Raw genomic sequence first — 55,482 nt, forward strand, 5'->3', positions numbered from 1 at the left:
ATTATGTTCCGCCACGTGTTGCCCAACACCATGTCGCCGATCTTTGTTATCTCCACCGTGCAGATTGCCAACGCGATTATCTCTGAAGCGGCACTGTCGTTTTTGGGACTGGGTATGCCAGAGACGCACCCGTCGCTGGGCTCACTGATCAAGTCTGGCTTTGACTATATTCAGTCAGGCTCCTGGTGGATCACCTTGATCCCGGGTGCAGTTTTGGTGGTGTTGGTGCTGTCGATCAATCTACTTGGCGATTGGCTGCGTGATGTCATGAACCCACGACTCTATAAAGGCTGAGGACACCATGGCACTACTTGAAGTCAACAACCTCGATGTCCGCTTTGCGCTGCGCCAAGGTGACGTACACGCCCTGCGCGATATCAGTTTCAGCCTTGAGCGTGGTGAGCGCTTGGGCATTGTCGGTGAGTCCGGCGCAGGTAAGTCGGTCGCTGCGTTCTCGCTACTCAACCTGATTGCCAAACCGGGCTTTATCGCCGGTGGTACAGTGACCTTTGACGGTCAGGTGCTTAACCGTATGTCTGAGCGTGGCCTGCGTAAAGTACGCGGCAACCGCGTTTCGATGATTTTTCAAGACCCGATGATGACGCTAAACCCGGTGCTCTCTATTGGCGAACAGATGGTCGAGTGCTTAAAAGCGCACCGACGCATCTCCTCTAAGGAGGCCCGCGCGATCGCCCTGGACAAACTACAACAGGTGCAAATCCCTTCGCCGGAAACGCGTCTTGATCAGTATCCTCATGAGCTTTCGGGCGGTATGCGCCAGCGGATTATTATCGCCATCGCCCTACTGCTTGACCCGGACATTATCATTGCCGACGAGCCTACCACGGCACTCGACGTGACGATCCAGGCCGAAATCATGGCATTGCTGCTGGACCTTTGTGAGCAGCACAATGTGGGGCTTATCCTGATCACCCACGACCTGGGCGTGGTCAGCCAGGTCACCCAGCGCATGCTGGTCATGTACGCTGGTCGAGTCATTGAGCAAGGCCCAACCCGGGAGATTATCAACGATCCGCAGCACCCTTATACTCAGGGGTTAATCAACGCCCTGCCCCAGATGGCAACGCCCGGCGAAAAGCTCAATCAGATTCGTGGCAGCATGCCGTCGCTCTCCAACCTGCCCAGCGGCTGCGCGTTTCATCCTCGCTGCGATTTTATCAATCGTGCCGATGGTCAGCCCCGCCCCGCCTGCACCCAGCAAGTGCCTGAATTTGTCGAATCTGGCAACTGCCGTGTCGCGTGTCATATGGTAGCTGAATTGCTTGAAGATCGCCGTTTGAAGGAGGTAACCTCATGAGTGCGCACGCTGAGGCTATAACGGACAGCCATAATCCTACCCCCCGTCAGAACGAAGAGAGCGCTGATTCACTGCTGCAGATTCGCGATCTGAAAAAACGCTTCTCCCTCTCTGGAGATTTCCTTGATCAGTTGCGCTTTAAGGGCGGCAAGCTAGTTCGCCATCAAGAGCACGTCCATGCTATTAACGGCGTTAATCTGGATATCAAGCGCGGCGAAGCGCTGTGCGTAGTTGGCGAGTCGGGCTGCGGTAAATCCACCGTGGCGCGTACCGTTATGGGGCTGCTGACCCCAACAGAGGGCGAAATACGCTACGACGGCAGCCGCATCGACAACTTAAGCTCGCGCCAACTGCTGCCGTATCGCAAGCGGATGCAGATGATCTTCCAGAACCCGTATGCGTCGCTCAACCCGCGTATGACCATTCAGCAAACCCTGGAAGAGCCGCTGCGCCTGCACCACCCTGATTGGAAACGACCGCAGATTCTCGACAAAGTAGAAGAAGTGATGCGCTCGGTGGGCATCGACCCGGATTGGGGCAAACGCTTTGGCCACGAATTCTCTGGCGGCCAGCGTCAGCGTATTGCCATTGCCCGTGCCCTGGCCGTTGACCCTGAGTTTATCGTTGCCGATGAGCCTATTTCCGCGCTCGACGTCTCGATTCAAGCCCAGGTGCTCAACCTGCTGATGGAAGCCCAGCAAGAGCGCAACCTGACCTATTTGTTCATTACCCACGACCTAGCCGTCGTAGAGCACTTTGGCACCCGCGTAGCGGTGATGTACTTAGGCACGGTGTGTGAAATTGCCACCACGGCGACGCTGTTTGATAAGCCGCGCCACCCTTATACCCAGGCGCTGCTCTCGGCGATTCCACGCTTGAAGGATGACCGCCCGCAGCATATTCGTCTCACTGGCGAGGTGCCAACCCCAGTTAACCTGCCTAGCGGCTGCGTTTTCCATGGCCGCTGCCCGCATGCCAATGCACGCTGTAAGCAAGAGATCCCCGTGCTGCAAACACAGGATGACGGAACCCGCGTGGCGTGCCACGCTGTTGAGGAGGGGCGCCTGTGAATCGGGCGTCATATTCGATACAGCGAACCCAGGCGCTGAGAGGTAGAGCATGGAAATTCGCTGGCTAGAAGATTTTATCGCCCTGGCCAGAACGCGGCACTTCTCACGCGCAGCAGATGATCAAAACGTTACGCAACCCACCTTCTCCCGGCGGATTAAACTGCTTGAGGAGGAGATGGGCGTGACGCTGATTAATCGTCAAACGCTGCCACTCTCGCTCACTCCGGCCGGGGAGGAGTTTCTGACCCTGTGCGAACAGGTGACCGACCGGGTGCGGTTAACCCGTGACCGGGTGCGCGAAATTAACGCTGGTCAGCAGCGGCGCATCATGGTCGCAGCACCGCAGAGCCTGTTGCCGCACTTTTTACCGGAATGGTTGGCATCTACGGGGTGGCAAGATCGCGTACAGCCCTATTTGCGGGCGACCGGCTGGGTAGCCAATGACTATTTTCAAGCCTTAGCGCGTGCCGAGTGCGACTTGGCTATCTGTTACTGGCCGATTGGGCGCTGCGATCTGGACATCGACACCAGCGCCTGCAACTATCGTGTGATTGGTCATGAAAGACTGATTCCAGTGACCGGTTTAAGCCCAGAGGGAGAACCAAGGGCACTGCTGCCAGGGTCGCGCCACCAGCCATTGCCTTGGCTTGCCTATCCTAAACGCGGGTTGTTGGGGTCTGCGGTTAAAGCACACTTAGCCAGACTCTCCCAAACTACCTATTTAACCGCGCAAAGTGAAAATCTCTACGCGGCGGGTATTAAAGAACTCGTGCTACTGGGCTACGGCATGAGTTGGCTGCCAGAGCGCAACGTCGCTGCTGAACTTGCTCAAGGCACATTGGTACGAGCGGGCGATAGTCGCTGGGATGTGCCCATGGAGCTAAGGCTGTACCGCCATCAAAATCATCGCCACGTGGAACTGGATAGCCTGTGGAGCAAACTCGCGCCGCCACGTGTATGAAACCGCATTTGAGAAAGCTAACTTAAGAGAGGGCACAGCTTTGTATGTCAACCACCCTATTTAACCTGCAACGCGATCATATAGCGCATCTACAGCAAGCATATAGCGACATTTTGACCAACCACGGGTTTGATAGTCTGGCAATTTACAGTGGTCATGCCAGCGTATATTTTGCTGATGATCACGCGCCCCCTTTTCAAACTTACGGACATTTTATGCACTGGGTGGGGTTAGCCGATGTGCAGCATAGTTGGTTGATTATTCAGCCAGAAAAGCGCCCACAGCTGTACTTGTATGCGCCCGCCGATTTTTGGCACTTGCCCACTCACCTACCCGAAGAGCCCTGGGTCGAGGCGTTCGATGTCCACTTATGTAGCGATAAAATCTCCCCACCGCTTTCGGGAAATACCGCCATCATTGGTGATATCGAGCGTCTTGCCACCAGCGCACAGCTGGCATTAAAGGCTGACATTCATCCAGAGCCCGTTGTGAAGGCACTTGATGAGTTACGACTGTTTAAAACGCCCTATGAGATCACCTGTATCCGTGAAGCCAACCGCTTAGCTATAGCGGGCCATCAGGCAACGCAGGCCGCCTTTATTGGCGCCGCCGGTGAGTTGGATATTCAGTTGGCGTACTTAGCAGCGAGTCGTCAGCGCGAGTCAAACGTTCCTTACCAAAATATTATTGGCTTAAATGAGCATGCAGGCGTGCTGCATTATCAACATTACGACCTTCACGCACCTAAACAGCGCTATAGCCTGCTAGTCGATGCTGGCCGCCGCTTTCGCGGTTACTGCGCCGATATCACTCGTACTTACGCCGGCCCCGATGCACCCGCCGCGTTTGGCGAGCTAGTCACCGCCATGAAGGTTTTAAAAGATGAGTTGGTTAAAGGCGTTGCCCCGGGGGTTAGCTTTGTGGCACTGCACGAGCAGATGCATCACCACCTGGGTGAAATACTGGTGGCTAACGATGTGTTTAAAGGCACCGCCGAACAAGCGGTTGCCGAAGGTGTTACGCGGGCATTCTGCCCTCATGGGCTGGGTCACTCTCTAGGTCTTCAAGTCCATGATGTGGCAGGATTACGCCACCCAGATGGCACACCCGCCCCTGCGCCAGAGCAGCACCCAGCGCTGCGGCTTACACGCACGCTGCGCCCTGGCATGGTCGTTACCATTGAGCCTGGGCTCTATTTTATCGCTATGCTTCTCGCACCACTGCGCAACACCTCACTGCCAATTAACTGGAGTTTGGTCGACCAACTCTCATCCTGCGGTGGCATTCGTATCGAAGATAATGTGGCGGTGACGGAGAGTGGTTTTGATAACCTAACACCCTGAGCAATTTAGCGGTGCTTTCTATTACCCCAAACGAACAACGCCCAGCGCAAGGCCGGGCGTTGATTGATTACCAAATACTAAACGGTATTTAATCAAATGTTACTTAAGCAAATAGTGCTTAAGCAAATAAAGCTTAGAAACGGTAAGTAATACCACCGCCAACGGTAACGGGCTCGATGTCGACTTTACCACCAACATTGATATCCGCATTCACGTCAGCGTAGCTTGCGTAACCATTAAGCATGATGTTATTGGTCACGGCCAGGTCAATACCCACTTGACCGATAGCGCCGTAGCTTTCATCAATGTCTAAACCGCTCGGCTCACCGGAGAAACGTGTGTAGTTAAGGCCAGCACCGATATAAGGCTGTACACGTGAATCCAAACCACCCATCGGATAGTAGTTAATTAATAGGTTAATCGGAAGACGATCAACACTACCCGCATCGCCACCAGTAGCGGTGCTGATATCGTGCTCAAACTTCTCTGAGCTATTCAGTTCAACGCCGAGCTTGTCGGTAAACAGGTAGCCAGCACCGAAAGTGAAACCCCGTGCTTCGTCTACACTTAGTGGATCACCAGCCACGTTACCATTACCTGAACCCGTGTCCGTTTGGGCAACGCCGCCACGAACGAATACGTCACCAGCGTTATAAGCGAGTGCCGCTTGGCTGACCAGTGCAAAGCTAGCAGTGATAACAGCGGCAGAAATCAGTTTCATATTACTCATCAGGGTCATCCTCTGTATGCAGCGCATGTTCCTTGCGCTTGGGATTGCGGTAGTTGCCATCCAACTTTCCTGTACAGAGTATAGTATACGAACACTGTTTCCAAATTGCTTGTAAAATATTGTTATAAGTAATGCAACTTTGATAGTTTTTTCTATCTATAAAATTCAGGCATAAAAAAAGTCCCCCGAAGGGGACCCAGGTGGAGCACGCCAGCTCACTCGGTTTATCGCTACTAGGTGGTAGCGATGTAGGTGAAGAAGGGAGAGAAGCAAACTATCTAAGCCGTTGTTTCTCTATTCACTCACCCTTTGCCATATATATTGCGATCTGCGTGCCACTTTTTAAAAAACCAATATAAAACAATGCATTAATAAAATACAGCTTGATTTCTATTAACCTCTCTCGCACTGCAGCACATTAACTGCACCAGCATTGCGCAATTTGCAGCCTTTTTGCATCACAAAGCATCATTTGAGTTCGTTATCGCTTAGAAATCCTCAAAGTAGTGGCTAGGGCGTCACGATGATTTTCACCTGGGCTTTATCGCTGAGCAGCGCCTCAAAGCCTTCTTCCACGATATCCGCCAGTGGAATGCGCTGGGTGACCATATCTTCGGCGCGGAAGTAGCCCCGCTGCATTAGCGCCATTACCGCTGGATACACATGGCGATAGGCAATAATACCCTTCATGGTGCGCTCTTTAATGACCAGGTCGTTAGGCTGGAAGCTGGCCTCCCCTTCCCAGATACTCACCACCACCACTTCGCCGCCTTCGTGGGTGCTATGTAGCGCCTGATTGAGCACGGCGGGAATGCCTGTCACTTCAAACGCCACATCCACACCGCCACTGTTCAGCGAATGAATTTTTGCCACCGCATCCTCCTGCTGCGGGTCAACCACAATAGCGCCTAACGCTTCGGCTTTGGCTTTTCGTGACGGCGCCACCTCAACGGCATAAATTTGCGCCGCCCCGGCCGCTTTTAGCGCTTCAATGGTCATCAAGCCAATGGGCCCTGCGCCGAATACCGCCGCACTATCCCCGGCTTTCAGGCAGCTTTGGCGCACCGCATGCAGCGCCACCGCCGCGGGCTCTACCAGGGCGCCTTGCTCGTAGCTAAGCTCATCTGGCAGCTTATGCACCATGTGCTCACCCATCACAGTGAACTCAGAGAAGCCGCCACCACCGCCCGAGAGGCCGTGAAAGCCGAGCATGGGCGTCAGGTTATAGCGCTCCATTTGGTAGGCGCCGTCTTTATTGGGCGAAAGAATCGGCTCAATAGCGACACGGTCGCCCACTTTCACTCGCGTTACCTTATCACCCACCTCAACCACTTCTCCGGCGAATTCGTGGCCCATAATAATCGGCGCCTGTTCGCCACTAATCGGGTGCGGCTTACCAACCGGAATAAAAATGGGCCCGGCGGCGTACTCGTGCAAATCACTACCGCAGATACCACAGGCGGCGACTTTTACCTTCACCGCATGGGGATCGTTGATAGTGGGAACCGGTACTTGTTCGACGCGAAGGTCTTTTGCCGCGTACCACACCGCGGCCTGCATCGTTTGCTGACTGATGGACTGACTCATAGGTTACCCTTCCTGTTAAGACGTGTGGTGAACCGGCTGCAAACCATAGACAGGCGTTTCCAGCCCCTCCATGCGTGCCTTCAACTGCAGCGCCAAATAGTGTGAGTAGTGCCGCGACTGGTGCAGGTTACCGCCGTGGAACCACAGCGCCTCCTGCTGGGTGGGTTTCCACATATTGCGCAGCTCGCCCTCCCAAGGGCCGGGGTCTTTGGTGGTGTCAGAGCCTAAGCCCCAGCACTTGCCTACTTTATCCGCTACCTCTTGGGAGATAAGCCGCGCCGCCCAGCCGTTCATGGAACCGTAGCCGGTGGCGTAAACGATCAAATCTGCTTCTAGCTCGCTGCCATCGGTCAGCGTGATGGAGTGGGGATTGATGCGCTCAATGCCTACACCGCTGCGCAGCTTGATGTCGCCATTGGCGACCAGATCACAGGCGCCTACATCGATGTAGTAACCCGACCCCCGGCGCAGGTACTTCAAGAACAGACCGGAGTCATCGTCACCGAAGTCGAGCAGAAAGCCCGCGTCTTCGAGTTTTTGATAAAACTCGGCGTCGCGCTGCTTGATTGCCTCAAATGCCGGGCGTTGAAAGTCTGGCAACACCTTGTAAGGAATCGAAGCAAAAATCAGGTCAGCTTTTTCGGTGGTCACCCCACCGGCAACGGCTTCTTCCGAATAAAGCGGCCCTAATACCTCTTCCATCAACGAATCCGACTTAACGATATGGGTGGATGAGCGTTGCAGCATGGTCACATCGGCGTCGTGCTCCCATAGCGCGGCGGCAATATCGTGGGCGGAATTATTGGAGCCCACGATGACGCACTTTTTACCGTTATAGGCATCTGGCCCTGGGTGCTGGCTGGAGTGCTGCAGTTCGCCTGCAAAGCTTTCCGCGCCGGGGAATGTCGGCACATTAGCCATTCCCGACATCCCGGTGGCCATCACCAGTTGCTTGGGTCGCAACGTGATCGCTTCGCCGTTACGCTTGACGTTCACCACCCACTCGCCCGCGGCTTCATCGAAGTGTGCATTCTGACACTCGGTGGAACTCCAATAATTGAGCTCCATCACCTTTGTATACATTTCCAGCCAATCACCCACCTTGTCTTTGGGCGCAAACACCGGCCAGTTTTCAGGGAAAGGAATATACGGCAGGTGGTCGTACCACACCGGGTCGTGCAGACAGAGCGACTTATAGCGATTGCGCCAGGAATCCCCCGCACGCTCATTGCGCTCGATAATAATGGTCGGCACGCCCATCTGCTTTAACCGCGCGCCCAAACCAATACCGCCTTGACCGCCACCAATCACTACGCAGTAGGGTTGCTGCGTGTAACCAAGCTCCGCTTCTTCGCGCTCCCGTGACTCTAACCAGGTTTCACGCTGCTTATTGGCCCCGTGCTCGGCCCCTTTAGGACGGTGGTGATTGCGTGGTTCGGGGAAGTCGTGCAGTGACTGCATCGTGGTTAGCAGCGTCCAGCATTTACCCTCTTTCAGCCGTAGGTAGCCTTTGCCTTTGGCGACCGCGGTCTCAAAGGTGAACCACGCCTCAGCAACATCGCCATTTTGGGTCGCTTCGCCTTCTAGCTGCCAGTTCGAAGGGCGCGCGTTCTCCAAAGTGGCATTGAGCATGGCTTGAATAGCATCCTTGCCCTCGCAAGTTTTTAAATTCCAGGTGAAGGTAAGGAAATCTCGCCAATAGCACTCTTCATTAAACAGCGCGAGCACACCCTGAATGTCCTGGGCTTGCAGCGCCTGATCAAAATCACTCAACCAACCTTGAACAGTGGCCGTGGCGGTTTGCTGGGCTTGGGCTTGTGTATGTGTCTCTGACATAGCGGGTACTCCATGCAGGTTTGTTATTGTTGACTGTCTTGTGACACTCAACCCTAAGCACCCGCTATGCCAATCACTCAAAAAAAACTACAAGCTATTGAAAAATTGAAATAAAAACTAAAAAACCGTTACCAACTGGGCGTTATGCAGCGCGTACACCTGTCACATGGTTTACAGTCAGCCGTTACAGGTGTAACCCGCGACTAACGGCGTAATAGCGCTGCGTTGACAGCCACGCCAGAGCGCATAGGCTGGAAGGACAATAACAATCTCCAGAGTGAATCACGCCATGCCCTCTCAATTGCCCCTGCCTGCACGGCTGCAATCGGTGCAGCGCCAGCATATCGAGCATGTTTTCCAGCTCGGCGAAGGCTTGGACGTACCGCAGCTACCGGCTCAAGCGACCATCCGACGCTCCTGGCTGCGCTGTCTAAACGAGTACCAGCTCGACCCGACTCGACCCCGCCCTGCCCGCGTTGTACCCCAGCAGACCCTGATTGAGCATCGGGAATCTGTCGATGAACTTTTGCACGTGGCACGCGCTGGGGTTGACCAGCTCTATCAACAAATCGCCCAGCTAGGCTATGTGCTGCTACTCACCGACCACCGCGGCATTACGGTTGAGTTTCGCGGCGACCCTAACCAAGACCAGCAGCTGCGCAGAGCGGGCCTATACCTGGGTGCCGATTGGGACGAGCGTTTTGCGGGCACCTGTGCGGTGGGCACCTGCCTGCATGACCGCCAGGCGATTATCTGTCACCGCCAGGAGCACTTCGACGCCTCGCATATTTCGCTCACCTGCACCGCCGCGCCCATCGCCGACCCACAGGGCAATGTGATGGCCGTGCTGGATATCTCTGCGCTGCAATCGCCTACTCAGCATGAGAGCCAAAACTTCAGCCTCTCGCTGGTAACGCTCTACGCCCGCATGATTGAGGATGCCTACTTTCTGCAGCGCTACCGGGACTGCCTGATGGTGCGCCTGGACACTTCACGGGAGTTTGTCCATGTGAACGGTCGTGGCCTAATCGCCATTGAAGAGAACGGACAAGTGATTGCCGCCAACGCCGTGGGCCGTGAGCTGATCGCCAGCCATCAGCGTCGTTGGCCACCCTGGTCACCCCATCACACCCCTATGTTAGGGGAGCTATTCGAGTGCGAGATCGCCGATGTCCTTAGCATCAACAGCGCCACCGACGATCAACTGCGCGCTTTTCGTGCCAGAGTCGACAACACCATTTACTTTATAAGCCTGCTGGAACCGCGCCGCCCCCGGCCTGCTCAGCAAGCACAATCGCTGCCTTCCAGCCTGCCGGGGGCACTGGCACGATTGGGCGCTGACGACCCCGCTATGCGCAAAGTCCAGAAGCTGGCCGAACGGCTGCGCAACGAAGCCAGCGTTAATGTGCTGATAAGTGGTGAAACCGGTACGGGTAAAGAGGTCGTCGCCAGTGCCCTGCATGACAGCGGCAACCGCTCCAAGGGGCCCTTTATTGCGGTGAACTGTGCCGCCATCCCTGAAGCGCTGATTGAGAGCGAGCTATTCGGCTATGAACCCGGCGCCTTTACCGGCGGGCGCGCCAAAGGCATGCGAGGGCTAATTCCCCAGGCCCACGGCGGCACACTGTTTCTGGATGAAATCGGCGATATGCCGTTGGCACTGCAAACCCGCTTACTGCGCGTACTGGCAGAGCGGGAAGTCATGCCGCTGGGTGCCAACACGCCTGTGAAGGTCGATATTCGGGTAATCACAGCCACCCATCGTGATATCGATGTGATGATCAAGCAGGGCGAGTTCCGCGAAGACCTCTACTACCGTCTTAACGGGGCTCAACTGCGTCTGCCCGCGCTGCGCGAACGCGCCGATAAGCTCTACGTGATTCGTCAGGTGTTTAACGACGTGGTCAGCGAACGCGGCGGTCGTCATTCGCCCCGCCTGCGCGCCGATGCAATCAGCGCCCTGCTCGCCTACGCCTGGCCCGGCAATATCCGCCAGCTAAAAAATGCGCTGGCCTTTGCCCTTGCCACCACGGAAAGCGACGAAATCACCGTTCACGATCTGCCCGAGCAGTGCCTAAGCCAACGCATTACCCAGCAGACGCCCTGCTCACCCGCAGACGCGAGTAACCATACCGATCACACACTGCTGGAAATGCTTAAGGCGCAGCACTGGAACATAAGCGCCGTGGCTCGCGAGCTGGGGGTTTCGCGGCCCACGGTCTACCGGCAAATGCAGCGCCAAGGCATCGTGCCACCGAATTGGCTGGGGTAACAAAAGATACGATAGAGAAGGCTGTTGGCCTTGAAGGCGACCCTCACGTACACTTGTTTGAATCTTTTTATAACCCCGCTTTCGACAAGCCGAGGCTCTCCCATGGCGTTTGATTCCACTTCTTCCTATATCGCAACCGACGCGCTTAAGCAGGCGGTGAACGCCGCCGTGGTGCTTGAGCGTCCGCTGTTGATCAAAGGCGAGCCGGGCACCGGCAAAACCCTATTGGCCGAAGAGTTGGCTGAATCTCTTGATACCCAGTTAATTACCTGGCACATCAAATCCAGCACCAAAGCGGCCCAGGGTCTGTACGAGTACGATGCGGTCAGCCGCCTGCGCGACTCGCAGCTGGGCGTGGAAGGGGTCGAGAACGTCGCCAACTACATCAAGCCCGGCAAGCTATGGGAAGCCTTTACCGCCAATCAGCGCGTGGTGCTATTGATTGATGAGATCGACAAAGCCGATATCGAATTCCCCAACGACCTGCTCCAGGAGCTGGATCGGATGGAGTTCCACGTTTACGAGACCGGCGAAACCATCCGTGCCGAGCAGCGCCCGATTATCGTCATCACCTCAAACAACGAAAAAGAGCTGCCGGATGCATTCCTGCGCCGCTGCTTTTTCCACTACATCGAATTCCCAGACCGCGAGACTATGCAGGCAATTGTCGATGTCCATTTTCCGAATATCGCTCCCAAGCTTGTCAGCGAAGCCTTAGAGGTGTTTTTCGAGCTGCGTAAAGCGCCAGGGCTTAAGAAAAAGCCCTCAACGTCTGAACTAGTCGATTGGCTCAAGCTACTGATGGCTGACGATATTGCTCAAGAAGCGCTCTACAACCGCGACCCGGCCAAAGCGCTGCCGCCCATGGCGGGCGCACTGGTTAAAAACGAGCAGGATACCCAACTGCTGGAACGCCTGGCGTTTATGATCCGGCGCCAGAAAGGCACAGGCCGCTAAGCCATGTTTATCGGCCTGTTTGAAACATTAAAACGCGCGGGCGTGCCGGTCTCGCTGCGGGAGCTGCTAGATCTTCATGCCGTAGTGGAGCACGGCGTGGTGTTCGCCGATATGGAAGCTTTCTATCAAGTGGCCCGCACTGTGATGGTCAAAGACGAGCGCCACTTCGACCGCTTTGATCGTGCCTTCGCCGCCTGGTTTAAAGGCCTTGAAGACATGGACGCTGCCATTGAGGCGCTCATCCCTGACGACTGGCTACGCCGTGAGTTTGAAAAGCAGCTAACGGACGAAGAGAAAGCCAAAATCGAATCCCTGGGCGGCCTCGAAGAGCTGATCGAGACATTTAAAAAACGCCTGGAAGAGCAGAAAGAGCGTCACGCAGGCGGCAACAAATGGATTGGTACCGGCGGCACCAGCCCGTTTGGCGCCTATGGCTATAACCCGGAAGGTATTCGCATCGGTCAAGATGGCTCACGCCACCGCCGGGCTACCAAGGTGTGGGATGAGCGGCGCTTTCGTGACTACGACGACTCGCTAGAGTTGGGTACGCGTAATATCAAAATGGCGCTGCGCCGCCTGCGTAAGTTTGCCCGCCAGGGGGCGCTTGAAGAGTTCGATGTGGATAGCACCATTCGCGAAACCGCCAAGGACGCCGGTCTACTCAACGTACAGATGCGCCCAGAGCGTCACAACGCGGTGAAGGTGCTGCTATTTTTGGATGTGGGCGGCTCAATGGATGACCATATTCGCGTCTGCGAAGAGCTGTTTTCGGCGGCCCGTTCAGAGTTTAAGCACCTGGAACACTTCTACTTCCATAACTGCCTCTACGAAGGCGTCTGGAAAAACAACCAACGGCGGGGCAACGAGCGCATTCCGACGATGGATGTGCTTCACACCTACGGCGCGGATTACCAGGTCGTGATTGTCGGCGATGCGGCTATGTCCCCTTACGAAGTCACCCACCCCGGCGGCAGCGTAGAGCACTTTAATGACGAAGCGGGCGGCGTGTGGCTTAAGCGCTTGTGCGAAACGTTTCCCCGCTTGGCATGGCTTAACCCTATGCCGCCCCGGGCCTGGGAGTACACCTACTCGACCCAATTGATCCGCGAGATCATTGAAAACCGTATGTACCCCATGACCATGGAAGGCCTGGAAACCGCCATGCGCGAACTAGCGAAAAAGTAGGCGTGGCAAAAGCAGCCGCTTAAAGCAAAGCACGGTGTTTCTTCTGGCCCTTGCTTCTGGCCGTCAAAGCGTTTGCGGGAAGTCGTTTAAGCCCTTCAAAAAGGCCTGTTTAGCCTCTTCAAATGCTTTCGGGTCGTGTTTGAAACGGCGCAGGATAAGCGCTTCATCCAACACCAGGGTAGGCGCCAGCTCGCCAACGCTTTTGGCGGGGTGGCGTGCGCCTAAGCCGATGCGCTTTCCAGCCGCTCCGCCAAACCAGCGCTTAATGCCACTCTGCTGATAGAACGCCTCTTGCTCGGCGGTATCAACGTCAACGCGCAGCGGTGCCTTCAAGGTAAGCTCACTGATCAAACGCTGCTGGGCATCTGCTTGGTCAAGCGCGCAGGCGTGGGTCACCGTCATGCCCTCGCCCTCCTCGTCCAGCACTAGCAGCGCCAGCGCTTGAGGTTTACCCTGGCCGTCAACAGCGGCGAATAACCGCGCGGCTTCTTGCGGAAAAAACACACTGCAGGTGCCGGTGAACACGACCAGCGGCGTAAGACCCGCCTGTTGTCCGTATACCTCAGCGCATAATCGCGCCAGACAGGCGTTGCGCTGGGCCTCTGCGTTAACGTGTACGACCTTCATTTAAATCACCCTCACAGGTTAAAAAGCCGCAAGCCTAGAGCAATCATCGCCGTTTTGACAGCGGATTATACCCAGCACCACGTCCCTTCATTTTTGCTGATACTGAACACCAGAGTAAACAACCTGTCGAACATAACTGTAAGCGTGAACAGCGACTTAGAAGGAGCTAGCTAGCATGCCCACCTTTACGAATGATCCTACCATGCCCACACCGAATTTCCCCGGTAGTCACATGGTAGTCGATGACCACTATGTGTTTGTTTCAGGACTGACCGTCGCCGACCTTTCTAACGGCCACGCCGCACGGGGTGACGTTAAAGAAGAGACCCGCCTTGTGATGCGTGCACTGTCGCGCATGCTTGAAATGGAGGGCGGCAGCCTCGCAGATATAGTGCGGGTAGATATTCATCTTACTGATCTACACGCCATCCAAGATATGGATAGTGTCTACGCCGAGTACTTTGAGCCTGGCCGCTACCCTGCCCGTACCTGCACCGAATCCCCCAATATCTGCGGCGGCAGCAATATTGAAATTACCGTGATGGCGAAACGCCAGCCTCAAGCAGCGCAATAACCCTATCCATATCAACATTGGCTTCTAGCATATCGGCTAGACGATTAAGCTCACGCTCACGGTGGGCTTGATAGTCGCTCTGCTCTCCATTAACCAAGCCTAACTGCTTTAGTAGAGCCTGGCAGGCTTCGGGGTGATCAAATAACCCATGTAAATAAGTGCCTATTATTTGCCCATCCTCACTGGCCGCGCCTTCTAGTCGTCCATCTAAATCAAATAGTGGCGAACTTAGCGCCTGCCCTTCGCTTACGCCGTTATGAATTTCATACCCGGTAACGGCTGCCCCTTCTGCTATTGTCACGCCGCGAACGTTGCGCAGCTGCTTGCCAGGGACCATGCGCGTGGTGAGATCCAATAAACCCAATCCGGCTATTTTGCCAGGCTTACCCTCCAGGCCTTCTGGGTCATCCACCCACTCGCCCAGCATTTGAAATCCACCGCAAATACCCAACACCTTGCCGCCATAACGCAGGTGGCGCTGAATGGCGTTATCCCAGCCCTGGCGCTTTAACCACTCCAGATCACTGGCGGTACTTTTACTGCCGGGCAGAATGATCACATCGGCAGCGGGTATCGGTTGGTCAGGCCCCACAAAGGTCAGCGATACCTGCGGGTGCAGACGCAGCGGGTCAAAGTCGGTGTGATTACTGATCCGGGGCAGTGCTGGCACAATAACGTTGAGCATCTGACCAGCCTTTTCCGCCTGCGTGAGGCCAATGCTGTCTTCGGCATCAAGCACCAGCCCTTGGAGGTAAGGCAGTGTGCCAAACACTGGTTTTCCAGTGCGCTCCTCCAGCCACTCAAGCCCAGGCGTGAGCAGCGCCATATCGCCCCGAAAGCGGTTGATAATAAAGCCCTGGGTGCGCGCCTGTTCGCTCTCGCTCAATAGCGCCAGCGTCCCCACCAACTGGGCGAATACCCCACCGCGATCAATATCACCGACGAGTAATACCGGGCAGTCAGCCGCTTCGGCAAAGCCCATATTGGCGATATCGCCCTTACGCAGATTGATTTCAGCAGGGCTTCCCGCGCCTTCGGCAATAATCACGTCATAACGGCTTTCTAACGCCTGCCAGGCGGCCATCACGCTCTCTTTCGCGGTGCGTTTATAAGCGTGGTAATCCAGGGCATCCATATGCCCATGCACCTTGCCGCGCAAAATCACCTGGGCGCCGCGGTCGGTTTCCGGCTTGAGCAATACCGGATTCATATCGCTGTGGGGGGCTAAATAGCAGGCCTGCGCCTGTAACGCCGTCGAGCGGCCAATCTCACCGCCATCCTCGGTGACGGCGCTATTTAGCGCCATGTTCTGGGGTTTAAATGGCGCCACTGATATGCCACGCCTTGCCAACGCACGGCAGAGCGCGGCCACCACGGTACTTTTTCCCGCATCAGAGGTGGTGCCCTGAATCATCAGTGTGGCCATAAGGAGGTCTCGTCCAGGTGGATAAGAGCGAGACTGTAGCGGTCGGCATGCAGGGCCGCAAGAGCGGATCAAAAGACATTAACGAACAGCGCTATGGGCTTATGGCGGGCTCAAGCAATTCGTTATCAACCTTTGCCAACTCCCAGGCTTGCACCATCTGCTTTTTGTCTAACCCCCAGCGGTAGCCACCAAGTGCGCCACTTTGTTGAATCACCCGGTGGCAGGGTATCCATACCGCGATGGGGTTAGCGCCCACCGCATTGCCCACTGCGCGGGACGATTTGGGCGTACCCAAGGCCTGGGCGATATGCGAATAGCTGGCCAGCTGACCTTCGGGAATGGTCAGCAGCGCCCGCCAAACCGCTATTTGAAAGTTAGTGCCAGTCACGTGCAGCGGCAGAGCGGCAGTTCCCTCTTCGGGTTGAGTAAACAGCTTTTCAACCGCAAAGCGGGTAGCGTCGGGGCTATGGCACAGCGTGCTGCGCGGCCACTCTTTGCCAAGCCGTGCCAGTAGCGCCTCCGAATTCGTCGCATCGACAAAACCCATGCGGCAGATACCCCGGGGGGTTACCGCCACAAACATGCTCCCTAGAGGCGTTTCATGAACCCCATAGGCGATCTCCACGCCTTCACCCTGGCGCTTATACTCCCCCGGCGTGACAGCCTCTAGCTGTACAAAGTGATCGTAAAGCCGGGAGCCGCCGCTTAGCCCTAGCGTATGGGCAATATCCAGCAGGGATGTCGATGCCTGAATCAGTTGCTTACTGCGCTCTAACGTCAGCGCCTGCAAAAAGCGTTTGGGGCTGATACCCGCGTAACGACAAAATAGCCGCTGGAAATGAAAGGCGCTTAAATGCACCTGCGCGGCCACTGTTTCCAGGTTGGGTTGCTCCGCTGCGTGGGCCACCATATAAGCCATGGCTTTTTCGATACGCGCATAGTCGTTCATTGTGTTATCTCTGTGCCTTGGGACTGCCTATCACCATCAGCCTAAGCGTTCACGAGCGAGTTGCCGACCCGAATCTTGCTAATGGCGTTAGCAGACAGCTCCCAACTTTTCCGCTAGGGTAATGCCCCCGCCTCCACTGACGGTACACGATACGCCCATGCAAGACTTGATCAATGACATTGCGGCCACCATGGCGAATGCCGAACAGCGTGGCAAGGTCGCCGACTATATCCCCGAGCTTGGCCACGTCGACCCACAGCAGTTTGCCATTTCGCTGGCGACCGTGGATGGCAAGGTGTACTCGGCAGGCTGTGCCACCACGCCCTTCTCCATTCAGAGCATTTCCAAGGTATTTACGCTGACTATAGCGCTGGGGCAAGTGGGTGATTCGCTGTGGTCAAAAGTCGGCCGCGAACCATCGGGCGATCCATTTAACTCCATCGTTCAGCTAGAGCATGAAAGCGGCAAGCCGCGTAACCCATTCATCAATGCCGGTGCCATTGCGGTGGTCGATGCAATCATGATGGGCCATGAGCCCAAAGAAACACTGGGCGAGATTCTCAGTTTTGTGCGCTATATCGCCAATGACGACAGCATTTACTTCGACCACAAAGTGGCCGCCTCAGAGATGGCCCACCGCGACCGCAACGCCTCACTGGCGCATTTCATGAAAGCCTTTGGCCATCTACGCCACGATGTCGATAAAGTGCTGGGCACTTACTTCCACCAGTGCGCCATCGCTATGAGCTGCGAGCAGCTTGCCCATGCGGGGCTGTTTTTGGCGTCGGATGGTATCAACAAACCCAGCGACATTCGCGTGGTAGCCCCCCAGCGGGCCCGCCGGATCAACTCATTGATGATGATGTGCGGGCACTACGACGCCTCGGGAGAATTCGCCTTCCGCGTTGGCCTACCCGGCAAAAGCGGCGTCGGTGGTGGCATATTGGCAATCGCGCCAGGTCATGGTTCTATCGCCGTCTGGTCGCCAGGGTTAGACGCCTACGGCAATAGTTTACTAGGCACCCAGGCGCTTGAAATGTTTGTGCAGCGTACCGGCTGGTCGGTGTTTGGGCATTAAAGACGCAGAGTGAAAAATAAGTCTTAAGCAGCAGTCACCTCAATTTTGTTCAATACCCTCAACAGGCGCTACGGCATTCTCCCTGCATTGCCTTCGGAGAATGACCATGAGCGCTACACCCCTGCTATCTTTACTGCTACCTATGTCCGCGTTTGCCCTTGCCGCGTCTATTTCGCCTGGGCCGGTTAATATTGTTTGTTTGAGTAGTGGTACCCACCACCCCATCGCTAGAGGGCTTGTTTTTGTTACCGGTGCCACGCTGGGGTTTGTTGCGCTGTTTTTAGCCATCGGCGCGGGGCTTTACTCACTGCTGAGTGTGGCGCCGCTGTTGGAAGCGCTTTTACGCTGGGCGGGCATTGTTTTTTTACTCTACCTTAGCTATCAACTGTTTCAGCACGATGGTCGAGTACAGGAACGAGGCGGCGACAACGCACCTGGGTTTTGGGCAGGCGCTATGATGCAGTGGCTTAACCCCAAAGCATGGCTGGCGTCTGCCGCTGGCATCGGAGCTTACACCAGCGGTAATGAGCCCTACCTGCTATGGCTATTCGCCGCGCTCTATTTGCCTATTTGTTGGCTATCGCTAGCCAGTTGGGTCGTTGCAGGGGCTTTTCTCAAACGCTATGTCCATCGCCCTATTATCTTACTTATGATTAACCGCACGCTGGCTGGATGCTTAGCCGCCAGCGCGGTTTACTTACTGATTGAGTAGCGGATAGCGGTACTGATTGGGTGTCGCGGCTACCAGCCGCTTAAACGTCCTTTGAAAGTGGGGCTGGTCATTAAAGCCAGCACTCAAAGCGGCCTCAACAATCGGCTGCCCTTGCTTGAGGGCTTTTTGCCCCAACTGGATGCGCTGGTTAATCAGGTAAGCATGGGGGGTAAGCCCGAAGTACTGTTTAAAGGCGCGAATCAGGTGCCCAGCGCTATAGCCCGACTGCTGGCATAAGCGTTCAAGCGAGATATCAGCAGCACAATTGGCACGCAAATAGGCCGCAACCTGTTCTAGCGTGCTCGGCGCCTGGGGCAATTTTACGGGGAATTCTTGGGCAAGCACTTGCATCATGGTAGACAAGTACTCGATTAGCGCCGTTTGCTTTTCGTCAATTTCCCGTTGTTTATCCAGCAAGCAAGCGGCCATATCGCGGTACCCGGCATAAAGCGCTGGCTGGGTAATAACGGCGGTGGCAATGTCCTGCCAGTTAGGCGCATCCAGCAGGCCCAATTGATAGCGCAACTCACTCATCCACGCGGTATCGACGTAGAGCATTAGGTACGCCCAAGGCTGATTCTCAATGGGGTTACAGGCATGCACCCAGTGGGGGTTCATCATCACGATGTCACCCGCACTAATCTGATACGTCGCATCGCGATAGCAAAAGTTGCTTTGACCTGCGGTCACAGCCCCCAGCGACCAATGCGAGTGGCTGTGCGGCGCATAGCAGACCTGTCGCGCATCGCTGATTTTACGCAGTTCCACATAGGGCATACGCGCATCGCGCCAGAAGAGAGGTGACGAAACTGTATTCATGCTCTGCTCGCGGTATTAAACAATAGTGAAAATAGCGATAAGTCCTGCCACTTGGCCTACGCTGGACAATAGCACAGCACAAGCACAGTATGAGCCGCCATACTGCTCTATACGTTAGATTGCCTAGGGATGCGCAAAGCCATATTAGTCAGGAGGACACCATGGCCAACAGTATGAAAAACCCCGATCATCGTGATGCGATTACCCTCTATGCCCGCATGGGCTATGCCTCCCGCGGCATTGTGTATGTGTTGGTAGGTAGCCTTGCAGCGCTGGCAGCCTTTGGGCAAGGCGGTCAAACAGAAGGCAGTCGTGGCGCATTAGAACACGTGCTTACCGCTCCTTTTGGTAAAGTCTTGTTAGCGATTATGGCTATAGGCTTGGTGGGCTACGCTATGTGGCGGACTATCCAAGCGGTCAAAGACGCCGACCATCACGGCAACGGCGCCCAAGGTTTGGCTATTCGTGCGGGCTTATTAGCGAGCGCCATTACCCATACGCTATTGGCATTTTTTGCCGCAACGCTTATCTTTCAATTTGCGGGTTCTTCGGGTGATTCCGGTGGCGGTTCACAAGGTGTGGCGAGCTGGCTGATGCAGCAGCCTTTCGGACGCTGGCTGGTAGGCGGGGTTGGCCTCATCATGATCGGCGTAGGCATGGCCCACGCGCTTAAAGGCTACAAGGCCAAATTCGATAAACACTTCGCTATGCCATTACAAACTCAACAATGGGCCTATCCTATCTGCCGCTTTGGCTTAGTGACTCGGGGTCTTGTGTTTGTGATTGTGGGTAGCTTTTTTATCATCGCCGCTTATCAAATAAACCCCAATCAAGCAGGTGGTATGGGTGAAGTGTTTAGCACCCTGCGAAGCCAACCCTACGGCCAGTGGCTGCTTGCATTTGTTGCTTTAGGGCTCTTCGCATTTGGTCTTTATAGTGTGCTAGCGGCTATTTACCGCCGAATTAACCCCGAGATGTAGTCACCACCATAGCCCTAACATCGAAGCAATGCAGGTACTGGCTAGGCTAGTGGCGTAAGCAACTGATCCGGTGGCTTGCCACCTAAATACCGTAATCCCGCTCGACTTTGGCAATCCGAGTTTTGAAGCGCTGGTACCACTGCTGGTGCCCCATCCGCTGGGCCTCTTGATGCTCGGCGTGAGCCTTCCACGCTTTGATAGAAGCGGTATCAGCCCAGTAAGAGACCGTCACACCTACATCGTCTCTGGCAGACTCCATGCCTAAAAAACCCGGCTGCTGCGCAGCCAACTCGACCATTCTTGCCGCCATCTCGTCGTAGCCATTCTCGATCTCGGTGCGTTGTGAGGTGAAAATCACTGCGTAGTAAGGTGGTTCGGGTGTGTTGGCAATTAAGGGCATAAGATTTTCGCACTCGTTAAGATCACTCCTCCAGTTTATCGCCACTTGGCGCAGGCGACGAGTGCTTAAGCTTCATATCCCTAAACGCTTCCATAATATCCATGGGTAACGGGAAGAAAATCGTCGACGCATTTTTATTGCTCATATCGCTCATGGTTTGCAGATAGCGCAGTTGCAGCGCGGCCGAGTTCTCCTGCATCACATTGGCTGCCTCGACCAGCTTTTTCGAGGCCTGCAACTCCCCTTCAGCGTGGATAACTTTGGCCCGGCGTTCCCGCTCCGCCTCAGCTTGGCGGGCAATGGCGCGGATCATGCTCTCGTCCAGATCCACATGCTTGATCTCAACATTAGCCACCTTAATGCCCCATGCTTCAGTCTGGGCATCGATTATTTCCTGAATATCGCTGTTGAGTTTATCGCGCTCGGAGAGCATCTCATCAAGATCATGTTTGCCCAACACTGAGCGAAGCGTGGTCTGAGCCAACTGGCTAGTAGCCTGAGTGAAATTTTCAACCTGGATAATCGCCTTTTCAGGATCGACCACGCGAAAATAGAGCACAGCATTAACCTTAACCGTCACGTTATCCCGAGAGATCACGTCCTGCTCGGGCACATCCATGGTAACGACACGTAGATCAACCACCTCCATCTTCTGGATACCGGGAATCACAATGATTAACCCCGGACCTTTGACCTTCTGAAACCGACCGAGAAAGAACACTACGCCACGCTTATATTCCGGCAGTATACGTATGGAGGCGGCAATCAGCATCACCACCAACACTACTGGAACTAAATACGAAATAATCATGGGTCACCTCATCGAGTTGATGGACTATCACGTGAATAACGCACGACAACTGAGAGCCTAGTGGGGCGAGACGTATACCGTCAGCCCTTCGAGGCGTATCACTGTTAGCTGATCGCCCTGCTTAACCGGAATATCACTCACCGCGTTCCAGCGCTCGCCGTGCAATCGCACGTGGCCGTTGGTATCAAAATCCTCCAGGGCAATGGCGTTTGCGCCAATCAGTTGTTCCGCACCGGTATGTACCTGGCGGTGACGAAGCGTTGCAAAGCGCATCAGAGTCCATAGCATCAGGCCTCCTGACACCAGCGCCACACCCACGATAAGCGGCAATGAAATTGCGAGATACTCGGCATCCATTAGCATGACCGAGCCGAGCACAAAGGCAACTATGCCCCCTGCGCCCAGCACCCCGAAGCTGGGCAGTAGCGTCTCTCCTACCATCAGCGCCAATCCCACCACCATCAACGCTAGTCCGGCGTAGTTAATCGGCAGCACCTGGAATGCAAACAGTGCCAACAGCAGGCAAATTATTCCGATGGTGCCAGGAAATAGGCTACCGGGACTGGCAAGCTCATATATCAGCCCGTAAAAACCCAGAATCATCAAAAAATAGGCGATATTGGGGTTGGTAATCAGCGAAAGTAGTTGGGTACGCCAATCCGGGTCGAAGCGCTCAATGGCGAGTTCAGCGGTGGCTAAGGTGTATTCACCCCGCTCCATGACCACTGTCATGCCATCTATCTGCCCCAGCAGGTCGTCAATATCACGCGCTACCACGTCGATGACGTTTTGCTCCAACGCCTGGCTGGCGGTGAGATTTACTGCGTCACGCACCGCTTTTTCCGCCCATTCGGCGTTGCGACCGTGGCGCTCAGCCAAACTGCGGATAAAACTCACCGCGTCTTCCATGACTTTACGCTCCATGGCGCCACCTTCACGGGCCGGCGCAGCAGACGCATCTTGATCTTCTTCGGCATCGCTACCAGGCATACCGCCACCGCCCATTTGTACCGGTGTTGCAGAGCCCAAATGGGTCGAGGGCGCCATCGCTGCCACATGACTGCCATATAGTAAGTAGGTGCCCGCGCTTGCGGCTCTCGCGCCGCTTGGGAATACATACATCACTACCGGGATGTCCGCATTTAGCATCTCTCGAATCATGTCCCGGGTGGTGTCTACCAGCCCGCCGGGGGTATCGAGTTCAACTATCACGATCTCGCTACCCTGCTCGCGGGCATGGCGCAGGCCGCGCTCAAGATAATCTTTGCTCACTGGGCCAATGACGCCTTGAATACTAAGCACCACAGCGCTGGGAGACGAAGTTTGCGCCACGGCTGGCCACGTAAACGACAACGCAGCCATTAACAAACCAGTAATGAATAGCCACAGCCAGTGTGATTTGAGAGAAAGGATTTGCATATACACTCCTCGGGCTAAGCGCCTTTAAGCCAATATCCGAGCGTCTACTCTATTGACCGCCGCAGCGCCCTTTTGTCTCGCAAGCTTCTTAGGGAGTTTGAACAAACAATAACGCTGCTGGGGTTTGTACGAAAAGTTTGTACGAAAAGTCGTCGGGCGCAGGCAGCTTTTGTACAAAGCCGAGGGTACATACACAACTTAGCACTCACGTTGAGCTTCGTCATGAAGTGTGATGAGAGGATATTGGTGCGCAACACTTTCAAACGCAGGGAGGGTTATTTAAAGCTATTGGGGTAGTTGCGGGGACGTGTAGGTGAGCATTAGTTCACATAATAGCCGCTTACCCGCCAAGTGCCCTCTTCCAAGTGGGGAGTGATGGTTTCCGTGATCTGCGGCCTGTTTTCAAAACGTGTTTGGAACGTCAATATCGCATAGTCGCCTCTTGGAGCCCCTGGCATAGAGGTTTCACGGATAACGCTCACTCGCCGACGCGACTGAACAGTACCAAAATCGCGACGGGCCGCACCAATAGTACGTTCTAACATATGCGGCGAAAGCGGATTCTTTAATAGCGGAGATGAAGATTCCCATGCCTGTTCATACTGGCCACTGTCGATAGCCTCTAGCCACGCTAACGCCGCCGCCTCTGCATCACTGGTGTGTGCATAGGCTTGGGAGGGTAACGTGAGAAACAAGGTAGCAAAGATAAAGATCAGCGTTTTAGGCATAGTAGGGTCTCTTGGCATTTAGCAACGACCAGAGAAATCTTCGTGGCCTTAGTTATATATCGGTAAATGTCAGAATTTCTTTAGGGCCACAGAAAGGATTTGATTAACACCAACGCTGCCTGCAGTACCCGCTTCTAAAACCCCACCCGCTCGTTTACTATGCGCCACCCTCAATCTTTCCATTGCCACTATTAGGTCACCATGCCCGCCAACGCCCTCTATACCGACCTTTCTGGCTACTATGACTTGATGTGCGCGGATATCGACTACCCAGCGCAAAGCAACGCCATTTGCAGACTGCATCAGATATTCGGTAACGGCGGAACCACGCACCTGGATTTAGCCTGTGGCACCGGCCCACACGTGCGCCATTTTATAGATTTGGGCTATACCAGTAGCGGGCTTGATATCAATCAACCCATGCTGGATATTGCCGCCGTGCGTTGCCCGGAAGCTCAGTTCACCTTACAAGACATGAGTAGCTTCGAAGTTAGCGAACCTCAAGACTTAATCACCTGTTTTTTATACTCGATTCACTACAACGGTGGGATTGAGAAGCTCACGGCATGCATATCCAGCGTGCATCGCGCACTAGCATCCGGCGGTATTTTCTGTTTTAACGCGGTCGATAAAGACAAAATCAACAACGACTTATTTGTTAAGCACACCGCCAAGCAGGCAAGCGATGTGTTCACCTTCCGCTCTGGATGGCACTACAGCGGTCAGGGCGAAAAACAGTCACTTAGGCTTAGCATTGAAAAAGCCAATGCCGACGCTACCCAAGTATGGAACGACGAACATCCCATGGTAGCAGTCAATTTTGCGGAGTTAATCGCCCTGCTGACGCCTAACTTTGAAGTGCACGTGTTTGAGCACAACTACGATACCATCAAGCCCTGGGATACGACCGCTGGAAACGCTATTTTTGTCTGTGTGAAGAAATAAACCTGACTTGTTCCTGAGAGACACCCTTTGCCGTGGTGCCAGCGAGACAATACTGCCCATAAATGGCCGAATATGTCCCCTTTGTGACCGGCTAACGCATCGTTGGCAGAATACGTAACAGCTAATCTGTAACCTCACTTCCACACGATGAGATTAGCCATGGCCCAGCCTAAAACCGCACTATTATTAATTGATGTACAAGCCTCCTTCCCCGCCCGCGATTACTGGGTAGAATCGCTGGCTCAGGCGTGGCGGCCCAAACAACGTGCAGTGCTAAATGCCGCACAGGCAAACAACATTCCCGTTGTGCGCATTCTGCATGAAGAGCTTGGCAGCCAAGGAGCTTTTGACCCAGATAATGGCCTGATACGTCCGCTTGATGACTTTAACGATGAAGTAGCGGTTACCTATCATAAACGTGTTCATAACGCCTTCACCGATACCTCACTTGAAAGTTGGTGTCGAGAGCGCGGCGTTGAACGGCTGGCGATTAGCGGCATTCGCACCGAACAGTGCTGTGAAACAACTGCTCGTGTGGGTTCAGATTTGGGGTTTAGCGTCGACTTTATCAGCGATGCTACCCTAACCTTCCCCATGACACGCCACGGCATCACCTGGACAGCCGATGAAATTAAGGCACGCACCGAACTGGTACTGGAAAGCCGCTTTGCACGTATTATCAGTACACATGACATGATCAACGAATGGCAAAATACGCGTGAGTGAAGAGCAACAAACTAGCCAGCTGCAATCTGCAAGAGCTAAAACCTTGCGGATTGCGGTGCTAATGATGCCCGGCCAGGTGCCGCTCGATTTGATTGGCCCGCTTCAAGTATTGCAGTGTGCAGATCGGCTCTCTATAGACGTTCAGGTGCGCTATATCGGCCCCAAAGCAGCCATGCAATGGTTAGGGCCGCTCACTCTTAGCGGCATTGACTCCTTGCCTGAACAGCTTCCTCCTCAAGATTTACTACTTATTCCCGGACAATACCGCAATAGCCTTGAGCCATTGGCGCAACAAGAGTGTGTCGGTTGGCTCAAGGCAAACGCCCGCTATGCGGATACGCTAATGACCGTTTGCTCCGGCACGCTATTACTTGCGGATGCGGGTCTATTAGAGGGGCGACGCTGCACCACCCATCACGCTCTCATCGAACAGTTACGCCTTAAAGCCCCCAGGGCAAAAGTACAGAGCGACTGTATCTTTATTGAGGATGGGCGCTACTTAACCAGCGCGGGGATCTCAACCGGTATTGATACCATGCTCTACTGGCTTACCCACGCGTGTGGACACTCGCTGGCCCTGGCGGTTGCAAGGGAGATGGTGCTGTATCTGCGTCGCAGTGGTCAGGAACCTCAACTGGGCGCCTGGCTTGAGGGTCGCAATCATGTGGATGAGCGGCTGCATCGCGTTCAAGATGCCATATGCGCCGCGCCCTCGCAGTCCTGGCGTATCGAAACTGAATCGCCCCAGGTTTCGTAGACACCTCCAGGCCTTATACTAAAGGTATCTAGGAGGAACCATGAGCCATCCCCGCTACACTGAAGAATTCAAAATCGAAGCCGTCAAACAGGTGGTAGAGCGCGGCCATCGCGTGGCCGAGGTCGCTGAGCGGCTAGGCGTGTCAGGTCACAGCCTGTACAACTGGATCAAACGCTACGATAAGCCGGTAGAACAACGACAAGAAGAGGATGATTTACAAGCTGAGAACCGGCGTTTGAAGGCTGAACTCAAACGCGTATCAGAAGAGCGCGATATATTAAAAAAGGCCACCGCGTACTTCGCCAGGGAGTCCGACTGAGGTACGCGTTTATTCAAAATTATGCGAGCCAATATTCGGTACGTCGCTTGTGTCAGATGATGGCAGTGCATCCCAGCGGTTACTACGCATGGTGTAAAAAAGCGCTCTCTAATCGAGCTCGGGAAGATGAGCGCCTGCTGGGATTGATCAAGCACTCCTGGCTTGAAAGCGGCGGTGTATATGGCTATCGCAAGGTCTACCAGGACTTGCGTGAAGCTGGCGAAGCTTGCGGCAAGCACCGTGTGGCGCGTCTTATGAGTAGGGAAGGTTTACGCTCTCAGACGGGCTATCGACGGCGCCCTGGCGGCTATGGCGGTGGAAAACCGGCTGTTGTATCCCCTAACCATTTAGACCGTCAGTTTGAAGTAAAAGCGCCAAATGTTGCTTGGGTGACAGACATCACGTACATCCGCACTTACGAAGGCTGGCTTTACTTAGCGGTAGTTATCGACCTGTTTTCTCGTCAAGTGGTTGGCTGGTCGATGAAGTCTCGCATGACTACGGAGTTGGTACTGGATGCCTTGTTATCAGCAGTCTGGCGACGCAAGCCACAAGGAACGGTGATGGTGCATTCGGATCAAGGAAGCCAGTTTAGCAGTGGAGACTGGCAAAGCTTTCTGAAAGCGAATCACTTGGTAGGCAGCATGAGCCGACGTGGTAACTGTCATGACAACGCCGTTGCTGAAAGCTTCTTTCAACTTCTCAAGCGAGAGCGAATCAAGCGACAGATTTATTCAACACGCGAAGCGGCTAGACGTGACGTGTTCAATTACATTGAAATGTTTTACAACCCAAAGCGCCGACACGGCACAAGTGATAACTTGTCACCGGTTGAGTATGAAAGGCGTTACTTTAAGAGCCTAACGGGTGTCTAGAATACTCGGGGCGATTCAGGCGTAAAAAAACCTCGACGTTAAGCTGAGCTCTCAACTTACTCATCGAGGTCTCCCGCATGTCTACTCGTATATCTCAACAGTCAGTGTATCGCCTTGTTCCACGCCTAGCTAAACACTTGACCGCATTAGGCAACGTTGCCTCAGACTCAACGGTTGATCGCTCGATAATCCACCTAGTAAACCTGCGTGTTTCGCAAATTAATCACTGCTGCTTTTGTCAGCACATGCATTCGCAAGAGGCCAGAGACGATGGCGAGCACCAGGTTCGCCTGGACGTATTGCCTGCGTGGCGTGAAGCTCCCTGCTTCAGCACACAAGAGCGCGCCGCACTCGCCTGGGCAGAAGCGCTCACACTTGTCAGCCAGCAAGCTGTGAGTGACAACGACTATCAAAACGCCCTAGATGCGTTTGGCGGGCAGGGGCTGATTGACCTCACCGCCATCATTGTTCAAATCAACAGCTGGAATCGAGTATCGGTGGGCTTTCAGTTTGCCCCCGACATCAGTATTTAAACCCGGTGAAGCACTTGAAAGTAATATTGCAGACAAGGAAATAAAATGAACAGTGAGACGACGCAGCGTCAACAGCTACCCAATCTACTCGATCTCTTATCAAGCTTATTTTTCTTCTTTGGCAGTCTTTTATTTCTTCCCGCAGGCGCGATCTATGCAACCGTAGGCGTATGGTGCTTTGTGCTGGGGTCACTGACCATGTTTATTATTTACGCAATGAGTTTGAGAAATGCTGGTAAGAAGTGCGGCTAATTGATTCAACATTGGACGTTGATATAGCCGCTGGGGTTTAGCTACCCAGCGGCTGTAAGAGATGTTAATCGGCAATTTCTCTAAGCAAGATTAATGATGTTAGCTCTTCGCCTTCAGTGTCCAGCATAACTATCAAATACTGGCCGCACTCACAGCATAGTTTTGTGGTGTACTCCACTGCTGTGACGTTAACCGATACAACCTCACTGGACGGCCATGGAAATCATGGATGTTGAACGTAGAAAACCCTGCTTTTGCTGCAACCTTAAGTGACGCAATATTCTCAGGCTCAATAATCGCCACCACCGACGATAGTTGCTTTTGACTAAATGCATCATTGAGCACTGCTTGCACTGCTTCAGACGCCAGACCTTTACTCCAGTACTGTTTGGCTAGCCGATACCCTAAACCGATCTCCTCAACGCCATTTACTTCTTCGGTACCGACACCGCAAAAGCCGACAAGCTTACCGGAACCCTTTTCTACTAATGCCAACGGCCCGATACTGTGAGAGGCATAGCTCTTCAAACACCATTCAATAAACTGTTGGGTCGCCGCTTCATCGCAAACGCCACGGATCGAGTATTTCATCACCTCAGGATCGCTGAGGATGGTGGTCAGCTCGGGAACATCATCTAGGGATAATGTCCGTATCAATAGTCTTTCCGTTTCGCAAGTTTGCACCATTTCCTCCTTGTTGATGATGTTCTCGGTACATGCTAGTTCCGAACACAATTCATTGTCGGGAGGCTTATCCTGAAAACTCAACGATGGCTTCAATTTCTACAGCAAACCCCTTCGGCAGAGATCCAACACCAATGGCAGAGCGTGCATGCTCACCGCGCTCACCAAGCACAGTAACAAACAGATCGGAACAACCGTTGATGACTTCAGTGTGGGAAGTAAAGTTGGGATCAGCATTGACCATACCAAAGATCTTCACAACACGTTGAACCCGATCAAAGTCTTCCAGAGCTTCTTTGATGAGCGCGAGGAGATACAAGCCAACCTCTTGAGCGTAGGCCCGAGCCTGCTCAACAGTCACTTCCTGCCCCACTTTTGGGACAGCCACTCCCTCTTCTCGTAACGGAGCGCCTTTACCTGACAGATAGAGCATATTGTTCGAAATGGCATAGGAACGAAAGTTGCCCCTTGGCGTGGTAACGACGGGTAGTTCCAAGCCCAATGAGCGGATACGCTCTTCTACGGTTGATTTCATTACAGAAGCCACTTCTACCCTATTAAGGGTTAAAGATTTAGTCGATAGAATTGCTACGCTTATTCTATGAACTCAGGACTCAGAGTTTGAAGCGTCCTGATTTGGCCGCAACTGAAGCTGGATGCCGAGCAAAAAATTGCGCAGCACCTGATCTTTGCACTCGCGATAATTTTTGTGGCTCGGCTTGCGGAAGAACGCACTTAATTCATGGTTACTTAGATTGAAGCCTGCCAGTTCAAAAACTGCCAAAATATCTTCAGCCTTTAAATTCAGCGCAATGCGCAGTTTCTGGAACACCATATTGTTGTTCAGCTGCGCTTCTGGCGCGGGCTGAGGGCCTTCGCGCTTGCCACGCTTAAAGCTAATAAAGCCGTTCAAAAACGCCGCCAGCTCTTTGTTCTTCATGGTGACAAAGGCGTCGTCTTCATCCTTTTTCAGCCAGGCAGTTACCTGCTCTTGAGCCACGCTGACCTCTGCCAGGGCGAAAATATCCACAATGGTGTTATCTTTTAAATCAAAGGTGTAACGGATGCGGCGAAAAATATCGTTATTGGTCAAAATAGTGTCCCTAGTCTTAGGCAAACCCAGCACAATCAGGCTTTATGTGCATCTACGTTTATCGTGAATCTCATTAAAACCAGCAGCTTAAAAAATTAACCTGTGGTCAGCTTTTCAAGCAGCTCATCAATTTCGTCTTTAAGCTCGCCATCTTCAATTTTGTTGGCAGTGGTTTGGGCATTTTTAAGATTGCTGATAGCGGCGTCGGTCTGGCCCAGCTCAACTTGCAATTTTGCCATGGAAAAGGCGATGGACGACATATGGTCTTTCGAATTAATCGCGACGGCTTTTTCGAAGGCTTTTTCGTAGACAGCCAGCGCCTCATCTAGCTCTTCAGTAAAATCAGCCAGCGTTTCCCACTGCTCTGGGTGATCTTTATCGCTGTTCTCGTTCTCGGTGCAAATGGCTTCTAACTCCGCATAGAGCGCATCGAAAGCCTCCCTATCTTCTTTATCAGCAGCCTTCATGAGCTTTTCGGCAAGTTCGTAAACCGCCTTGTAAATTTTGGTACTAATCATGAACGACTACCTTTTCTCTATTTAAAAACAGTAACAAGTAAACAAACCTGCTAAAAATCAACGTTTGTAACACAGCCACACCACAGTGGCCGGTGACATTATACCCTTTGGGGATGGCTCTACGGGCGATCATTTTACGGTTTTATGGTGGGGTGTTAATGAGCGCCCATCCTTGGGCTGTTTGCGCACCTTTTTACCGAACTCTGCTTGTTGCTGCCCTTCTCTACGTGGCTGATGCCAGAGCATCACGGTTTAAATTCCGTTCCGTCGGGATGTCACTCAGGTACTCGACAAACTCCACTTCAAACCCGGCCGGATCGACAAAGTATACGTTTTTGCGAAATGGCTCTGTAGCACCAGGTTTGGCAATGGCAAAACCGGCGTTATTTAACCTGGCGACAACGGCATCAAGGTTATCGGTCACGTAAGCAAAATGGGCCAGCCCAACGCTGTGGCCTTTCAGATCGCGGTTCTCCCCTTCGCCATGATCACTTAATGCCAGGTAATGATCATCGTCTCCAAAGTGGATCCATTTGCGTGGTTTGCCATACCACTCACCATGGCCTTCATCGCGTATCCGCCAGTGCGGGAAGACTGCACGGTAAAAATTCAGCATGGCATCCATATCCGCAACCACCAGATTAACGTGTTCCAAGTACATAAGCGTCTCCTTGCGTTAAGTGAAATGGCAGAATAAAACCTCAACTTAACTTGAGGTAAAGTGGTTTTTGCGAAAAAATGGCAAAAAAGATTCAGGGATAAGAAATGGCGGAAGCGATTTGGAGTGTCGGCAAGGTTGCCAAGCGCTGCGGAATTAACGTCAGCACCCTGCACTTTTACGAGCAACAAGGGCTAATTCACAGCTGGCGCAATGCGGGCAATCAGCGCCGTTATAAACCAGAAGTGCTAAGGCGGATTTCGGTGATCAAAGCCGCGCAGAAAGTCGGCGTCAGCCTGGAAGAGATTAAGCAAGCCTTTGAATCATTACCCAACAACCGCACGCCGACGGTTGAAGACTGGCAGCAGCTTTCAAAAAACTGGCAGCAGATGTTGGATGGCCGGATTGCCTACCTACAAAAGCTGCGCAATAACCTGGCGGGCTGTATAGGCTGTGGTTGCCTGAGCATGACCAGTTGCCCGCTCTACAATCCAGACGACAAACTGGCCGAATCAGGCAGCGGACCAGTACTTCTGGATCAGGCAGAGCAAAAAGCGAGAGCCCAACAAGAGCCAAACGCTAGCTCATAGTCCTCACTAGTAGCCCGCCATAATAGCCATCAGGCTAACCTACACGAATAAACCACTTGGGCTTGATGCGCCCGAAGTCGCGGCGAGTGTTTGTTTTCAGGGCTTTTTTGGAATCCAGCACCACTGTCTCCTGCTCATTTCTGACGAACACCACCCAATGCCAGAAAGGCTTGCCCTGCTCCATTCGCCATTTGATGGCCAACAGTGCTTTGTCTGGCAGACTCTCCCAGGTATCGAATGGCGTCTCCGTGGGTGCAACCGCTATACCCAACGCACGTAAAAGCTTTCGGACGTACTCGGTGTCAGACCAAAGCGCTGAGTCTTCGGCATAGATACCCAAAGCATTGGCTGTCTCTTTGGCCTGGGCATAGGTAATGCCTGCAAGTACCGCACATGACGCGATGCCACAGCCGGATATTTCTTCTTGAATGACGGGGTTCATGTGGTTATTAATGCTCCGGTTGTCCATGTCCTAAATGCTTTTACCTAACTGCTTTCACTCGCTTATACCCCAATGCCTGGATAGCCAATACATCAAGCTACTCTCTCGGGGATGCCGAATCAGGCCTCTCAGTTGCTCCCGCCTTCCGTGATTTGTTAGGCAGAACACGTATAGCCGGTGGTCTCTTGCTACCCTCGAACTGCCGAGTAAGCTGCACACAACCATTAAGGTTATAATCGCAGACTAAGCCAAACCCACTCGACTACTGAACGCCAAGCCTCAGGGCCATTACTGTGAACACCCTCCATCGAAGTGAAAAAAATCGAGCCAAGCCTGTTCGCAAAGGCCTGCACCCGAAGAATCTACACAACCAAGGCTATGACTTTCCAGCTCTGGTAAAAAGTCACCCTGCACTAGCCCCTCATGTGAAACCGAATGCTCATGGAGAGCTTTCCATCGATTTCGCAGATCCATTGGCAGTCAAAACGCTCAACGCCGCGTTATTAAACCGATACTACAATATTGTCGGTTGGGATATTCCAGAGGGCGCGCTTTGCCCTCCCATCCCGGGCAGAGCCGACTACATCCATTACATAGCCGATTTATTTGAGCTTGAGCATGAACAGCCCCGCATCAAGCTGCTCGATATAGGAACTGGCGCCAACGGCATCTACCCGCTACTGGCATGCCAAATTTACGGCTGGGAGTGTGTCGGTAGTGACATTAATACTCAGTCGCTTGAGAACGTCGCCACGATTATCGCCAACAATCCCACGCTCAAAGATCGCTTCACGCTGCGCACGCAGCACGATAAAAACCATATGTTTGAGGGGATCATTCAACCTGGGGAGTTCTTTGACGTCAGCGTATGCAACCCGCCCTTCCATGCCTCGCTCGATGAAGCCCTTAAAGGGAGCCAGCTTAAACTCAATAACCTTGCGCGTAGTCGTGGTAAACAAAAAGCAACAACCCAATCGCCTACGCTGAATTTTGGCGGGCTGGGGGCAGAGCTGTGGTGTAAGGGGGGCGAACAGCTGTTTCTGAAAAAGCTCATAAAAGAAAGCCAGGTGTACTCAACTCAATGCCGCTGGTTTAGCAGTCTGGTTTCAAAAAGCGACAATGTTAAGCCTGCCATGAAGCTGATGCGTAAGCTGGGTGCCGTTGATATACGGGAAATAGACATGAAGCAGGGAAATAAGATGACGAGGGTACTGGCCTGGACATTCAACTGAACCGTTTCCAAGGTTTCGCACAAAGCCAGCCTCATCTGCTCCAACACGCTGTTTTCATGAATATTAAGGAAACTATCAGGCAGCTTATTATGTCGTTCACCCATTCGATCCCAAGCTGCGTTCACTGCAGCCGTTGCCAGAAGGTCGCCTGACCGCAACGCCCCGTGGCGTCCACCAACACCGGCGCCTTGAACGAACCCAGTGTCGAATAGCGTCTCAGTGGGTGTAGCCGTTACATTAGCGTGCATAGACCGGCCTTATGCAGGTTAATGGTGGAATTGTGAAGCCAGGCATGGGCATCTATCGCTTCAATCGGATTCAGCGGCCGGCTGCTTTTACTTTATACTGCCTCATCTTTTATTTTCGACACACCTTACGACGATCTGTCAGGGCGCCTTATGCCATTTGCAAAACTAGGATTATCCACTCCTCTTGTTCAAGCGATTACCGAACTAGGCTACAAAACGCCAACGCCCATCCAGGAACAAGCAATTCCTGCCATTCTTTCGGGTAACGACTTAATCGCCACTGCACAAACAGGCACAGGCAAAACCGCTGCCTTTGTGCTGCCGCTGCTAGAACGGTTCAGTAACGCGGGAACGCTACGCGGTAAACGCATCCGTGCGCTGATTCTTGTGCCGACCCGTGAGTTAGCGGTTCAGGTCGAAGCCAATGTGGCTCAATACGCTAAACACACGCACCTAACCTCGATGGCGATGTATGGCGGTGTGGATACCGAAGCTCAAAAAGAGCGCCTGATCAAAGGGGTGGATATTCTGGTCGCCACGCCGGGCAGGTTGCTTGATTTGGCGCATCAGCGTGCGCTGCACTTTGATGAACTTAAAGTCATGGTATTGGACGAAGCGGACAGAATGGTCGACATGGGCTTTGTCGACGATATCCATAAAATCATAGAGCGCCTGCCTGAAGACCGTCAGAACCTGCTGTTTTCGGCCACCATGACAGACGACGTTCGCGCACTCGCCTACGATTTTTCAGATAGCAAGATGACCGATCTGGCGTCTGAAATATCCATTTCCCCCAACATCCGCGCCGGCGCTAATATCAAACAGTGGCTAATCACCGTCGACAAAGACACCAAGTCCGCCTTGTTGAGTCACTTAATTAACGAGCAACAGTGGGATCAGGCGCTTATTTTTACCGAGAAAAAACACAATGCAGCCAAGCTTGTTGCTCAACTGGAAAAACGCGGCATCACAGCGGACTCCATTCATGGCGATAGAAGCCAAGCGATGCGCGAAAAGATTCTGGCTCAGTTCAAATCTGGCGAATTAAAGTACTTGGTCGCTACGGGGGTTGCCGCGCGTGGTTTGGATATTGGTGAACTGAGTCGTGTGGTGAATTACGATTTACCTTTTAAGCCTGAAGAGTACGTCCACCGCATTGGCCGAACCGGCCGCGCGGGTGCCTCAGGTGAAGCCATTTCTTTAGTCGACATGAGTGACTTTAAAAATCTTTGTGCCATTGAACGACGATTAAAAAGCACTATTGAGCGCAAAGAGATTGCAGGCTTTCCGGTTCGAAAAGTAGTACCCGAGTCAAACTTAAACTTTAATAAACAAAGTAATCGTTAAACCTTACCAAAGAAGCTCACCTCCCTGGATTCTTAAAAAAACAAAGGTGAGCTTCTTTATTTAGCCGTTTCACGAGGCGGGTAAAAACCCATCTAAAAGCTCGGCATTCGTGGGATATTTATCCAATAACTCCAGCAGCTTCTGCGCTCCTTCTACTGGCTTAAGCGTGGTCAAACCTCTACGTAATGTCCTTACTTTTTCTATATCTTTTGCCTCAATCAAAAGCTCTTCTCGACGGGTACTGCTTTTGGCAATATCTATCGCCGGGAAAATCCGTTGATTGGCCACATCCCGTGATAACACCAGCTCCATATTGCCCGTGCCCTTGAACTCCTCGAAAATCACCTGATCCATACGGCTTCCCGTATCCACCAGCACGGTGGCCAGAATGGTGAGCGATCCACCGTTTTCGATCTTTCTCGCGGCGCCAAACAGTTTTCGTGGTATTTCCATCGCACGGGAATCCAGCCCACCCGACATAGTGCGACCATTGCCCCGCTGCTCGGCATTATGAACGCGCGAGAGTCTGGTAAGCGAATCGATCACAATCATCACATTATGGCCTTTGCCTGCTTGCTTACGCGCGGTCTCAAGCAGCTTATCTGCCATATTGACATGGTGTGTGTAGCTTTCGTCTGAAGACGATGCATGCACTTCTGCCGACACACTGCGCTTGAAATCGGTCACTTCTTCCGGGCGCTCATCAATAAGCAAGGCATACAGCTTTATGTCAGGATGAGCCTCGGCCACGGCCTGGCAGATATGTTTTAACATCGTCGTTTTGCCAGAGCCTGGCGGCGCCACAATCAACCCGCGTTGCCCCATCCCAATGGGCGTAATCAAATCCATCGCCCGCACCGTGCGCTCTTGAGAGCCAGGCGCTAAATAAATGCGTGGGGAAGGATGAACAGCGACGCCATTTAAAAAACGTTTTTCGGGATCATCAGGGAATTGATCTTCAATTTCGTCGTCGGGCTTGTCATCTACCTGTTTTTTCGTCTTCAGACTTAGTGTTTTTCTCGTCATAATATTGTTGGGTCGCCTTGAAAAGCCTGAATTTATAGAATAACTGCATCATAGGCCAGCCTACCGGTCGCAGCGTTGCGGTGCTTGGCATGGGAAACGGATAAGTCTAACTTGTACTCAATAAGATTATACACTGCGTGCTCAAAGCTACCGGGTTAGTGCTGATTTTAGTAGTGATCACCACCAAGGCATTTTGATCGTGGTTACAAGTCTTGAAGCGCGGCATGCTGACCACTCCTCGTTTGTTTTCAGAACCTAGGCGCCTGGGGGACTATGCCTCAACGCTAAGGTAACCGACACCGGAGCGTCAGCGGAGGGAACCAAAAGCGCCACGCTTTTGGAGTCCGGTTGACCGCCTGGCTAACGCTGATCCTCTTTAAGGTAAATGCCAAAGACATAGCAAGCTAATGTGGCCAGAAGGTACCAAGCCGATATTCCACCAAATATGCTCGCCACCAATACCAACGACCCAAAATTGAAGAAGGCGGACGCAACCTCATCAAGACTTAATCCACAAAACTCTTTTATGCGCTTCTTCTCCAACTGCTCTTCGCTTTTGTGGCCAAAGAACGAAAACAGTCCGAATAGGATAAAACCAGCAAAGAAAACATACGCAAAGGACACTGGGTTTATAAATTGTTCGAGAATATCTACCGGGAACGGGCTGGTGGGCGGGTTACCTCGGAGAAGGTGAGCAATACCAATCACCAGAGCAATACATAGCCAGAGCAAAAAATTGGCAAAAACCTGCTTGTATTTCTTTTTTACTTCCATTTACCTCAACTTCCTATTGCTTGTTCCAGAACGAGTTAGCGCCTGGGCTCAGCCGCTGGCTTGGAGCTACAACGGAAAACCGGTCAACTGCAGCCATTGGTTATACTGCGACCTAAACCGTGATTTTGGCCCAGAATTCTCGCACGTCCTTCAAGATTAATTTCTTGTTCTTGAAGCGACGTGTGGCGTCAGCGGCCTCTATGTCGCCGAAGTAGTAAAACACTATCTCATCAATCTTATCGTTCTCATTAATCTGTGTGAATAGGTGCCCGTCATTGTTAGGAGAAAGCCCAAGAACCGAAAGCTGCCCCGATATATGTTTCAGGTGATCATGTGGATATTGTTCACCATGTTTGAGGTCTGGGTTTTTCAACTTGAGTCGAATTGCTTCCTTGAGACGCTTCAATGACACATTGGATTCATCCATCTCCTCGATCTGTTTCTTGATGTTTGGATCATTATTGTAGCCATCCACAAATTTTTGCATTGCTCTATTGGCGCGTGCAGCCTCATCCATGGAAGACGACTTCAGGTCGCCCACGTATGACACCAAGCATGTCGAGTATAAATGGGGATAATTTTCATCCATTTTCTCGCCATCTAGTAAGTCATCCTCCAATTGATTGCGAAAACTATTGGGATTATACAACTCACTAAGCACTCGAAACGAGCCGTGTAGGTGAAAGACTTCGCTGCTCGCAACAGCATCAATGTTTGAGTCATAGTTAGTCGTAAACAGGTATCCGTGATTGTTGAGCCAATCGACGAATCGAGCCGGGAAAGATTCATGGTAGGTTTCAATCTTGCCACCGTTAAACACCGAATCCAGAATCATTCGCCGCAAGACACTGCGGTAATTGAACCGTTCTGGATTTTGAATGCCGAGTTTGTTGTGGGTGAGTTCAAAAAGAAGGAAATAGTCCTCGAATCCGATGTCGGTAAGATCGTATTCACGTCCCCTTTCATATCGGGCCTTGAAATCCGTCAGCGAAGCGCGATCGTAAGTGGTGAATACATATTGGTCATACTCACCGTTCAGTGCCTTACGATGCTCGCGTTGAAGTTGCTTGACGAAGTCGGCGCACTCCTTGGGGTAAAGATGAGCCGGAAAATTTCCCGAACGTATGTTGTCAATCGCTCGTTGGATAATGCTGCCGTTCAGGTAGGCAGTTCCTCCGAATTGAATTGCAACTCCATTTCCAATAAGCGCACTCTTCATATTTCTTCCAAGTAGGATAACGTCAAAATCAGTCGACGGCATCGGCAGTCGGCTGCATTTTATTGCTATGTGGATCTAAAAAGACACTCGCCGCGCTGTCAACTGAAACTTTTAACGACAGAATGGCAGATTCAAGGAGTTTGATTATAGCGTCCGTTGAAATATTGCTCTCATTTAATAGGTGCAATTGATTTACTATTGCTTCCAAAGAAGGTTGACTATTTACAACCTCGAGGTTTTTTTATCAACTGAAGAAGTTACAAGCACTGGCATTAATGAAGATACGACAAGACCAATTATTGTAATTCCAAGAGCCATACGAGTATATTTTAATTGGTCACCCATTGAAACAATTTCGTTTTCATGCCTCAGTTCTTCATCTGTTTTAAAGCCATTTTTCTCCAGAAGCCGGAGAGTTTCTGAAACAAATATTTTCTTACGAGAATATTTAAATATCAAAGGCTTTAGATCATCATCAAGGAATTCACATTTCGTATATTTATTATCAGCCCATACTTCACCAAGGATTTCAAGGTTAAGCTCACCTACAAAATATGCAAGCTTTTCATTCTCTAAGCATTGGAAAAGAGCAACAATTGTAATAAGTTTCTTAGTGATATCTTCATCGATGCGATTTATCCAAACTACCACATTTTGGTTTAGCGCTTGTGTCTCTATATGAATAAATACGTCACTTTTACCTTTAAGTTCGATATAGCAATTTTTGGGTAGCTGGGTGGCACCATAAAAAGAGCCAATTATATTTCCCAAAACGTTCAGATAGCCTGGCGCATCCTCAAGTTCTATCATTTTCCGCACTAACTGCTTCTCAAGATCGCTAAAAGCTCTCATTGGAATCCTTAATATATACCGAGGCTGTAGAAAACCCAATTTCGAGCAGTCTCCGTCGACTGTCATTCTAAGCTATTTACTCTACCGAACTTATTTTCAGGCTAAGTAATAATATATATCTTATTATAAGCCCACAGTAGGACTAATAGAAGATTTAAAACAGTGTTTCGAACCCTTTAACTCTTTCGAAAGTGCTTTAAGAAGACCGGGTGCGGATTCTCTAACGAACGCAATTTGCGTTTTTGTAATTGGCTCACCATGCACTGCATAATTGCATACAGAAATTACTTCCGTCACACCATGCAAAACTTGTTTTGAAACAGCTTCGCTATTTTGCAAATCATTTAACATCCTACCAACTGAGTATCTACGGCGATATTCACCTTCATATCCGGCATACTTTCTAAGTAAATTTTCAAAGGAAAGTCTCACCTTGAACATTTCAAGATGAACTGGATCCACCTCGAAGTCCTCTTCAGAATCTTGAGAAGTAGCGATGCCCATTTTCCTTAATGTTCGCTGAATTTCTTGTGAGATATTAGGAATTTCTGAGTCTTTAGGAGGGTTTCCTCCATTTTGAAAATAGATCTGATTGCTATTGGCATTAACTACATCAATCGACGATTTTATTTCTGTCTTTAATATAGAGAGTTGGTGATTGAGGTCTTTATTCAAGTCATCAATTTTCTGCTTTAGCTTTACTCCAAAAATATCCATCTCTTGGAATATTGGTGCTAAGCACACTCCGACCCATACCAAAAAAACAACGACGTCAAAGTAAGATGGATTACCTTCTATCAGACTGGCATAACGACCAAAAAGGTAATAACCAATTAAAATTACGAGTACGCCCCACCATACAGTTTTGAAATTATCTGAATTTTTCATTTTTCTCCTAGCTTGAATGGAACGTAACGGTAAAGCGAAGCAGTCTCGGATGAAGCAGCTACAATGCAATCAGAGTAAACCTCCACGCTGAAGATACTCCGTTTTTTTATCTGGCATAGGAAAGAACTCTACACATTTAAGATATCTATCACAGGAAGGAATTAAAACCTCTTTAATATCGCCAGAAACACAGCAAACGACTTGATTTTGAAATACTTCCTGAGTATGGGCAGCAAAAGTGTCTTGAAAATGTCGGCTCAATTCGTAACTGGGAGGAATTTCTGGGAAACATTCCTTTAGAAAATATGGAAAGCGACCTCCATCATTTTGTTTTGGTATCACCAGCCCAATCAAATTTTCAATTAGCGATACTTTAGCCCTATACCGTTGCCCCACATTGGGACGACTAAAGTGCCAGCAATACTCACCAGCATAATATGGATCACAGGAAAACCACTTATTTCCAGTTATCGAGCTAGATTTGACATTGACCCCCTTATCCTCTGCATGACAGCCGTGGAACAGCTGACCACTGATTTCAATCCTGTCCCATGTCTGAATCGAGTGTAGTAACAAATTTGAAAGCATTAATTTTCCTTTGTATAACAGTGATTATAGTCCGCTGCACAACACTGCTTACTGGACATCCGCGTTTACTTGCATTCCCTAACCACTCATGAAGTTCTGTTCTCTAGGGCGTCAACCTATCTGCTTTGGAGAGATGTCCGAAATTCATTGCCCGCTCGCTTTTTACTCTATTCATAAAATTGGCTGAGGTCACGCAGCTTTGCAGAAAAATGTGCTGGCGCAGACATTGGGCAGCTGGCGCTGCCTTCGCGGGTGCCTTTTGGCTCGTTCCTCGCCAAGCGTTACACCGCGCTACAAATTTGCAATATTGTGATTTCAATGAGTTTTAGTGCGTGGTGAGCGTAACACCCTCGCAATAGTGGCCTGGCACTCTATTGGGCTGGATGGTTTATGTGGCAGGGCCATCGCGCGCTGAAGCGCCCTCCCACAAGTTGAAGCGAAGCTTGCAGGAGGCGCTGGGGTTTAGGCTTTCAGGACGTAACGCAGAGTTTCAACCACTTGGTCAGTAGTGGTGCACCAAGCTTGGGCACCGGCATCGACTTCTTTCAGCGGGTGAATAATGTCTTCGCTGTGCAGGGTGATGTAAGGCTTGGCTAGTGCTGCGCAGTAGCCTGCGTCGAAGGCGGCGTTCCACTGTTTGTATTTGTCGCCGAAGCGTACAACAACCAGATCCGCTTGTTCGATCATGGTGCGGGTACGGATGGCGTTGACCTTGGATGACTGATGGTCGCGCCAGAACTGGCTGCTCTGCTCGCCTAGGTGGTCGCCTGCGGCGTCACTGGCGTCGTGGTCGGTGACAGGGGCGGTAAATACGATGTCCAGGCCTGCTGCGTCAGCGCCGCGCTGGATTTCTTCGCGCCAGTCGGTGTGGATTTCGCCGGATAGGTAAACGTAAAAGCTCATGAGGTGCTCCTTGAGTGTAAGCAATATGAGAAAAATTGATCCTTTCTAGAAAGTTTCGGGCCTGAGCAAATGAATGTTCCGTTATCCCGCGTTATCGACGTGGCGCCTTGCCGTGTCGACTCGTTCGATCAGTTCATCGACCAGCCGATTCTTTCGTCTTAAATGCTTGAACGATATATCGCCTGTAACCCAGTTGATTCTAGCCGGGAGGAAAGCAACTTCATTGGTCGAGTGATCCCGAGCACTTGGGTTTCGTAGCGTCAGTGTCACTTTATCGGGTGACACCATGGACTGATAGTTAACGTTCATCACATCCTTTAAATACACTATCTCTTGCTCTTTTCCGTACACAAACGTCAAGCTGTCACCATTGTCATACACACGGTTAGCTACACCTGCATAAGACCTTTTAAACGAATGAGCCATAAAAACAATCATGCCAAGGGGGATAAATATGGCTATTGTAAAGCCACCCGCATGGTACAAAAATGACAAAGTCATGAAGCTGGTCAAGGTTAACCAGATGACAGGAAACACCTTGCGGCTGAAAAGGGCTGAACGGGAGATAGTACGCAAATCTTGTTGCATCGGCATAATTCCATTTAAGTGCACCTCAAAGCCTATCAATTATTCAGGTTATTTAGAATTAGTGTACAGAAAACCGCCCCATCCTCTCAGGCTTATAGCAGAGGTTTACGGGCCAGCAGATAAATATCCATAATCCAGCCGTGCTGTTCGCGCAGTTCGGCGCGGCGTTGGATGATCTGGTCGCTGACCTCATTTAGCCAGCCTTTGATTAGGCACTGTTTCTCCATGCCCAGGTAAGCGCCCCACCAAATGTAGGTATCTTCAGGCGGCAGCGTGGTGAAGGCGCCGCCGCTATCGAGCATGACCGCTACCGTGGCAGCATCGCTTGGCCAGCCGCGTTCGCGCAGGCGGCGGCCGGTGGTGATTTGTACCGGCTCGGCGAGGGCATTAAGGGGAATTTTATGCTCGGCGGTGAGCACCTGCAGGCTGGTGATGCCTGGCACGACTTTTACCTCAACCGCCCTGCCCGCATCGCTTAGCCGCTGGGTGATACGCAGGCTACTGTCATAAAGCGAGGGGTCGCCCCACACCAGCATGCCGACCCGCCCGCCGTTGGGCAGGTATTGATCGATTAGCTGTGCCCATACGCTGGCAATGGCCGCGTGCCAGTCGTCTACTGCGCCCAGGTAGTCATTACGGCTATCCCGGCCATCATCACGACTGGGTAGATCGAACTCGACGATATTGGTAGTCACCGGCGCTTCTAACAGCCGTTCGCATAGCAGGCGGCGCAGGTCGAGCAGGTCTGATTTGGCGTCGCCTTTGCGGGGCAGCAGGATGACATCGGCGCTGTTCAAGGCGCGCACTGCTGCCAGGGTGACGTGGTCAAGGTTGCCGGTGCCGATACCAATCAGTGACAGCGTGATCATGTTTCGCTCTTATCCGTGGGTGTGGCAAAGGGCGAGTCCGCCGACTGGGGGCGAAAGCGGCGGTCATAGCCCACCGCGTAGAGGCTGCTCTCATCGAAGTCTTCGCTTTCCAGCACTGGCCCCACCAGAATCAGCGCGGTGCGTTGCATGGTGTTATCGATCAGCGCTTCTATGCTGGCGAGCCGCCCCCGCACTACCCGCTCATCGGGCCAGCTCGCCCGCCATACAATCGCTACCGGGCACTGTTCGCCGTAGCAAGGCGTCAGACTTTCCACTACCTGGGCGAGATTATGGATCGAGAGATGAATCGCCAGCGTGGCGCCGGTGCGGGCAAAGTTGGCCAGGGTCTCGTCGCTGGGCATGGCACTGGCCCGCCCCGGCGTGCGGGTAAGCACCACCGACTGAGCCACGCCGGGTAGCGTTAACTCCTGGCCTAGCGTCGCCGCCGCGGCGGCAAAGGATGGCACGCCGGGGGTGATGCTATAAGGGATATCCAGCTCGCGAAGGCGGCGCAGCTGCTCGCCCATGGCCGACCATACCGAGAGATCCCCCGAGTGCAGTCTGGCAACGTCCAAGCCTTGCCCGTGGGCGGTTTGAATTTCGTGAAGTATCTCGTCTAGCGAAAGCGGCGCAGTGTTAATTACCCTGGCCCCTGGCGGGCAGTGTTCCAAAATTTGCTCCGGCACTAGTGAGCCCGCATAGAGGCACACCGGGCAGGCGGCGATTAAGTCGCGCCCGCGTAGGGTGAGCAGATCCGGCGCGCCGGGGCCTGCGCCGATGAAGTGTACTGTCATTGCGTCATTCCTCTAGTCAGCGCCTTCTGCCAGCGCGGCGGTGGCTTGGCGATCCACTGATATAATCCTTGGGCCAAGCAGCGTTGCCCCTGGCCCTGCCGCCAGTAGCGCCACGGCTTCGGCCACGCTGCCGGTACCACGAGCCTGCATACTGCGTGCCGAGTGGGTGAGCGTTGCCACAGTAGAAAGCTCGGCATCCGCCACGGCGATAACCTCAAGGCTGCGCAATCGGCCCAGCTGTTGAACCAATGGCAACATGGAGTGAGCCGCCGCCAGTTGGTCGATGGCGCCATACTGCTCAATCAGTTGATCAAGCGCTTGAACCAGAGACGCCAGCGGCGCTTCACTGCGAAAGCCAAACCCCGCTACTTTTATCTTTTGCCCCTTCATCGAACGCCCCGCCACTGCACTATCGGATAGCTGGCTTTCCAGCCCCGGCGGGTGCCGATGGGGGCAGCGCTGGCAAGCTCCAGGCGCAGCAGCTCGCCGCCTGCCTGCTGGTGCCAGTGGGCCAGCAGCGCTTCGGATTCCAGGGTGACCGCATTGGCGACGATGCGCACGCCTTTGGGTAGGCGCTGCCATAACGCTTCTAACAGCGCTTGGGATAACCCGCCGCCGATAAACACCGCATCCGGCAGCGGTGCCTCGTTGAGCATTTCAAGCGCGCTGCCCTCTTTGACCTCCAGCCAGTCGACGCCCAGGTTCGTAGCGTTAGCCCGCGCCCTGGCTGCCCGTTCGGGGCGGCGCTCAAAGCCGATGGCCTGATTATCCCCATGGGCAAGCAGCCACTCAATGGCGATGGAGCCTGACCCGGTGCCGATATCCCATAGCCGCTCCCCCGGCATTGGGGCTAATGCGGATAGCGTGATCGCCCGAACGGCCTGCTTGGTAATCTGGCCGTCATGCTCAAAAAAACTATCCAGCAGGCCGGGGGTAAGCGGCAAGGCGGGGCCAGCGCCTGCGACATGCATCGCTACCGCGACCGGGTGGGCAATATCATCGGGTAAGGCGGCATCAATACGACAATGGCGAATGCGCTCGTTATCGCCACCCAGGGATTCCAGCAGCGTTAGCTGGGAGTCGCCAAAGCCGAACCTATTCACCAGCGCAGCTAACTCGGCCGCTGCCTCGCCGTCTCTCACCAGCACCAATAAACGCCTGCCCGCATGCAGATAGGGGCGGATGCGCGTTAGCGGTTTGGCATGCAGACCCAGGCAGGTGCAGCGCTCCAGCGGCCAGCCCAAGCGGGAGGCCGCCAGGCTAAAGGTGGAAGGCGATGGCAGCGCCTGCCACTCCTCTGCCGCCAGGTGGCGTGATAAGGAAGTGCCCGCCCCAAACCAGAAGGGGTCACCGGAGACCAGCATAACCACCCGGCGGCCGCGCTGATCTAGCAGCATGGGAATGCCGTCGGCAAAGGGCACCGGCCATTCATGCAGGTCAGCGCTTAGCGGTGGCAGCAGGCGTAAGTGGCGGCGGGCGCCGAATACCACCTGGGCATTTTCCAGCGCCTCGCGGCTTGCCGGGTTTAGCCCCGCTATGCCACTCTCCCCCCAGCCTAATAGCGTCAACCAGGGAGCGTTGTTAACCTCTGCCATGATCAAAATCCTAATTCTTGGGGGAACCTCTGAAGCCAGCGCCCTGGCCAGCGCTGTTGCGAAGCGCAGCCTCTCGGCCATTTTCAGTTACGCCGGGCGGGTAAGCTCACCTAAATCCCAGCCCTTACCCACTCGCATTGGCGGCTTTGGCGGCGTGAGTGGGCTTGTGGCTTTTTTGGCCCAGGAGCGCATTACCCATATTATCGATGCCACCCACCCTTTTGCCGCGCAGATGAGCGCTAATGTTGTCGCCGCTGCTGCGCAGAGCGGGGTTAAGGCCATTGCCCTTACCCGGCCCGCTTGGCAGGCTGTTGACGGCGACCAGTGGCAGAGCGTGGGAACGGTCGATAAGGCGGTTAGCGCCTTGGCTGGCCCGCCCCAGCGTGTACTGCTCGCCATTGGCCGCATGCACCTGGCTGCCTTTGCCGCCCAGCCCCAGCACCATTACGTGCTTCGCCTGGTTGATCCGCCTGCCAGCCCGCCTTCGCTTGCTGATTATACCGCCGTGATCGATCGAGGCCCGTTTACCCTGGCGGGCGACTTGGCCCTGCTGGAAACCCAGCGGATTGAGCGCATTGTATGTAAAAATTCCGGCGGCGAAGGCGCGGCTTCCAAACTCACCGCTGCCCGTAGGCTCGGCCTGCCCGTGGTGATGATCGAGCGGCCTCACCTGCCATCTCGCCTTGAAGCTCATACTGTTGATGACGTGATGAGCTGGCTTGGCGACCACTATTAATTATCACGACGCTTAATCAGCCGAGCGCGGCGTATACACCAGCGGCGCGCCATCCCGCTCGATCAACCGCGTCTGCTGGGAACCGACGATTACCAGCGTGCGCATATCGGCCATTTCCGGCTCTGCCTCGGCTAGCGTGGTGACGCGAATCGACTCTTCGGGTGTGGAAACCGCCCGAGCGAAGATGATCAACCGATCTGGGCCGCAGGCTTCCCGCAGTAGCTCCAAGGTGCGCGCAAAGCCCTCGGGCCGCGCCTTGGAGCGGGGGTTGTAAAACGCCATGGCGAAGTCGGCCTCGGCAGCCAGGCGCAGGCGTTTTTCAATCAGCGCCCAGGGCTTGAGGTTGTCGGATAGATTGATGCAGCAGAAGTCGTGCCCTAGCGGTGCACCAACGCTTGCGCTGGCGGCCAGCATGGCGGAAATGCCCGGCAGCACCTGGATATCCAGCGAGCGCCACTGGGCATCACCGGCTTCCAAAGCTTCAAACACCGCCGCCGCCATGGCAAAGACGCCAGGGTCGCCGGAGGAGACTACCACTACCCGGTGGCCCTCAAGCGCCATCTGTAGCGCGTGCTCTGCTCGGCGAATCTCTTCGCGATTATCCGAACCGTGACGAATTAACCCAGCTCTAGGCGCAACCCGATTGACGTAGGGCACGTAGCCCACCACATCGGTGGCATCCTGCAGTGCGGCCGTGACCTCAGGGGTAATCATCGCCTCTGAACCCGGCCCTAGGCCAACGATTTTCAGCCAGCCGCTCATGGACGCCGCCCGTTGCCGTGGATCAGCACAATAGAGAAGTACGGCACGCTCTCGCCAACTTCGCTTAGTGGCAATACGCGTTGTTGGGTCATGGCGGCGTACTCGATTAGCCAGGCTTGCTCTTCACGGCCAGCTTGAGCCAGCGCCCGGCGTAGCTTGGCCAGGTTGCGACCAATCTTCATCACTACCAGCGCGTCGGTGTGGGCGATGCGCTCGGCCAATGCCTCTTCAGGCAGCGTGGCCATCAGCACGGTCATGATGTCATCGCCCCAGGTAATCGGCTGGGCGGGGGGCGGCCCCGCCGCCGACATACCGGTAATCCCCGGCACCACCGAGACCGGCACGCGGTTCAGTAGCCGCGTGTAGAGGTGCATAAAGGAGCCGTAGAAAAACGGGTCGCCTTCGCACAGCACTACCACATCGCAACCAGCCTCGGCCATCTCGATCAGCTGAGCCACGCTGCGTTCGTAGAAGGCCGACAGCAGTTCGTTGTAGCGGGGGTCGTCAAAGGGGATTTCCGTAGTGACCGGGTACTCCATGGGCAGCTCGGTTGCATCTGGTGCAATCAAGCCCTTCACGATGGTGCGGGCATGGCCGCAGCGGCCCTTCTTACGAAAATAGGCCACGTGGCTGGCGCCGCGAATCAAGCGGTCGGCGCGCACGCTCATTAAATCCTGGCAGCCTGGCCCTAAGCCAACCCCATAAATCGTCCCTTGACTCATTCGATGCGATCCGCCATGGCGTTAATGGCCGCTACCGTCACGGCGCTGCCGCCCAGGCGGCCGCGCACGATACAGCTGGGGAGCTCTGTATTCGCCAACAGCGCCTCCTTGGATTCTGCTGCGCCGACAAAGCCTACCGGGCAGCCGATAATCGCTGCGGGGTGCGGGCAGTCTGGGTCTTCGAGCATATTGAGCAGATGGAAAAGCGCGGTGGGCGCATTGCCAATCGCGACCACGGCGCCTTCAAGGTATGGGCGCCACAGTTCCAGCGCCGCCGCCGAGCGGGTATTGGCCATTTCCTGGGCGAGGGTGGGGGTGCGCTCATCGTTAAGGGTGCAGATGACTTGGTTATCCGCAGGCAGCCGCTTACGGGTAATGCCTTCCGAGACCATTCGTGCATCACAAAGAATCGGGGCACCCTGCTCCAAAGCGGCGCGGGCTTTATTGACCACATCATTCTGAAAGTGAATATGCGCGGCCAACTCCACCAGCCCGGCGGCGTGAATCATGCGCACTGCGACCGACTCTTCTTCCGCTGAAAAGCGGGCAAGCTCGGCCTCGCTGCGGATAATGGCAAATGACTGCCGGTAAATCGCCGGGCCGCTTGTTTCGTACTTATGAGGCACCCAAATTCTCCAAATAAACTAATTCGCAGTTGGTCGTCTGCAAGGCAACCGTGCCAGGGCAGGCTTCCGCGAGGGCGCTGTGAACCCATCCTTGGGCGCTACTTTTTCCATCCATGGAAAAAGACCCTCGCTACAACCTGCCCTGTCACTTAGCTACCGAGTATATAAGCCACAATTTTAACTTCGATAAACTTAACTAATTTCGATGAGCTTTCTTACAAAATCCAACGCCTCACTCTCGGTGAGATCTGTTCTAACCGGCGAGCTATCGGCAGCGCCGTTAACAATAAGATTAAATCGGCCGCCCTCGCCTACCAAACAAACATTGGCAGGTGAGCGACGGGCACAGCCTTTGGCACAGCCGGATATATGGACGCTGCTGTTTTTCAGGCCGCTTAGCCGCTCCGCTAGCGGCTGAGTGGCGACACTCGCCTGCTCACAATAAGGCGCGCCGGGACAGGCATCTATTGATAGCCGTGGGTCGCTATTATGCCGGATTAAGCCATCCACCGCTGGCGCAGTATCGCCCTGCACTAATTTCTGCTTAACCAGCAAGCGCCGCCAGGGCGTGACCTGCACGGCGGTGACACTTGTGGGCGCTACCAACTCACGCAGCATTTCACGCAGCATTGAGGCGGTGGCGCGCCCAAAGGGTAGCCCCACCACCTGGCCCGCGGGATGGCTGCCCAGCGCCAGCTTAGCGCCGGAGGCTGCTGGGGCCGTATCAGCAGGTGCCCACTCCGGCAATGGCGCTGTATGGCGACGCATACGCCCAGAGTCCCAGCCGCCGCTCTCCACAAACCAGTGGGTTAGGCGGATTAACTGCTCAACGGCGGCTTCAATATCGCTTACTGCGGTGCCTAATGTATGGCCATCGGCACGCACCAGCAGGCCACCTTCCGTTGAGCGTTCAATGCGAAAATCGGCGGCGCTGTCGCACAGCACTGGCGCTTTTCCCGCATCGATGGCAATCCCTACCTTGCCGGGCATGGCGGCTAATTCGCTGCCCCGCGTTTGCAACCGGCTGGCAATGGTAGGCGAGTCATCCCCCGCTTGCCAGTGTGGCGCCAGCATCAGCTGCGGCTGGCGTTCCGCTTCCGGGTCGGCGCTGACCAGTTGATGCTCGACCAGAAAAGCCATTAACGACGGCCAAGTGGTGTCGGTCACGCCGCGCAGCTGGAAATTAGCCCGACTGGTGAGTTCGATCAAACCACTGCCGAAGGCCTCGGCAGCTTCGCATAGCGCCAGCATTTGTTGCCGTGAAAGCTCTCCCATGGGCGGGCGTATCCGAACCAACAGGCCATCGCCGGTGGCCATGGGCCGCCATGCGCCGGGGCACCAGCCTTTAATGCGCGGGCTGGGCAACATAACCGCCGGTCTCTTTGGCTTCATCCATTTCCAGCAGCAGGTCTTTTAGCGCATCGCCGTGTTCGCCAGGGGCTTGCCACATACCGCGTTGGGCGGCTTCAAGCAGCCGTTCGGCCATCTCTTCTAACGCCGCCGGGTTGTGCTCACGCAGGAACTGCTGATTGGCCGGGTCAAGCACCAGCGCACCGCTGACCTGGGCGTACTGGTAATCGGCGACCAAGTCGGTGGTAGCGTCGTAGGCAAACAGGTAGTCCACCGTGGCGGCCATCTCAAAAGCCCCTTTATAGCCGTGTTCGCGCATGGCGTTGATCCACTTGGGGTTTAACACCCGCGAGCGGATCACCCGGGCCAGCTCTTCCTTCAAGGTGCGAATCTTGGGCGCCGCAGGGTTGGCGTGGTCGGCGTGATAAATCACCGGCGCCTGACCGTTTAGCGCTCGGCTGGCGTTGGCCATTCCGCCCTGAAAGGCGTAGTAGCTGTTGGAGTCGAGGATATCGTGCTCGCGGTTATCCTGGTTCTGCATCACCGCATCCAGGCCTTGGAGCTGCTGTTCAAAGGCACCGCGTGCGGCGGTTCCCGACTCCTTAAACTGCCCGTAGGCGTAGGCCCCGGCATCCAGATAGGCTTCGGCTAAATCGTCGGCGCTCTCCCAAGAGCGGTTTTCAATCAGCCGGTTGAGGCCCGCGCCATACTCGCCAGGCTTGCTGCCGAAGATACGGTAGCTCGCCTGCTGGGTGGCCATTGCCGGGCTTAGCCCCTGGGCTTCCAGCGTTTGCTGGCGGGCTAACACCGCCTCGCGGATAGTGTTGCTACTGCCCGGCTCCTCATAGGCAGCCACCGCCTGCACGGCGGCGTCAAATAGACGAATCACATTGGGAAACGCATCGCGGAAAAACCCAGAGACCCGCAGCGTGACATCTACTCGTGGGCGATTGAGCAGCATCGAAGGAATGACCTCGAAGTCCGTTACCCGCTGGGAGCCCAGCGACCATTTAGGGCGCACGCCCATCAGCGCAAAGGCCTGGGCGATATCATCGCCGCCGGTGCGCATGGTGGCGGTGCCCCAGATCGATAGGCCCAGCCGTCGCGGGTAGTCACCGTTATCCTGCAGGTAGCGCTCGACAAACGCCTGGGCGGATTTTTCGCCCAGCGTCCAGGCGGCGGGAGATGGGATCGAGCGGTTATCGACGCTGAAAAAATTGCGCCCGGTGGGCAGCGTATCCAACCGTCCCCGGCTGGGCGCGCCGCTGGGCCCGGCGGGTACAAAAATGCCCTCAAGACCATCCAAAAGCGATTGAAGCTCCATCTTTACGCCGCGCTGCATGGCGACCCATAAATGCTCGCGGGCGTAGCGCAACTGCTCTGCTGTATCGGGATAATCCCGGGCCAGCTCATCCAGGCAGACGGGCGCTAATACGTAGTCGCTTACCCAGCGCTCGGCGAGCAGTTCCAGGCGTTCGCGGGTATCCGCGCCGGTGCGCCAAGGGGTGTCGAGTTGTTCGATCAAGATGGCGGGCTTAGGGCCCTGCCAAGGCTCATTGGCAGCGGCCAGCGGATCAAAAGGCTTGCCGTCATGTTGATCAGCCAGCCCCAGATCGCGGGCTAAATTGTGCAGCAGGCCGCGCTGGGCCAACGCTTCGCCCCTGGGCAGCCGCAGTAGCGCCACCAAGGTGCCCGCCCGTTTCTCTTCCGGCGGCAGTGTGCCGAGCACGTGCAGGCCATGGCGAATCTGGGACTCTTTGATATCGCAGAGGAAGGTATCCAGCTCGTTGAGAAGTTCAGCGTCATCGGTACTATTTTCATCAACACCGTGAGCCAATTCCTGATCAATTCTGGTGTCCCGCAGGTGGGCCAAAATCTGCCCGCGGATCAGTGCTTCCCGGCGGGGATCCATATCCAGCGCCTGGTAATATTCATCACATAGCGCTTCAAGCTCGGCCATGGCGCCGTAGAGCTCGGCCCGGGCCAGGGGCGGCATCAGGTGGTCGATAATCACCGCCTGACTGCGCCGCTTGGCCTGGGCACCTTCACCGGGGTCATTGACGATAAACGGATAAAAGTGCGGCAGCGGCCCCAGGGCGATATCCGGCCAGCAGTCGGCGCTTAGCGCGGTGCTTTTACCCGGCAGCCACTCTAGGTTGCCGTGCTTACCCACGTGAATAACCGCATCAACCTGATAGTGTTCGCGCAGCCAAAAATAAAACGCCAAGTAGCTATGGGGCGGCGCGAGCTGCATATCGTGGTAGGACTGGGTGAGATCGTCGATAAAATCCCGCTCGGGCTGGATTCCCACAAAGGTGTCGCCCAAGCGGATACCCGCGATCATCAGCCGCCCCTGACGACATTTGGGGTCATCCTGAGGGGCACCCCAGCGCGTCCACACGATGTTCTGCAGTTCAGCGGGCAGAGTGTTAAACCAGGCCAGGTAGTCGTCTACGCTGATGCTCTGCCAGCAGGCGCGCTGATCGAGGCTGGCGTGATCGTTGGTGACTGCCCCCTGAAGCTGGCGAATCAATTCATCGCCATTTTCCGGCAGCTCGCTAAGTGGATAGCCCACCCCCTTTAGTGCGTTTAAAATTTGCAGCGTAGAGGCCGGGGTATCCAGCCCTACCCCGTTGCCGATCCGGCCATCGCGATTGGGATAGTTGGCCATGACCAGCGCAATGCGCTTTTGGCTATTGGGGGTGAGCCGAAGCGAACAGATGCGCCGCGCCAGCTCGGCCACAAAAGCGGCCCGTTCCGGGTGGATCACATGGTGGGTAACCGCCAATTGGCAGCGCTGGTTGTAGTGGGCTTCGGCTTTAAACCCCACCGCCCGGGTGATAATGCGCCCATCCATTTCCGGCAGCACCACCTGCATCGCCACATCGCGGCTATGCAACCCCGCGGCCATGCCCTGCCAATCTTCCGTGGTGCTGCTGGCAAGAATCGCCTGGAGCACCACAGGCCGCCCGATAAATAGGCTATTGGGAAGCGTATCGCCCAAAGCATCCAACCCATCGGCATTACGGTTGACCGCAAAGCTGGTGGTATTAATCACCAGCATGGCGCCGGTCTGCTCAATCAGGTGATTAATAAAATCGATGCACGGCCCCTCTTTTAAGGACGCCACCGCCACCGCCAACGGCTCCAGCCCCTGCTCTTTAAGCGCCGCGATCATACCGTCAGGCACGGCGGTATTGGCCCCCTGCAGGTGGCTGCGATAAAACAGCAGCAGGCACACCGGCCGCCCCGGCACCTGCCTATCCCGCCACTCGCTAAGGCTTGACGCCTGCTGATCTTGCGGCGCATAAATCACCGCTGGCGGAATCACCTTGGGCTCCTGCCAAGTTAAATCCTGCAATAAGCATTCGCTGGCGACAAAGCGCAGCAGCTGCTCGGCGTTATCAGTACCGCCCTCGCGTAGATAGCGCCACACCCGGTAGGCATCATCAAAGGCAATGGTGGAGTCTTCCAACAGCGCATCATCCGGGGCGTCGCAGCCCGGCACCAGTATTAGCTGGCGCCCAGGTTTGGCCGCCGCCCAGGTGAGCAGCCGCTCATGGCCGTAGGGCCAGTAGGCCTTGCCGCCTAGCAGCGAGACAATCACCAGCTGAGCTTTTTCCAGCACCCGATCTTCGTAAAGATCGTAGGCGGCGGGCTTGACCAGATTCATCCAGTTGGCCAGCCGCACCGAGGGGTACGCCTCACCCAGGCGATCAACCGCCTGGGCCAACGCCGAAAGATTGCTATCGGCGGAGGACATGATCACGACCTCGGCGGGGCTCTGCTGTAGATCGATGATCCCTTCATCATCGACAAAGCCCCCCGGCTTAGCGGCGAATAAATGCATTAGCTAGCCGTTTGAGAAGACGTTTGAACCTCTATATCAGCTAGCGCTTCACGCAGCGCTGGAATATCCAGGTCTTTGCCAATGATCACCAGCTGGGTTTGGCGGGTTTCGTCCTGGGCCCACAGCCGGTCGAAGTAACCTTCCAGGCGCTCGCCCACCGCCTGAATGACCCGGCGCATCGGTTTACCGGGAATCGCCGCAAAGCCCTTGGCACGATAGATCTCGTGGTCGATCAGCAACTGCTGCAGCTTGCTGGCCAGGGCATCGCCATCCACTTCGCCCAGGGTAATCACGCAGGAATCAAAGTTATCGTGGGCGTGGTCGTGGTGGGCGCCTTCGGCGTGGTGCTTATCGTGGTGATTGGTGATGCTATCAATGTTCTCTTCGCTGGCCGCGCCAATGCCCATCAGCGCTTCCAACTGGGCGGTATCGCCGGTCACTGTCTGATCGATAAACAGCGTTTTCACCGAGGCACTCACCCGCGCCTGAATCACCGCTTCCACCCGAGCACGCTCTTCCGGGCTGAGCAGGTCTGCCTTGCTGACCAGCACCAGATCCGCCGCGCTAAGCTGATCATCGAGCAGTTCGCGCAGACTGGGGTCGTGGTCGAGACTTTCGTCGGCGCGGCGTTGGGCTTCGATTTTATCCACGTCGCTGGCATAGCGGCCAGCGGCCACGGCGGGGCCATCGATCACGGTAATAATCGCATCCACGGTGCAGTGCTGGCGCACGTCGGGCCAGTTAAACGCCTGCACCAGCGGCTTGGGCAGCGCCAGGCCGCTGGTTTCGATCAGGATATGGTCGATATCGTTACGGCGGGCAACCAGCTTTTTCATTACTGGTAGAAACTCCTCCTCCACCGTGCAGCAGATACAGCCGTTCGCCAGTTCATAGATACTGCCATCTTCACCGTCTAGCTGTTCTCCTTCGCTGCCCGGCTCGCAACCCAGTGCGCAGCTGCGCAGCAGGCTGGAGTCGATATCCTGCTCGCCGAATTCATTAACAATCACGGCGATCCGTTTGCCGGTCACCTGACGCAGAATATTGGCCAGCAGCGTGGTTTTACCGCTGCCCAGAAAACCGGTGACGACTGTGGCCGGAATCTTATTGAGTTGCATGAATGAACTCCTCACTATCGAATTGCTGTTCGGCGGGCGTCGGGCTTGATAAAAACGGATCTGATAAAAACAAGCGTGCCACGGCGTTAGGGTTGTTGGGGAAAAACAGATGTAAATAGGTGGCCGTTAAGCGCTTTTGACGATAAATCGCCTCCCCCGGCGCTGGGTGACGCTGGCGGCGGCCGTGGGCAATCGGCTCCGGCGTTCCCTCCGCCATGGAGCGGTGGTGGGCATGGCCGCGCACCGGCCCTTCCGGCAGCTCGGCGGTTTGCATCCCTTGGCAGCCCCGGCGACCACGCATGGCGCCCTGTCCAGGCAACAGGCCCAGCAGAGTATGAGTGACATCATCGTAGCCAGTTAAGCTTTCCAGGCAGTACAGCAGGCCGCCGCACTCGGCCAGGATAGGTTTATCGGCGTTAAAGAACGCTTGAATGGCGCCGCGCATGGCGCTGTTATCGGCAAGGGTTTGGGCGTGCAGCTCCGGGTAGCCTCCCGGTAGCCACAGGGCATCGCACTCGGGCAGTTGGCTATCTGTTAGCGGCGAGAAGAAGCGCAGCGTGGCGCCCATCTGTTCCAACAGATCTAAATTGGCCTGGTAGATAAAGCTGAAAGCGGCGTCCCGGGCTACCCCAATGGAGTGGCCTTTAAGTACAGGCTGAACGGGGGCAAGCTGCTCTTGCGGTGCGCTAAAGGACACCGGTGGCAGTGCTGAGAGCGCTTCCAGCAACCCTGCCGCTTCCAGCGCTTTGGCGGCTGCCTCAAAGCGCGCTTCCAGATCCTCGCGAATCTCCGCCGCCTGCACCAACCCCAGGTGGCGCTCGGGGAGCGACAGTTCGGGATCGCGTGGCACGGCGGCCAGCAAGGGAATCGATGGCGGCAGCGCGTCTTCGATCAGCTCCCGATGACGCGCCGAGCCGCAAGCGTTGGCGATGAGCCCGGCGATATGGATATCATCCCGAAAGCTGGCAAGCCCTGAGACCAGCGCTGCGGTGGTTTGGGCCATGCCTTTTACATCCATGACGATTGCCAAGGGAATACCGAACAGCGCCGCCAGATCCGCGCTGGAGGGTTCACCGTCGAACAGCCCCATGGCGCCTTCTACTAAAATCAAATCCGCTTCGCAGGCGGCGTCATAAAAGCGCTGGCGACAGTAGGCTTCGCCGGCCATCCATAGATCCAACTGATCCACCGGCTGGCCGGAGGCCTGGGCGAGGATCTGCG

The 55,482-nt window shown here is 54.3% G+C and carries 58 protein-coding genes (2 of these 58 running past the window's edge); 22 read left to right on the top strand and 36 right to left on the bottom strand.

Features of this window, described 5'->3' with window-relative positions; all coding sequences use genetic code 11:
* The 5 genes in view from KUC_RS09420 to pepQ are tightly spaced (at most 49 nt apart) and all read left to right on the top strand, a layout consistent with a single transcriptional unit that may run on beyond the window.
* Positions 1 to 294, top strand: the 3' portion of a protein-coding gene (locus KUC_RS09420) for an ABC transporter permease (protein ID WP_007112951.1). The gene continues 660 nt to the left of window position 1, outside the view; 294 of the gene's 954 nt are visible here — the last part of the coding sequence; its start codon lies off the left edge, out of view; its stop codon occupies positions 292 to 294.
* 7 nt (positions 295 to 301) lie between these two features.
* Positions 302 to 1,318 carry an ABC transporter ATP-binding protein gene (locus tag KUC_RS09425; RefSeq protein ID WP_007112952.1) on the top strand — a complete coding sequence of 339 codons (1,017 nt, stop codon included), beginning with the start codon at positions 302 to 304 and terminating at the stop codon, positions 1,316 to 1,318.
* Entirely contained in the window at positions 1,315 to 2,388 is a 1,074-nt protein-coding gene (locus tag KUC_RS09430; RefSeq protein WP_007112953.1) for an ABC transporter ATP-binding protein, read from the top strand. The genes KUC_RS09425 and KUC_RS09430 overlap by 4 nt, the downstream gene beginning before the upstream one ends.
* Positions 2,389 to 2,437: 49 nt before the next feature.
* Positions 2,438 to 3,349: a LysR family transcriptional regulator gene (locus KUC_RS09435; protein ID WP_007112954.1), complete on the top strand. Its 912-nt coding sequence runs from the start codon at positions 2,438 to 2,440 to the stop codon at positions 3,347 to 3,349.
* 44 nt (positions 3,350 to 3,393) lie between these two features.
* Entirely contained in the window at positions 3,394 to 4,692 is a 1,299-nt protein-coding gene (gene pepQ / locus KUC_RS09440; protein ID WP_007112955.1) for a Xaa-Pro dipeptidase, read from the top strand.
* Between the two features lie 133 nt (positions 4,693 to 4,825).
* Here the strand turns inward: pepQ and KUC_RS09445 are convergent, their stop codons facing one another.
* The 3 genes from KUC_RS09445 to KUC_RS09455 form a co-directional block, all read right to left on the bottom strand.
* The gene (locus KUC_RS09445; RefSeq protein WP_176459050.1) at positions 4,826 to 5,422 is read right to left on the bottom strand and encodes an OmpW/AlkL family protein; all 597 of its coding nucleotides are present in this window, start codon (positions 5,420 to 5,422) and stop codon (positions 4,826 to 4,828) included.
* 510 nt (positions 5,423 to 5,932) lie between these two features.
* Positions 5,933 to 7,009 (bottom strand): 2,3-butanediol dehydrogenase, encoded by a 1,077-nt coding sequence (locus KUC_RS09450; RefSeq protein WP_007112958.1) that lies wholly within the window; start codon positions 7,007 to 7,009, stop codon positions 5,933 to 5,935.
* Between the two features lie 15 nt (positions 7,010 to 7,024).
* Positions 7,025 to 8,845 carry an NAD(P)/FAD-dependent oxidoreductase gene (locus tag KUC_RS09455; RefSeq protein WP_007112959.1) on the bottom strand — a complete coding sequence of 607 codons (1,821 nt, stop codon included), beginning with the start codon at positions 8,843 to 8,845 and terminating at the stop codon, positions 7,025 to 7,027.
* A 289-nt stretch (positions 8,846 to 9,134) separates the two neighbouring features.
* Between KUC_RS09455 and KUC_RS09460 the strand changes: the two genes are divergently transcribed.
* The 3 genes from KUC_RS09460 (at position 9,135) to KUC_RS09470 (ending at position 13,259) form a co-directional block, all read left to right on the top strand.
* Complete coding sequence (locus KUC_RS09460; protein WP_040480588.1) at positions 9,135 to 11,117, top strand: sigma-54-dependent Fis family transcriptional regulator; 1,983 nt, start codon at positions 9,135 to 9,137, stop codon at positions 11,115 to 11,117.
* Positions 11,118 to 11,219: 102 nt separating this feature from the next.
* Positions 11,220 to 12,074 (top strand): AAA family ATPase, encoded by an 855-nt coding sequence (locus KUC_RS09465; RefSeq protein ID WP_007112961.1) that lies wholly within the window; start codon positions 11,220 to 11,222, stop codon positions 12,072 to 12,074.
* A 3-nt stretch (positions 12,075 to 12,077) separates the two neighbouring features.
* Positions 12,078 to 13,259, top strand: coding sequence for a vWA domain-containing protein (locus KUC_RS09470; protein ID WP_007112962.1), 1,182 nt, complete (start codon positions 12,078 to 12,080; stop codon positions 13,257 to 13,259).
* 63 nt (positions 13,260 to 13,322) lie between these two features.
* Here the strand turns inward: KUC_RS09470 and KUC_RS09475 are convergent, their stop codons facing one another.
* A complete protein-coding gene (locus tag KUC_RS09475; protein ID WP_007112963.1) occupies positions 13,323 to 13,886 on the bottom strand; it encodes a hypothetical protein in 564 nt (187 codons plus the stop codon).
* Positions 13,887 to 14,061: 175 nt separating this feature from the next.
* Between KUC_RS09475 and KUC_RS09480 the strand changes: the two genes are divergently transcribed.
* A complete protein-coding gene (locus tag KUC_RS09480) occupies positions 14,062 to 14,460 on the top strand; it encodes a RidA family protein (RefSeq protein WP_040480590.1) in 399 nt (132 codons plus the stop codon).
* Here KUC_RS09480 and KUC_RS09485 read toward each other — a convergent pair.
* Positions 14,420 to 15,886 carry a cobyric acid synthase gene (locus KUC_RS09485; protein WP_007112965.1) on the bottom strand — a complete coding sequence of 489 codons (1,467 nt, stop codon included), beginning with the start codon at positions 15,884 to 15,886 and terminating at the stop codon, positions 14,420 to 14,422. The two genes, KUC_RS09480 and KUC_RS09485, sit on opposite strands and share 41 nt — an antisense overlap.
* Positions 15,887 to 15,977: 91 nt before the next feature.
* Positions 15,978 to 16,835, bottom strand: coding sequence for a bifunctional transcriptional activator/DNA repair enzyme AdaA (locus KUC_RS09490; RefSeq protein ID WP_007112966.1), 858 nt, complete (start codon positions 16,833 to 16,835; stop codon positions 15,978 to 15,980).
* A gap of 157 nt (positions 16,836 to 16,992) precedes the next feature.
* On the opposite strand from KUC_RS09490, the gene KUC_RS09495 reads away from it, so the two are divergent.
* Positions 16,993 to 17,913: a glutaminase gene (locus KUC_RS09495; RefSeq protein ID WP_040480591.1), complete on the top strand. Its 921-nt coding sequence runs from the start codon at positions 16,993 to 16,995 to the stop codon at positions 17,911 to 17,913.
* Between the two features lie 100 nt (positions 17,914 to 18,013).
* Positions 18,014 to 18,625: a LysE family translocator gene (locus KUC_RS09500; protein ID WP_007112968.1), complete on the top strand. Its 612-nt coding sequence runs from the start codon at positions 18,014 to 18,016 to the stop codon at positions 18,623 to 18,625.
* Here the strand turns inward: KUC_RS09500 and KUC_RS09505 are convergent.
* On the bottom strand, positions 18,611 to 19,444 hold the full coding sequence (locus KUC_RS09505; RefSeq protein ID WP_040480593.1) for an AraC family transcriptional regulator: 834 nt from the start codon (positions 19,442 to 19,444) through the stop codon (positions 18,611 to 18,613). The genes KUC_RS09500 and KUC_RS09505 overlap by 15 nt on opposite strands.
* Positions 19,445 to 19,605: 161 nt before the next feature.
* On the opposite strand from KUC_RS09505, the gene KUC_RS09510 reads away from it, so the two are divergent.
* The gene (locus tag KUC_RS09510; protein WP_040480595.1) at positions 19,606 to 20,424 is read left to right on the top strand and encodes a DUF1206 domain-containing protein; all 819 of its coding nucleotides are present in this window, start codon (positions 19,606 to 19,608) and stop codon (positions 20,422 to 20,424) included.
* A gap of 82 nt (positions 20,425 to 20,506) precedes the next feature.
* Here KUC_RS09510 and KUC_RS09515 read toward each other — a convergent pair whose 3' ends face one another.
* The 4 genes from KUC_RS09515 to KUC_RS09530 form a co-directional block, all read right to left on the bottom strand.
* Positions 20,507 to 20,824, bottom strand: a complete 318-nt coding sequence (locus KUC_RS09515) for an antibiotic biosynthesis monooxygenase family protein (RefSeq protein WP_007112971.1) — start codon at positions 20,822 to 20,824, stop codon at positions 20,507 to 20,509.
* A gap of 22 nt (positions 20,825 to 20,846) precedes the next feature.
* Positions 20,847 to 21,635 (bottom strand): slipin family protein, encoded by a 789-nt coding sequence (locus KUC_RS09520; RefSeq protein WP_040480597.1) that lies wholly within the window; start codon positions 21,633 to 21,635, stop codon positions 20,847 to 20,849.
* A gap of 57 nt (positions 21,636 to 21,692) precedes the next feature.
* A complete protein-coding gene (locus KUC_RS09525; RefSeq protein WP_007112973.1) occupies positions 21,693 to 23,054 on the bottom strand; it encodes an NfeD family protein in 1,362 nt (453 codons plus the stop codon).
* A gap of 320 nt (positions 23,055 to 23,374) precedes the next feature.
* Complete coding sequence (locus tag KUC_RS09530) at positions 23,375 to 23,782, bottom strand: DUF4019 domain-containing protein (protein WP_007112974.1); 408 nt, start codon at positions 23,780 to 23,782, stop codon at positions 23,375 to 23,377.
* Between the two features lie 201 nt (positions 23,783 to 23,983).
* Between KUC_RS09530 and KUC_RS09535 the strand changes: the two genes are divergently transcribed.
* From KUC_RS09535 to KUC_RS09565, 6 genes are all read left to right on the top strand, one after another.
* Positions 23,984 to 24,727: a class I SAM-dependent DNA methyltransferase gene (locus KUC_RS09535; RefSeq protein ID WP_007112975.1), complete on the top strand. Its 744-nt coding sequence runs from the start codon at positions 23,984 to 23,986 to the stop codon at positions 24,725 to 24,727.
* A 159-nt stretch (positions 24,728 to 24,886) separates the two neighbouring features.
* Positions 24,887 to 25,453 (top strand): isochorismatase family protein, encoded by a 567-nt coding sequence (locus KUC_RS09540; protein ID WP_040480599.1) that lies wholly within the window; start codon positions 24,887 to 24,889, stop codon positions 25,451 to 25,453.
* Positions 25,446 to 26,210 (top strand): GlxA family transcriptional regulator, encoded by a 765-nt coding sequence (locus KUC_RS09545; RefSeq protein ID WP_007112977.1) that lies wholly within the window; start codon positions 25,446 to 25,448, stop codon positions 26,208 to 26,210. Before KUC_RS09540 ends, KUC_RS09545 begins: the two co-directional genes overlap by 8 nt.
* A gap of 40 nt (positions 26,211 to 26,250) precedes the next feature.
* Positions 26,251 to 27,404 (top strand): IS3 family transposase gene (locus KUC_RS09555; RefSeq protein ID WP_085940825.1). Its coding sequence is split into 2 segments (ribosomal slippage): positions 26,251 to 26,488 and positions 26,488 to 27,404, totalling 1,155 coding nucleotides; the frame shifts between segments, so codons are not numbered across the junction.
* A gap of 77 nt (positions 27,405 to 27,481) precedes the next feature.
* Complete coding sequence (locus KUC_RS09560; RefSeq protein WP_040480600.1) at positions 27,482 to 27,937, top strand: carboxymuconolactone decarboxylase family protein; 456 nt, start codon at positions 27,482 to 27,484, stop codon at positions 27,935 to 27,937.
* A gap of 45 nt (positions 27,938 to 27,982) precedes the next feature.
* On the top strand, positions 27,983 to 28,189 hold the full coding sequence (locus tag KUC_RS09565) for a YrhK family protein (RefSeq protein WP_007112979.1): 207 nt from the start codon (positions 27,983 to 27,985) through the stop codon (positions 28,187 to 28,189).
* 132 nt (positions 28,190 to 28,321) lie between these two features.
* On the opposite strand, the gene KUC_RS09570 is transcribed toward KUC_RS09565, so the two are convergent.
* From KUC_RS09570 to KUC_RS09590, 5 genes are all read right to left on the bottom strand, one after another.
* Complete coding sequence (locus KUC_RS09570; protein WP_244264781.1) at positions 28,322 to 28,957, bottom strand: GNAT family N-acetyltransferase; 636 nt, start codon at positions 28,955 to 28,957, stop codon at positions 28,322 to 28,324.
* A complete protein-coding gene (locus tag KUC_RS09575) occupies positions 28,941 to 29,408 on the bottom strand; it encodes a RidA family protein (RefSeq protein WP_007112982.1) in 468 nt (155 codons plus the stop codon). The genes KUC_RS09570 and KUC_RS09575 overlap by 17 nt, the downstream gene beginning before the upstream one ends.
* A gap of 72 nt (positions 29,409 to 29,480) precedes the next feature.
* A complete protein-coding gene (locus tag KUC_RS09580; RefSeq protein WP_040480604.1) occupies positions 29,481 to 29,966 on the bottom strand; it encodes a YehS family protein in 486 nt (161 codons plus the stop codon).
* 95 nt (positions 29,967 to 30,061) lie between these two features.
* The gene (locus KUC_RS09585) at positions 30,062 to 30,484 is read right to left on the bottom strand and encodes a hypothetical protein (protein WP_007112984.1); all 423 of its coding nucleotides are present in this window, start codon (positions 30,482 to 30,484) and stop codon (positions 30,062 to 30,064) included.
* Positions 30,485 to 30,707: 223 nt separating this feature from the next.
* A complete protein-coding gene (locus KUC_RS09590; protein WP_007112987.1) occupies positions 30,708 to 31,145 on the bottom strand; it encodes a VOC family protein in 438 nt (145 codons plus the stop codon).
* A 104-nt stretch (positions 31,146 to 31,249) separates the two neighbouring features.
* Here KUC_RS09590 and soxR point away from each other — a divergent pair, with 104 nt between their 5' ends.
* Entirely contained in the window at positions 31,250 to 31,732 is a 483-nt protein-coding gene (soxR, locus tag KUC_RS09595; protein WP_007112988.1) for a redox-sensitive transcriptional activator SoxR, read from the top strand.
* Positions 31,733 to 31,766: 34 nt separating this feature from the next.
* Here soxR and KUC_RS09600 read toward each other — a convergent pair whose 3' ends face one another.
* On the bottom strand, positions 31,767 to 32,174 hold the full coding sequence (locus tag KUC_RS09600; protein WP_007112989.1) for a hypothetical protein: 408 nt from the start codon (positions 32,172 to 32,174) through the stop codon (positions 31,767 to 31,769).
* 293 nt (positions 32,175 to 32,467) lie between these two features.
* On the opposite strand from KUC_RS09600, the gene rlmF reads away from it, so the two are divergent.
* A complete protein-coding gene (gene rlmF, locus KUC_RS09605; RefSeq protein WP_040480606.1) occupies positions 32,468 to 33,406 on the top strand; it encodes a 23S rRNA (adenine(1618)-N(6))-methyltransferase RlmF in 939 nt (312 codons plus the stop codon).
* 398 nt (positions 33,407 to 33,804) lie between these two features.
* Complete coding sequence (locus KUC_RS09610) at positions 33,805 to 35,001, top strand: DEAD/DEAH box helicase (RefSeq protein ID WP_007112991.1); 1,197 nt, start codon at positions 33,805 to 33,807, stop codon at positions 34,999 to 35,001.
* Positions 35,002 to 35,070: 69 nt separating this feature from the next.
* Here KUC_RS09610 and rho read toward each other — a convergent pair whose 3' ends face one another.
* The 12 genes from rho to KUC_RS09665 all read right to left on the bottom strand — a co-directional run bounded on the left by rho (position 35,071) and on the right by KUC_RS09665 (position 45,097).
* The gene (gene rho / locus KUC_RS09615; protein WP_007112992.1) at positions 35,071 to 36,027 is read right to left on the bottom strand and encodes a transcription termination factor Rho; all 957 of its coding nucleotides are present in this window, start codon (positions 36,025 to 36,027) and stop codon (positions 35,071 to 35,073) included.
* A 360-nt stretch (positions 36,028 to 36,387) separates the two neighbouring features.
* Positions 36,388 to 36,801, bottom strand: coding sequence for a hypothetical protein (locus tag KUC_RS09620; RefSeq protein WP_007112993.1), 414 nt, complete (start codon positions 36,799 to 36,801; stop codon positions 36,388 to 36,390).
* Positions 36,802 to 36,913: 112 nt separating this feature from the next.
* Positions 36,914 to 38,020 (bottom strand): hypothetical protein, encoded by a 1,107-nt coding sequence (locus tag KUC_RS09625; protein WP_040480608.1) that lies wholly within the window; start codon positions 38,018 to 38,020, stop codon positions 36,914 to 36,916.
* Positions 38,021 to 38,242: 222 nt separating this feature from the next.
* A complete protein-coding gene (locus KUC_RS09630) occupies positions 38,243 to 38,872 on the bottom strand; it encodes a hypothetical protein (protein ID WP_040480970.1) in 630 nt (209 codons plus the stop codon).
* A gap of 123 nt (positions 38,873 to 38,995) precedes the next feature.
* Complete coding sequence (locus tag KUC_RS09635; RefSeq protein ID WP_007112996.1) at positions 38,996 to 39,760, bottom strand: hypothetical protein; 765 nt, start codon at positions 39,758 to 39,760, stop codon at positions 38,996 to 38,998.
* A gap of 69 nt (positions 39,761 to 39,829) precedes the next feature.
* The gene (locus KUC_RS19580) at positions 39,830 to 40,348 is read right to left on the bottom strand and encodes a hypothetical protein (RefSeq protein ID WP_141243475.1); all 519 of its coding nucleotides are present in this window, start codon (positions 40,346 to 40,348) and stop codon (positions 39,830 to 39,832) included.
* 462 nt (positions 40,349 to 40,810) lie between these two features.
* Entirely contained in the window at positions 40,811 to 41,251 is a 441-nt protein-coding gene (locus tag KUC_RS09640; protein WP_007112998.1) for a YtoQ family protein, read from the bottom strand.
* Positions 41,252 to 41,332: 81 nt separating this feature from the next.
* Positions 41,333 to 41,839: a hypothetical protein gene (locus tag KUC_RS09645; protein WP_244264782.1), complete on the bottom strand. Its 507-nt coding sequence runs from the start codon at positions 41,837 to 41,839 to the stop codon at positions 41,333 to 41,335.
* 92 nt (positions 41,840 to 41,931) lie between these two features.
* Complete coding sequence (gene cobF, locus KUC_RS09650) at positions 41,932 to 42,708, bottom strand: precorrin-6A synthase (deacetylating) (RefSeq protein WP_007113000.1); 777 nt, start codon at positions 42,706 to 42,708, stop codon at positions 41,932 to 41,934.
* Positions 42,705 to 43,502, bottom strand: coding sequence for a precorrin-4 C(11)-methyltransferase (cobM, locus tag KUC_RS09655; protein ID WP_007113001.1), 798 nt, complete (start codon positions 43,500 to 43,502; stop codon positions 42,705 to 42,707). The genes cobF and cobM overlap by 4 nt, the downstream gene beginning before the upstream one ends.
* Before the next feature lie 12 nt (positions 43,503 to 43,514).
* The gene (locus tag KUC_RS09660; protein WP_007113002.1) at positions 43,515 to 43,892 is read right to left on the bottom strand and encodes a cobalamin biosynthesis protein; all 378 of its coding nucleotides are present in this window, start codon (positions 43,890 to 43,892) and stop codon (positions 43,515 to 43,517) included.
* Positions 43,889 to 45,097 carry a bifunctional cobalt-precorrin-7 (C(5))-methyltransferase/cobalt-precorrin-6B (C(15))-methyltransferase gene (locus KUC_RS09665; protein ID WP_007113003.1) on the bottom strand — a complete coding sequence of 403 codons (1,209 nt, stop codon included), beginning with the start codon at positions 45,095 to 45,097 and terminating at the stop codon, positions 43,889 to 43,891. Before KUC_RS09665 ends, KUC_RS09660 begins: the two co-directional genes overlap by 4 nt.
* On the opposite strand from KUC_RS09665, the gene KUC_RS09670 reads away from it, so the two are divergent.
* Positions 45,096 to 45,833, top strand: a complete 738-nt coding sequence (locus tag KUC_RS09670) for a cobalt-precorrin-6A reductase (RefSeq protein ID WP_007113004.1) — start codon at positions 45,096 to 45,098, stop codon at positions 45,831 to 45,833. The two genes, KUC_RS09665 and KUC_RS09670, sit on opposite strands and share 2 nt — an antisense overlap.
* Positions 45,834 to 45,845: 12 nt before the next feature.
* On the opposite strand, the gene cobJ is transcribed toward KUC_RS09670, so the two are convergent.
* The 7 genes from cobJ to KUC_RS09705 form a co-directional block, all read right to left on the bottom strand.
* Positions 45,846 to 46,595: a precorrin-3B C(17)-methyltransferase gene (gene cobJ, locus KUC_RS09675; protein ID WP_007113005.1), complete on the bottom strand. Its 750-nt coding sequence runs from the start codon at positions 46,593 to 46,595 to the stop codon at positions 45,846 to 45,848.
* Positions 46,592 to 47,317, bottom strand: a complete 726-nt coding sequence (cobI, locus tag KUC_RS09680) for a precorrin-2 C(20)-methyltransferase (RefSeq protein WP_007113006.1) — start codon at positions 47,315 to 47,317, stop codon at positions 46,592 to 46,594. Before cobI ends, cobJ begins: the two co-directional genes overlap by 4 nt.
* Positions 47,314 to 47,943 (bottom strand): precorrin-8X methylmutase, encoded by a 630-nt coding sequence (locus KUC_RS09685; protein WP_007113007.1) that lies wholly within the window; start codon positions 47,941 to 47,943, stop codon positions 47,314 to 47,316. Before KUC_RS09685 ends, cobI begins: the two co-directional genes overlap by 4 nt.
* A gap of 192 nt (positions 47,944 to 48,135) precedes the next feature.
* Positions 48,136 to 49,311 carry a ferredoxin-like domain-containing protein gene (locus tag KUC_RS09690; protein WP_007113008.1) on the bottom strand — a complete coding sequence of 392 codons (1,176 nt, stop codon included), beginning with the start codon at positions 49,309 to 49,311 and terminating at the stop codon, positions 48,136 to 48,138.
* Complete coding sequence (gene cobN, locus KUC_RS09695) at positions 49,289 to 53,143, bottom strand: cobaltochelatase subunit CobN (protein ID WP_007113009.1); 3,855 nt, start codon at positions 53,141 to 53,143, stop codon at positions 49,289 to 49,291. Before cobN ends, KUC_RS09690 begins: the two co-directional genes overlap by 23 nt.
* A complete protein-coding gene (gene cobW, locus KUC_RS09700) occupies positions 53,143 to 54,261 on the bottom strand; it encodes a cobalamin biosynthesis protein CobW (protein ID WP_007113010.1) in 1,119 nt (372 codons plus the stop codon). Before cobW ends, cobN begins: the two co-directional genes overlap by 1 nt.
* A protein-coding gene (locus KUC_RS09705; RefSeq protein WP_007113011.1) for a cobyrinic acid a,c-diamide synthase CobB crosses the window boundary here: on the bottom strand, positions 54,248 to 55,482 show its 3' portion. It continues 154 nt past the right edge of the window; the window shows 1,235 of its 1,389 coding nt (coding positions 155–1,389); its start codon lies off the right edge, out of view; it ends in the stop codon at positions 54,248 to 54,250. The genes cobW and KUC_RS09705 overlap by 14 nt, the downstream gene beginning before the upstream one ends.

This window comes from Vreelandella boliviensis LC1, from assembly GCF_000236035.1.
Classification (GTDB): Bacteria; Pseudomonadota; Gammaproteobacteria; order Pseudomonadales; family Halomonadaceae; genus Vreelandella; species Vreelandella boliviensis.

What these genes read in the sequence shown, in the direction of transcription:
- KUC_RS09425 (WP_007112952.1), top strand. Translation starts at nt 302, where the DNA reads ATGGCACTACTTGAAGTCAACAACCTCGATGTCCGCTTTGCGCTGCGC.
- KUC_RS09430 (WP_007112953.1), top strand. Translation starts at nt 1,315, where the DNA reads ATGAGTGCGCACGCTGAGGCTATAACGGACAGCCATAATCCTACCCCC.
- KUC_RS09435 (WP_007112954.1), top strand. Translation starts at nt 2,438, where the DNA reads ATGGAAATTCGCTGGCTAGAAGATTTTATCGCCCTGGCCAGAACGCGG.
- pepQ (WP_007112955.1), top strand. Translation starts at nt 3,394, where the DNA reads ATGTCAACCACCCTATTTAACCTGCAACGCGATCATATAGCGCATCTA.
- KUC_RS09445 (WP_176459050.1), bottom strand. Translation starts at nt 5,422, where the DNA reads ATGAGTAATATGAAACTGATTTCTGCCGCTGTTATCACTGCTAGCTTT.
- KUC_RS09450 (WP_007112958.1), bottom strand. Translation starts at nt 7,009, where the DNA reads ATGAGTCAGTCCATCAGTCAGCAAACGATGCAGGCCGCGGTGTGGTAC.
- KUC_RS09455 (WP_007112959.1), bottom strand. Translation starts at nt 8,845, where the DNA reads ATGTCAGAGACACATACACAAGCCCAAGCCCAGCAAACCGCCACGGCC.
- KUC_RS09460 (WP_040480588.1), top strand. Translation starts at nt 9,135, where the DNA reads ATGCCCTCTCAATTGCCCCTGCCTGCACGGCTGCAATCGGTGCAGCGC.
- KUC_RS09465 (WP_007112961.1), top strand. Translation starts at nt 11,220, where the DNA reads ATGGCGTTTGATTCCACTTCTTCCTATATCGCAACCGACGCGCTTAAG.
- KUC_RS09470 (WP_007112962.1), top strand. Translation starts at nt 12,078, where the DNA reads ATGTTTATCGGCCTGTTTGAAACATTAAAACGCGCGGGCGTGCCGGTC.
- KUC_RS09475 (WP_007112963.1), bottom strand. Translation starts at nt 13,886, where the DNA reads ATGAAGGTCGTACACGTTAACGCAGAGGCCCAGCGCAACGCCTGTCTG.
- KUC_RS09480 (WP_040480590.1), top strand. Translation starts at nt 14,062, where the DNA reads ATGCCCACCTTTACGAATGATCCTACCATGCCCACACCGAATTTCCCC.
- KUC_RS09485 (WP_007112965.1), bottom strand. Translation starts at nt 15,886, where the DNA reads ATGGCCACACTGATGATTCAGGGCACCACCTCTGATGCGGGAAAAAGT.
- KUC_RS09490 (WP_007112966.1), bottom strand. Translation starts at nt 16,835, where the DNA reads ATGAACGACTATGCGCGTATCGAAAAAGCCATGGCTTATATGGTGGCC.
- KUC_RS09495 (WP_040480591.1), top strand. Translation starts at nt 16,993, where the DNA reads ATGCAAGACTTGATCAATGACATTGCGGCCACCATGGCGAATGCCGAA.
- KUC_RS09500 (WP_007112968.1), top strand. Translation starts at nt 18,014, where the DNA reads ATGACCATGAGCGCTACACCCCTGCTATCTTTACTGCTACCTATGTCC.
- KUC_RS09505 (WP_040480593.1), bottom strand. Translation starts at nt 19,444, where the DNA reads ATGAATACAGTTTCGTCACCTCTCTTCTGGCGCGATGCGCGTATGCCC.
- KUC_RS09510 (WP_040480595.1), top strand. Translation starts at nt 19,606, where the DNA reads ATGGCCAACAGTATGAAAAACCCCGATCATCGTGATGCGATTACCCTC.
- KUC_RS09515 (WP_007112971.1), bottom strand. Translation starts at nt 20,824, where the DNA reads ATGCCCTTAATTGCCAACACACCCGAACCACCTTACTACGCAGTGATT.
- KUC_RS09520 (WP_040480597.1), bottom strand. Translation starts at nt 21,635, where the DNA reads ATGATTATTTCGTATTTAGTTCCAGTAGTGTTGGTGGTGATGCTGATT.
- KUC_RS09525 (WP_007112973.1), bottom strand. Translation starts at nt 23,054, where the DNA reads ATGCAAATCCTTTCTCTCAAATCACACTGGCTGTGGCTATTCATTACT.
- KUC_RS09530 (WP_007112974.1), bottom strand. Translation starts at nt 23,782, where the DNA reads ATGCCTAAAACGCTGATCTTTATCTTTGCTACCTTGTTTCTCACGTTA.
- KUC_RS09535 (WP_007112975.1), top strand. Translation starts at nt 23,984, where the DNA reads ATGCCCGCCAACGCCCTCTATACCGACCTTTCTGGCTACTATGACTTG.
- KUC_RS09540 (WP_040480599.1), top strand. Translation starts at nt 24,887, where the DNA reads ATGGCCCAGCCTAAAACCGCACTATTATTAATTGATGTACAAGCCTCC.
- KUC_RS09560 (WP_040480600.1), top strand. Translation starts at nt 27,482, where the DNA reads ATGTCTACTCGTATATCTCAACAGTCAGTGTATCGCCTTGTTCCACGC.
- KUC_RS09565 (WP_007112979.1), top strand. Translation starts at nt 27,983, where the DNA reads ATGAACAGTGAGACGACGCAGCGTCAACAGCTACCCAATCTACTCGAT.
- KUC_RS09575 (WP_007112982.1), bottom strand. Translation starts at nt 29,408, where the DNA reads ATGAAATCAACCGTAGAAGAGCGTATCCGCTCATTGGGCTTGGAACTA.
- KUC_RS09585 (WP_007112984.1), bottom strand. Translation starts at nt 30,484, where the DNA reads ATGATTAGTACCAAAATTTACAAGGCGGTTTACGAACTTGCCGAAAAG.
- KUC_RS09590 (WP_007112987.1), bottom strand. Translation starts at nt 31,145, where the DNA reads ATGTACTTGGAACACGTTAATCTGGTGGTTGCGGATATGGATGCCATG.
- soxR (WP_007112988.1), top strand. Translation starts at nt 31,250, where the DNA reads ATGGCGGAAGCGATTTGGAGTGTCGGCAAGGTTGCCAAGCGCTGCGGA.
- KUC_RS09600 (WP_007112989.1), bottom strand. Translation starts at nt 32,174, where the DNA reads ATGAACCCCGTCATTCAAGAAGAAATATCCGGCTGTGGCATCGCGTCA.
- KUC_RS09610 (WP_007112991.1), top strand. Translation starts at nt 33,805, where the DNA reads ATGCCATTTGCAAAACTAGGATTATCCACTCCTCTTGTTCAAGCGATT.
- rho (WP_007112992.1), bottom strand. Translation starts at nt 36,027, where the DNA reads ATGACGAGAAAAACACTAAGTCTGAAGACGAAAAAACAGGTAGATGAC.
- KUC_RS09620 (WP_007112993.1), bottom strand. Translation starts at nt 36,801, where the DNA reads ATGGAAGTAAAAAAGAAATACAAGCAGGTTTTTGCCAATTTTTTGCTC.
- KUC_RS09625 (WP_040480608.1), bottom strand. Translation starts at nt 38,020, where the DNA reads ATGAAGAGTGCGCTTATTGGAAATGGAGTTGCAATTCAATTCGGAGGA.
- KUC_RS09630 (WP_040480970.1), bottom strand. Translation starts at nt 38,872, where the DNA reads ATGAGAGCTTTTAGCGATCTTGAGAAGCAGTTAGTGCGGAAAATGATA.
- KUC_RS09635 (WP_007112996.1), bottom strand. Translation starts at nt 39,760, where the DNA reads ATGAAAAATTCAGATAATTTCAAAACTGTATGGTGGGGCGTACTCGTA.
- KUC_RS19580 (WP_141243475.1), bottom strand. Translation starts at nt 40,348, where the DNA reads ATGCTTTCAAATTTGTTACTACACTCGATTCAGACATGGGACAGGATT.
- KUC_RS09640 (WP_007112998.1), bottom strand. Translation starts at nt 41,251, where the DNA reads ATGAGCTTTTACGTTTACCTATCCGGCGAAATCCACACCGACTGGCGC.
- KUC_RS09645 (WP_244264782.1), bottom strand. Translation starts at nt 41,839, where the DNA reads ATGCAACAAGATTTGCGTACTATCTCCCGTTCAGCCCTTTTCAGCCGC.
- cobF (WP_007113000.1), bottom strand. Translation starts at nt 42,708, where the DNA reads ATGATCACGCTGTCACTGATTGGTATCGGCACCGGCAACCTTGACCAC.
- cobM (WP_007113001.1), bottom strand. Translation starts at nt 43,502, where the DNA reads ATGACAGTACACTTCATCGGCGCAGGCCCCGGCGCGCCGGATCTGCTC.
- KUC_RS09660 (WP_007113002.1), bottom strand. Translation starts at nt 43,892, where the DNA reads ATGAAGGGGCAAAAGATAAAAGTAGCGGGGTTTGGCTTTCGCAGTGAA.
- KUC_RS09670 (WP_007113004.1), top strand. Translation starts at nt 45,096, where the DNA reads ATGATCAAAATCCTAATTCTTGGGGGAACCTCTGAAGCCAGCGCCCTG.
- KUC_RS09665 (WP_007113003.1), bottom strand. Translation starts at nt 45,097, where the DNA reads ATGGCAGAGGTTAACAACGCTCCCTGGTTGACGCTATTAGGCTGGGGG.
- cobJ (WP_007113005.1), bottom strand. Translation starts at nt 46,595, where the DNA reads ATGAGCGGCTGGCTGAAAATCGTTGGCCTAGGGCCGGGTTCAGAGGCG.
- cobI (WP_007113006.1), bottom strand. Translation starts at nt 47,317, where the DNA reads ATGAGTCAAGGGACGATTTATGGGGTTGGCTTAGGGCCAGGCTGCCAG.
- KUC_RS09690 (WP_007113008.1), bottom strand. Translation starts at nt 49,311, where the DNA reads ATGTTGCCCAGCCCGCGCATTAAAGGCTGGTGCCCCGGCGCATGGCGG.
- cobN (WP_007113009.1), bottom strand. Translation starts at nt 53,143, where the DNA reads ATGCATTTATTCGCCGCTAAGCCGGGGGGCTTTGTCGATGATGAAGGG.
- cobW (WP_007113010.1), bottom strand. Translation starts at nt 54,261, where the DNA reads ATGCAACTCAATAAGATTCCGGCCACAGTCGTCACCGGTTTTCTGGGC.